Origin of the sequence: Cryobacterium sp. TMT4-10, assembly GCF_004403275.1 — a bacterium.
In the GTDB taxonomy this organism is placed as follows: domain Bacteria; phylum Actinomycetota; class Actinomycetes; order Actinomycetales; family Microbacteriaceae; genus Cryobacterium; species Cryobacterium shii.
In genome coordinates this window covers 57,672-115,342 of record NZ_SOGU01000012.1, presented here as the reverse complement: position 1 = coordinate 115,342, position 57,671 = coordinate 57,672, and the positions used below count along the sequence as shown (strand labels likewise).

Genomic DNA, 57,671 nt, shown 5'->3' with positions numbered 1-57,671 from the left:
CGGACCCGGCGGCGGACTCCACCACTCGCGCGGGCTTGGTCGTGCCCAGGACCACCTGAATGTTGGCCGGGTGCCTGGTGATCCAGGCGACAGCGATCCCCGTGGGCGTGACGCCGTGGGCGGCGGCGATTTCCTCGAGCGCGTCATTGAGCGGGCCGTAATGCTCCCGGTCGCCCACGAACGCACCGTCGAAGCTGCCGCTCTGGAACGGCGACCAGGCCTGCAGGGTGATGTCGTTCAGTCTGCTGTACTCGAGGAGCCCGTTGTCCCGAACAACGGACTGTTCCAGCCCTGCCATGTTGGCGGCGACTCCCTGGGAGATCAACGGCGCGTGGGTGATGCTCAGCTGCACCTGGTTGAAGGCGAGCGGCTGGTTGACTGATCGCTTCAGAAGTTCGATCACCCCAGGCGTCTGGTTGGAGACGCCGAAGTTGCGCACCTTCCCCGCGGCGTGCAGGGCGTCGAACGCCGAAGCGACCTCCTCGGGCTCGACCAGGGTGTCCGGACGGTGCAGCAGCAGGATGTCCAGGTAGTCGAGGTTCAGCGCCGCGAGGGACTCGTCGACCGAGCGGAGGATGTGTTCCCTGGAGAAATCGAAGAAGCCCTGCCGGATGCCGACCTTGGACTGGATGATGACCGACTCACGCTCTGCGTCCGTGAACGTGACCGCGTCACCGAACCGCTTTTCACACCCGTGGGCCCCACCGTAAATATCGGCGTGGTCGAAGAAGTTGATGCCGGCATCCCGAGCGGTGCCGACGAGAGTGCGGATCTCCTCATCCCCCAGTTCCGAGATCCTCATCAAGCCGAGAATGACATTGGATGCTTGCAGGTTCGTGCGTGGAGGGTTGTAGATCTTCATCAATCCATCCTGCCTTACTTCGAATTCCCGCGGCGCGGACGCTTTGAGGGTCCCCAAGCCCAGCGTCGCTTAGACCGGTTCCGGAGGCGCGCGGCCCCTCCACAAATAGCGTTTGATCAGGTTCTCCACAGGGCACTGGTGGGTGCCCGTTTGGGCCGTTGAATGTCGGTGGGTGCCCGTATCGTGTGTCTCATGAAGCCCTCAGTTGTGGAGCAGATGGAGACCCTGGGTCGTCATTTCGACGCGATCCGGGAGACGCAGGCGGAGGCCGCCCGGGTGGACGCTCGCCTCGCCGAGCAGGTCGATCAGGCACGGCGGTTCGCCGAGGCGGTGGTGCGGGACGCCGCCCGGGACCCGGCGGCACTCTCGCTGGCCGCGCGGGTGCCCCGCGCCGGGTGGGACGCCGCGATGATCGCCGAGCGGGAGTTCGTGACCGAGCTGGCCTGCACGCTGCGGTTGCCGGTGCGGTCGGCGGAGACCCTGATCGCCGAGAGCCACACCCTCATGAACGAACTGCCGGGCACCCGGGCAGCCCTGCAGAACGGGGCGATCACCTACCGGCACGCGCAGGCGCTGATCAATCAGGCCTGGTCCCTCCCAGCCGAGGCGCTGGCCGGGTTCGAGCAGGCCCTGCTGAAGTCGGCACCCCACCTGACCGTCTCGAACCTCAAACACCGGGCCCGGGTGCTGCGGGAACGGCTGCACCCGGAATCGATCAGGGCCCGGCATCAGAAGTCCGTGGCCGACCGCAGAGTCTTCTTCGAGCCGGAGCCCGATGGGATGGCCTCGCTGCACTGGTACGACTCCGCGGAGAAGGTGAAGGCCGGGTACGACCGGCTCACGGTGACTGCGTTGAGTTCGCAGGGCCCGGGCGAGAAACGCACGTTGACTCAGCTGCGCGCGGACACGTTCGCGGACCTCATCCTCGACGGGGTCACCGCGTCGGGCGTCGGCAGGGGAATCCGCGGCACCGTGCATGTCACCGTCCCGGTGATGACGCTCCTCGGCCACTCCGAGGAGCCCGGCGAGCTCGAGGGGTACGGGCCGATCGACCCGGATACGGCCAGGGAGATCGCGGCGCGGGCCCCGAGTTTCATCCGCATCCTGACCCATCCCGAGACCGGGGCGGTGCTGTCGGTGGGCCGCACCCGGTACGAGGTGCCGAAAGACCTGAAACGGTATTTAAGGGTGCGAGATGCGACCTGCCGGTGGCCGGGTTGCCGGCGGGCGGCAGCGCACTGCGACCTCGACCACACCCTGGACTGGCAGTTCGAGGGGCTGACCGCGCACGACAATCTCGCGCACCTGTGTCCGGCCGACCACGCGCTGAAGTCGGAGACGCGATGGAGCTACGTGCACCTACCGGACGGCACACTCGAGTGGACATCCCCGACCGGGCGCAGGTTCATCAGCGAACCGGTCACGATCATCCGCCCGCCGGAAAGTTGGCGAAGATCGAAGGCTGGGCCACCACCGGAGCAGGTGCGGCCGGCCGACGCGAAGACGCGGCCGCCGGAGTCGGACGAACCCCCACCGTTCTGAGGGGCACGCCGAGCTCTATTGGGCACACCGAGATGGACACCGAGACAGTGAAGCGACAGCACATCAGTAGCGCTGTCGCGCTGATTCACTCTCGGGCCCAGCACCGGAGTAGCGCTGTCGCGCTGATTCACTCTCGGGCCCAGCACCGGGCCCGACGGATGTCCCATCGGGCCCGGTGCTCACTGGCGATCAGTGATCGGCGGCCAGCCGATCGAGCATTATCAGTGGTCGTCGTTCTCGTTGGTCGAGCCCGCCGGGATACCGGGGACATCGTCAGGCCCGTAGATCTTCGCGTCCCCAGGGTACGGAGACGTCCAGTGGTGGGTCTGGTACCAGGTCCAGCGGTTCATCAGGTCCGGGTTGTTGAAGTCCGCCACCGCGTCGTGGTGAGCGGTTCCGGTGAAGTGCTGCTTCTCGGCCCACCTCTGCCACTTGGCAGCGACGGTTTTCTCAGCCGCAGGGATCTCAGCGGCCTTGGCGGCGGCGGCGTTCACCGCGTCCGCCTCTGCGCCGGTCGTGCCGAGCGTGTCGTAGCCGCAGGCGGGCGCGGTCACCACGCCCTCGGTCAGCGGCACCTGGTTGAGCACCGCGTCATACGGAGTCAGGTCGGCTTTGTTGGTGAACGCATCCGTCATCGGCGTCGCCGCGGCGAGCTTCTGGTTCAGCGGTTGGGCGCCGAGGATCTGCTCGATGGTGCGGACCATGCTGATCTGCGAGTAATACGTGCTGACGGTCTTGCCGTGCACCGCATACGGGCTGATCACCTGAACGGGAGCGCGGTGGCCGTCGACGTGGTCGGCGCCGTCCTGGGTGTCGTCCTCGGCAATGAAGATCGCCGAGTCTTTCCAGTAGGGAGAGTGGGAGATCTCTTCGACGATCTTGCCGACCGCGAGGTCGTTGTCAGCGACCTGGGCCTCCGGGTCTGCGGTGCCGCCGGTGTGGTCGCTCGACAGCCACATCATGTTGAGGTTGGCCGGACCGTTCTTCTCGAAGTTCTGCTTCCAGGTCTGGTAGCGGTAGATGTCGGGTATCGCGAGGTCGAACGGCGCGGCGTTCGGGTCCGTGATCGCGTTGAGAGACGGAATGACGGAGCTGGCGTGAAGCTGAAGCGACGGGGTGAACAGCTGGGCGGGGTCACCGCCGGCCGTGACATCCTTCGCCGCGCAGTAGTACTGCTGCCAGGTCGCACCGGCCGGCTTGCCCTCGCCGTATTCGAACTCACCGAAGTTCCTGGCGGTCTTGCCGGCGGCCTGGATCGAGTTCCAGAGGAAGCCGGAGCGCTGGTGGCCCAGCACGTCCTCCTCCGTGTCGTACGAGCGGGCGTACTCGCCCGCGCTGGTCTCGCTGTATGCCGGGTTGTCGCCCTGCATGAGCCAGTTGTGGCCCTCAGCCGAGTTCGTCCCGATGTCGTACGTGTTGTCGTACAGGCCGAACTGGGTCGCAAGCGCGTGCTGGTTCGGGGTGACTTTCTGGCCGAACTGCGTGAGCGAGGGGTCGCCGTTGCCTTGCTTCATGTCGCCGAAGAGCTGGTCGTAGCTGCGGTTCTCCTTGACGATGAGGAACACGTGCTTGATGGCCGACGGATCCCCGATGCGTTTCGGGATGGCCTGGACTGACTCGTTCTCGCCCTGGGCCTGCTTGAGCGAGGTGGCATCCCAGCCGTTCTGGGCAAATACCGTCGCGGTGTATTTCTTGATTTCCTGGTCACTCGGCAGGGTGAACCGGGTGAGCGAGGCGGTCGTCGAGTGACTGCCGTGACCGGTCGCGGGGGTGGTGCCCTGCCCCTTGTCGTAGGTCAGCGCCGGGCCGCGCGCGTCGATGCCACGCGTGTTGGTGACCACGATCTGGCCGTTGACCGAGCTGACGTTCTCCGGGAAGTAGTCCGTCGGTAGCAGGCCGATGGAACTGGCCGGGTCGCGCGGGTCCTTCCTGTTGACCGTGTACACCGCGATGGCGTTGGCGCGGCCGAGAGACACCAGCAGGTGGTTGTCCTGCATGGTGATCGCGGTCGGCTCGTAGCCGGTCGTCGAGGAGGCCCACGGCTGGGTGGCGATGGTCTGCATGACCGTGTTGGTCTTCGTATCGATGACCGAGATGGTGTCGCTGTTCGTGTTGGCCACGTACAGGGTGGTGCCGTCGAGGTACATCGCTGTCGGGTGCAGTTCAACCGGGATCGACGAGACCGGCGTCGACGGGTTCGCCGTGTCGATGACGCTGACCGTGCCCGTCGTGGAGGTGCCCAGAGTGGTGTCGGCGGGCACCTGCGTGCCGTAGGAGTCCATTGTCGTGTCACCCGCGACGGCCTGGCGACCGCCCTCGTTCGTGACGTAGAGCATGCTGTCGATGAGCTTCAGCTGGCGCGGAGCGATGCCCACGGCAAAGGTCTGCTTGATCGTGCCCGTGGCCGGGTCGATTGCGACCGCCGAGTTCTGACCGTTGACGGCAGCGTAGAGGGTCGAGCCGTCGGCAGAGAAGGCCATGCCGGCGGTCAGCGCCTTGTGGCCACCGACGGTCGGGATGCTGATCTTGGTGCCGGCCCCGAGCGAGCCGTCCGCGTTGAACGGATACCGGACGATGCCGGTGGCGACTGACACGAAGAGGAACTTCCCGTCTGGGGAGAAAATCGGTCCCTCCTGACCGACGGTGCCGTCGGAAATCTTGAGGTAGGCCATGTTCCCGAACCCGGCGTCAGTCGCCGCGGTCGCGAACTTCGCGGCAGCAAGGGTGCCCGCTGCTGCGACCGGCTTGTACGTCTTGAGGTCGAAGACCTGCAGGTCGACCGAACGGTCGGCGCTGGTTCCGGCGAGGAAGCGGCCGTCGGGGCTGACGACCGAGCCCATGAGCTTGCCGAACGGCGTCATCAGTCGGTCACCGATGGGCTGAAGCGTCTGATCTGATGAGATCTGTTCCGCGCCGCTGTACAGGCTTCCGACCTGCTGGTCGCCGAACCCGAGCGTCGACGCGGTGGCGATGCCCCCGCCGAGTAGAGCAAGGGCGCAGCCTCCGGCGGTGACAGCGAGAATTCGATGGCCAGCAGCCAGGGAACAGAGATGGCGCAGGCGGGAATGCCCGCTCCGCGGTGATTTGCTGTTCATTTACATACCCATTTTCCGGAGTCCGTTGTGCCGATGTAGCCTCGTCAGAGGCGCAAAACAGACACTTACAGAACCCCAGGGTGTGCAGCCAAACAACCGATGAATGGGCGGTTACCGCTGACCAACGGCAGGAAGCGCGAGGTTGCGTCCAATAGCGTGGTGTAACCCGGCCCTGATGGGCGTGTTGCACCGATGTGAGGCGGCCACCGCGTGATTCTTGGAAAGACCGATCAAGTCTTTTCCGAAGGAGTACACGCGATGACCGCACCCCATTTTATTGACCCGGCCCGTTTCCTGTCCGAACAACTCGAGCAAGCCTCGCCGGACCTGATGCGACAGATGCTGACCACGTTCATCAACGCGTTGATGAGCGCCGAGGCCGAAGCCGTCTGCGGCGCCGAATACGGCCAGATATCCGCCGACCGGACCAACTCCCGCAACGGCTACCGGCACCGGGATTTCGACACCCGCACCGGCACCCTCGACGTCGCGATCCCGAAGCTACGCACCGGCACCTACTTCCCGGACTGGCTCCTCGAGCGCCGTCGCCGCGCCGAGGCCGCCCTGACCAGCGTCGTGGCGACCTGCTACCTGCTCGGGGTGTCGACCAGGCGGATGGAGAAACTCGTCGAGTCCCTCGGCATCACCCGTCTTTCCAAGTCGCAGGTGTCGATCATGGCCAAGGACCTCGACGAGCAGGTCGAGCAGTTCCGCACCCGTCCCCTCGACGCTGGCCCCTACACATTCGTCGCCGCCGACGCCCTGGTGCTGAAGGTCCGCGAGGGCGGCCGAGTCGCCAACGTCCACGCGCTCCTCGCGACGGGCGTGAACAAGGACGGGCACCGCGAGATCCTGGGCCTGCAGGTCACAAGCGCCGAAGACGGCGCCGGCTGGCTCGGCTTCTTCCGCGACCTGACCGCCCGTGGCCTCACCGGCGTGAAACTCGTCACCAGCGACGCGCATGCCGGCCTCGTGGCCGCGATCGGGGCCACCTTGCCCGGTGCGACCTGGCAGCGCTGCCGCACCCACTACGCCGCGAATCTGATGTCCGCGACCCCGAAGTCCAGCTGGCCGTGGGTGAAGACCCTGCTCCACTCCGTCTATGACCAGCCCGACGCGGACGCCGTGCACGCCCAGTTCGACCGAGCCCTGAACGCCCTCGAGGAGAAGCTCCCCGCGGTCGCCACCCACCTCGAGACAGCCCGGGCAGACGTGCTCGCGTTCACCGGGTTCCCGAAGGAGATCTGGCGTCAGCTCTGGCCCAACAACCCCCAGGAACGCCTCAACCGAGAGATCCGCCGCCGCACCGACGTCGTGGGCATCTTCCCCGACCGCGGCTCCCTGATCCGACTCGTCGGCGCGGTCCTGGCCGAACAACACGACGAATGGATCGAAGGCCGCCGCTACCTCGGCCTCGATGTCCTCAGCCGCTCACGCCTCACCCTCATCCCGACCGACAAGGAGGAACCCACAACCGAACTCGGCGCCCTCAGCGCCTAGAAATCCAAGAATCACGCGGAAAACCCGTTACACCACACATTTGGACTTGACCAAGCGCGATCAGCGCAGGGGCGCCCGCCGGATTGAAGCAGTGCTCTGCAGCGCTTCAACCCGGCGGACTCCAATCACTGGGACTGGAGCTTCTTCGCCCTCCGCACCTGGTGCAGGATCGGCTCGGTGTATCCGTTGGGCGAGGATGCGCCCTCAAGGATGAGCCGACGGGCAGCCATGAATGCGAGCCCGGGTCCGGTCGACCCGATCAGTGCTTCGTAGGTCGGGTCACCGGCATTCTGCGCATCGACGACCGCAGCCAGTTGCCCGAGGCTCGCGTCGACATCCGTCTTGCTGATCACGCCGTGGGTGAGCCAGTTCGCGAGGAGCTGACTGGAGATGCGCAGGGTCGCGCGGTCCTCCATGAGCCCGACGCCGTGAATGTCGGGAACCTTGGAACAGCCGACCCCCTGATCGACCCATCGAACGACATAGCCGAGGATCGACTGTACGTTGTCGTCGAGCTCGGTCTGGCGCTCTTCGTCGCTGAGCTCTCGTTCGGCGAGCGGGAGGACCAGAATCGGGTCGAGCGCCTGACGAGTGCGCCCGGCCAGTTCGCGCTGACGGACGGCCACGTCGACCTCGTGATAGTGGGTCGCGTGCAGTGTCGCCGCCGTGGGAGACGGGACCCAGGCGGTGGTGGCGCCGGACAGGGGGTGCGCGATCTTCTTCTCGAGCATGTCGTGCATGAGATCGGGCATGGCCCACATGCCCTTGCCGATCTGGGCCCGGCCGGGGAAACCCGCCGCGAGGCCGGCGTCGACGTTCGCGTTCTCGTAGGCCGCCATGAAGGGCATGGAACGGATCTCGCTCTTGGTGGCCATCGGCCCGGCGTGCATGGAGGTGTGAATCTCGTCGCCGGTACGGTCGAGGAATCCCGTGTTGATGAAGACGATGCGCTCCGCGGCGACGGCGATGCACGCCCGCAGATTCAGCGTCGTTCGCCGTTCTTCGTCCATGATCCCCACCTTCACGGTGAGCGGGGGCAGGCCCAGGAGCTTCTCCACCCGCGCGAACAGGTCGACGGTGAACGCCACCTCGTCGGGGCCGTGCATCTTCGGCTTGACGATGTACACCGAACCGGTGCGGGAGTTGCCGCCGCGGGTCTCGCCGACGAGATCGGGGAACGAACCGAGCACGGTCAGCACCGCGTCGAGAATTCCTTCGAAGACCTCGACGCCGGACGCATCCCGCACGGTTTCGGTCTGCATCAGGTGCCCGACGTTGCGCACCAGCAGCAGGCTCCGGCCGGGCAGCGTCAGCTCGCCGCCGTCGGGTGCCGTGTAAACGCGGTCGCCGTTCATGGTGCGCGTGAAGACGCCGGCACCCTTCCGGACGGTCTCGCTCAGGGTGCCGCGCATGAGCTCGCGCCAGTTGCGGTAGCCGAGCACCTTGTCCTCGGCGTCGACGGCTGCAACCGAGTCTTCGAGGTCCATGATCGTGGTGACCGCGGACTCGAGCACGATGTCCTGAATGCCCGCGGCATCCGTGGCCCCGATGAGTGCGGCCCGGTCGATGATCACGTCGAGGTGCAGTCCGTGGTGCAGGAAGAGCAGAGACGACGGTTGCGACGGCTCGCCTCGATAACCGACCAGCGCCGACGGGTCGGCCAGGGCGACGGATGATCCGTCCCCCAGAGCCACGACCAGCTCACCGTTCTCGACGCGGTACGCGACGGCATCCGTGTGCGAGCCCTTTTCGAGTGGAATGGCCTGGTCGAGGAGAGCGCGTCCGCGCGCGATGACCTGTGCGCCCCGGACAGCGTTGTAGGAGTCTCCGCGGGCCGCGCCGCCGTCATCCGCGATCGCGTCGGTGCCGTAGAGCGCGTCATAGAGCGAACCCCAGCGGGCGTTCGCCGCGTTGACAGCGAACCGCGCGTTAAGCAGCGGAACAACAAGCTGCGGCCCCGCCTGCGACGCGATCTCCGCATCAACGTTCGAGGTGGTGATGGTGAAGTCCCCGGGTTCGGGCGCGAGGTAGCCGATCTCGGTCAGGAAAGCGCGGTACTCGGCCGGGTCAGGCTGGCCGGGGTGAGCCTGATGAAAGGCATCGATTTGGGCCTGCAGGTCATCCCTGATGCCGAGCAGCTCAATGTTTTTGGGTGTGAGGTCGCTGATCAGCGTGCTCAACCCCTGCCAGAAAGCGTCCACGGCGATGCCGGTGCCCTGCAGGGCTTCATTCTCGACGAACGCGGCGAATGAAGCGGCGACATCGAGATCTGCTCGCTGTTCGCGTGGCGCGAGGCCGGCGACAGGCAGTGATACGGATGCTTCGACGGGCATGTTCATCGTTGAACTCCTTGGTAAGAACAGCTAGTGCGGGTGCGCCCGCTGGGCCGACTGTGTCTGGCCAGTCTCTCACCCGCCACCGCCCCTTCGTAACGAACTCACGTCGGGGCGGACTCGCCAGCCCTCACCGAAAACAGCGAATGAATCCGCGTCACCACTGACGACGACCACGTCATTATCCAGACGAAAGCCCCACCGGAATTCTCCGGCGGGGCTCTTTCATTCGCGAGCATCGTCAACGACGATGACGCCGCCACCGTCAAATAACGCGACGGGCGACCAGTGGGACCGCATGGTTGACCCCGGCGCCGGCCTGCCCAAGCAGCAACGGCAGGAACCAGGACCAGCCTTGCATCGTGGCTTCGGCTGGGTTCACGCGTCCGTTACACGCCTCGGCGACCCGACATCGAGCGCACCAAGAATGCAATCACAGCAATCACCAGCAGGACCACGCCCACCCACAAGAGGAAGTTCAGCGACTGCACAAAACCGCCCGTCAGCAAGAGGACGACCGCGATGATGGCCACGACGATCAGCAGAATGTTCATGGTGTTTCCTTTCCAATGTTTTCGAAACCTTCGGGCGACCGTCCTCGTTCGCTATTTCTCGAACACGTCTTTCACATGTTCGCCGGCCTGCTTCAGACTCGCCTTGGCCTGGTCGGTCTTGCCCTCAGTCTCGAGCGACTCGTCCCCAGCGATCTTGCCTGCGCTCTCCTTGAGCCTTCCCGAGGCCTTGTCAGCCGCGTTCTTGATCTTGTCAGCCTCACTCATTGTTTACACCTCTCAGCAATCAAAGACAGCGAGGCGGCGCCGGCCGATCGGATCCTCAGCGTTCTGGACGAGCCCCGTTCCGACCAACCTACTCTTGCGGTCGGGCTTCAACAATGGACTAGACACCGGCTCCCGCCTCATCCACCCGTAATTCCGGCCCGAGACCTGCGGGGTTGCGGAGCAGCGACACCCGTTTTGTCCGAACCCCGCACTGCGCTCGTACCACCCCCGGAACAACAAACCGGAAGGAGCCCCGGCCTCCCCGAATGACCCACCGCTACTATTGTGTGAATCACGCCCCGAAATGGCAGATGAGCGACGATACTCGGAAATGGCAGGCGCAAAATGAGCACACGCGGAACAGGCAGGCGAGGTATAGGTCTGATTGGGATCGTATATCTGGTCATCGGAGTCGTGGTCGCCGCCACCCACGGCTATCTCGTGGCATGGAACGTTCCCGCTAACATTCTTGAAGGTCTGGCGGTGATTGTGCTCTGGCCTCTCGTGGTCCCCTTCGGGGTCGATCTGCACTCCTTGATCGCATAGGGACCCGAGTATTACAACCGGATGCCCGCAGCGAGATTACGGTGCTGGCCTTGATCCCGGAGAGTGGACACGGGTTTCACCCACGAATCTCGGGTAATGCGTGCTGGCGCGGCTATAGACCACACTCCAAATCACTCCGGTTAGCTGGAGTGCCCAGAACGCTTCGGCTCTCTCGGTGAAGCATGCCTGTTCCTGAGCCGTTTCGTTGAGGGCTGCAACCATACCCACCACCACACCGGCATCGGCTTGAACTCACGCCCGCAGACGTTCACCACGGCCTTGCTGCCGGCCGCGCCGTCGAACGCGCCAAGTTTCTGGCCGCGGCCCGGGCGCAGTCAAACTATGCCGCCCGCTCTTCGCTGTACCGCGGCGCCATCGACTCCATCTGCTCCATCACGAGCTTGATGGCGACCGGCTGGCGGTCCGGCGGATAGCCGTACTTCACGAGCAACCGTTTGATGGAGGAGCGCAGCTTGGCGCGCACATCGTCGCGCACGGTCCAGTCGGTGCGCACGTCGCGGCGCATCACGGCCACCAGTTCGCGGGCGATGTCCGCCAGCACGGTCTCGCCCTGCACCTCGACGGCGGACTCGTTCTGCGCCACCGCGTCGAAGAACGCGAGCTCGTCGTGATTCAGCGGCGGATTGAAGCCGGCCCCGCGGTTCGCCTCCGCGGCGACCTCGCGGGCCAGGGCCACGAGCTCCGCGATCACCTCGGCCGAGGTGAGCTGCTGGTTCGTGTACTTGTTCATCAGCTCGAAGATCCGGTCCGAGAAGGCGCGCTGGCGCACCAGGTTGTTGCGCGTCGTGCGCACCGCCTCATCGGTGAGCAGCTTGCGCAGCGCCTCGATCGCGAGCTGCGGGTTGCGCGCGTGCTGCGTCTTGGCCATGAACGCCGGGCTGAGATCATCGAGCGACGGCTTCGGCATCCCGGCAGCCTCGTAGATGTCGAGCACCCCGCCCGCGCTCGTCGCCGATGCGATCAGCTCGCCCAGCAGACGCTGCACGTCCTCGGGCACCGGCTCACCGCGGGCCTGACGGTCCGAGGCATCGAACTTGGCCATCCACACCCGAGCCTCTTCGTACAGCTGGATCTCCGGCCGGCGCTCCTCAAGCTCTTGCGACCCGGCACCCGAGCACAGCGCCCACGCCCGCGACAGCTGCCCCGAGTAGCGGCGATACGCGGCCGCCAGGGTCTCTTCGCCCTCGGCAACCTGGTTGCCGGGTGTCGCCGGATCCCGCAGGTAGTTGACCGAGCCGGTCACGGCGTTCAGGTAGCGTTTCGGCCCGCCCTTGGCGAGCTCTGCCTTCCAGTCGTACCCGGCAAGCATCGCGCGCAGCATGTCGACGAGCGACAACGTCAGCACGATGGCGTCGTCGACGTCGCGCCCGATGGGCTTCAAGACCTGGTCGGTCTTCGTGTATTCGCCGAGTGCCTTGGCCAGGTTGTCGGCGAGCGGCGCATACGCCACGAGCAGGCCGTCTTCCTTGCCGCGGAACGTGCGGTTCACGCGCGCGAGCGTCTGCATGAGCAGCGCACCCTTGAGCGGTCGGTCCAGGTAGAGCGTGTGCAACGGCGGCGAGTCGTAACCGGTGAGCATCATGTCTTTCACGATCACCAGCTGCAGTTCGTCGTCGACGTCCTTGAGCCGGGCCTTAACCACGGCGTTGGCCGAATCGCGGCGCACGTGGTCGATGACGGGCGGCGTGTCCGATGCGGTGCCGGAGTAGACGACCTTGATGACGCCCTTGTCGAGGTCGTCGGAGTGCCATTTCGGCCGGAGCGCCACGATCGCCGCGTACAGGTTCGCGCAAATCTCGCGGGTTCCGCCGACGATCATGGCCTTGCCGGGCGACTCGATGAACTTCGTCATTTGGCCGCTCCGGTTCTCCCAGTGCGTCACGATGTCCTCGGCCAGCGCGGCGATGCGGTCCGGTGCGCCGTAGACGGCGTTCACGACCGCGACGGATGCCTCGATCCGTGCCCGTTCGGTGTCGTCCAGTCCCAGGGTGGCTTCGTCTGCTGCCTCGTCGAGGGTCTCTTCCATGACATCCGTTGCCAGGTTCACCTTGATCAGGCGCGGCTCGAAGTAGACCGGCACCGTGGCGCCGTCGTCGACGGCGCGGGAGAGGTCGTATATGTCGATGTACTCGCCGAAGACGTCGCGGGTGTTGCGGTCGTCGAAGGAGATGGGCGTGCCGGTGAACGCGATTAGGGTGGCGTGCGGGAGGGCGTCGCGCAGGTGGCGGGCATAGCCGTCGAGGTCGTCGTAGTGGCTGCGGTGCGCTTCATCGACGACCACGATGATGTTGCGCCGATCGGAGAGCAGCGGATGCTCCGCACCGGCCTGCTTCTCGGCCTCGCTGCGCCCGAACTTCTGCAGCGTGGTGAAGTAGATGCCGCCCGTGGCGCGGTTGCTGAGTTCGTCGCGCAGCTCGCTGCGCCGCTTGATCTGCCGGGGCTTCTCCGGCAGCAGCAGGCTCGCCGCAAACGTCTCGTAGAGCTGCCCGTCGAGCTCGTTGCGGTCGGTGATCACCACGACCGTGGGGTTCTTCAGCTTCGGATGCCGCGACACCAGGTTGGTGTAGAGCTCCATTTCCATCGACTTGCCCGAGCCCTGGGTGTGCCAGACCACGCCGGCCTTGCCGTTGCTCTCCACCGCCTGCGCCGTGCTGCCGACGGCCTTGGTGACGGCGAAGTACTGGTGCGGTTTGGCGATACGCTTGGCGAGCCCGTCGGCGCCCTCGTCAAAGGCGGTGAAGGAGCGCATCAGCTGCAGGAACCGCTCCTGGTTGTACAGGCCGAGCAGAGCGATCTCCATGCCGGTGGTCGCGTTCCAGTCGTTCGTGTCGCCGGATTTCACCGGGGTGCCGTCGTCGTCGACGTTCCAGGGCGAGAAGTGGTTGAGCGGCGTGAACGGGGTGCCGTATTTGGCGAGGATCCCGTCGCTGGCCAGCGTGAACACGCAGAACCGGAACGCCATCGGAAACTCCCGCAGGTAGGTCTGCAGCTGGGCGTGGGCCGCGGCGACATCCGCCGTCTCGCTGCCCGCCTTCTTCAGCTCGATTACGCTCACCGGCATGCCGTTGCAGTACAGCACGAGGTCGAAGCGCCGCTTGTAGTCGCCGCGGATGAGCGTGACCTGGTTCACCGCGAGCCAGTCGTTCTCCGACGGTTCGGCACTAACCAGACGGATGCTCGGATTCACCTCGGTGCCGTCGTCGCCGATGTAGCTGAGGCGAAACCCGTCGATCAGGTAGTCGTGGATCCGCTGGTTCTCGGTGATCGCGTCCTGCGACTTCGGCGAGGCGATCTCGGCGAGCGCCTGCACCAGGTACTCCCCCGGAACCGTCGGGTTCAGCCGCCGCAGCGCGTCGAGCAGCCGCGGTCGGATGAGCAGCTCATCCCAGCTGTCCCGCTGTCCGCTGCCTGGCGCGATCTGCTCGCCCGGCTTCGGCTGCCAACCGAGCGGTTCGCTGAGCAGGTCGAGCGCCACCTGCTCCCACTCCGCTTCCGAAAATCCCGCCATCAGAGCACCCCCTCAAGTACTTTCTCTGCATCCCTCACCCGAAGCTTGCCAGACATGAGCTGCGGGAGGAGCGCGTCGCGGATGGCGGCGAGACTCACCGATTCTCGTTCGGCCTGCGCTGCGAGATCAGTCAGCGGCATGGCAGCCAGGGTGAACCGTCGAATCAGTTCCGCATCCGGAAGCCGAACCTCCATGGCATGCGCACCATTGCGATTTAGGCCCGGAACAGCAGAGTCCGAGTTCTGCTCCCTTAAGCCCAAGGAGCCAAGAAGAAAATAGCAGAAGATCAGGCTGTTCACTTGGGCATTCTTGGGAACGACATAGAAAGTTGTGTCGATTGGGTAGAAGTGTCTGGCAGCCCAGTGGACAGCCCCGGCCGTGCCCTTACGTCCGACGACGACGCCCGGTCCTGCTGCGAACGCCTCATTGTGCGAGCCAACGATCCCACCGCTGCCAAACACATCTACTGGGCCTGGAACCCGGCTCGTTGCTGGCAGTGGCTTTCCGTACTCCAGGGTGAGCAATTCCCCGAGAGTCGTTGTGTCTCCTGTGGAGTTCATGAGGCTCGCGTATTCCGCTTTGGCTAGCGCGTGGGCCGAATCCGCGATGCGAGAATTGATAGCAATCTTGTCGTCTAGCGCCCCCAGCACGTCCGCAATTGCACTCTGCTGCGCCAGATCCGGGGTCAGAAAGGCAAGCCGCTTAATCGTAGTTCCGCTGAGATTCTGTTGCGCTGCGCCGTTGGCTCGGGAAACGATTCGACTTCGGTCATTGCGCAATGCGTAGAAGAGCCAGCGAGGATCACACAGGTCCGGATTCGCGACCATCGCGCATGCTGCCTGGTTGCAGGCGGCTGGCTCGGCAAGCATGCCAAGCATGCCAACCGTGGCGCCGTACATCGCCATCAGAACGGTTCCCTCGGGCAGTACCTTGGCTGAGGAATTTTGAATTGCGGATTCAGTTACGTATTCGTCGTATTCAATGACATACCCGTCATGCAGATCACCGGTCTTCACCCAGGGGATAGTTCCCTGCGAATAGAAGTCAGGATTCGACCTGCTGGGGGTACCACCGCTCGTGACGAGCTTGCACAACTCTGCAACAGTCCTGGCCGACCACGAGCTTCGCGTCTGCGTCATTCCACTCTCCTGAGCTGTTTGCGCACAACCGCCGCCAGCTGCTCCGATTTTTCGAACTGGCAGAACAACTCCTCGCTGAGCCGGGCAATCTTCTCCTCGATCGGCTCACTGTCCCCCTTGACGTCGGCAGAACCGACGTACCGGCCCGGGGTGAGCGCGTAGTCCTCGGCCTTGATCTCGCCCAGCGACGCGGAGTAGGCGAAACCGGGCTCGTCTGCGTAGGCGCGTGCAGCCACCGTGGCTTCGACAGGCTCGCCCACCGGTGGGGTGCCACGCCACGCGTGATAGGTGCCAGCGATCTTCGCGATGTCCTCGTCAGAGAGGGCGCGCTCGGCGCGGTCGACCATATGGCCGAGGTTGCGGGCGTCGATGAAGAGCACCTGGCCGGTGCGGTCGATGCTGCCGTGCTCGCCGGCAGTCTTGTCCTTGGCGAAGAACCAGGTGCACACCGGGATGGCCGTGCTACGGAACAATTGGGTGGGCAGCGCGATCATGCAGGAGACAAGGTCCGCCTCTATGAGCTGGGCGCGGATTTCGCCCTCGCCACTCGAATTCGACGACATTGAACCGTTGGCCATAACCACCCCGGCACTGCCGCCGGGTGCCAGCTTCGAGATGATGTGCTGGATCCAGGCATAGTTGGCGTTGCCGGCCGGGGGCACACCGTACTTCCAGCGGGGGTCGTTTTCGCTGCGGGCCCAGTCCTTGATGTTGAAGGGCGGGTTGGCGAGCACGTAGTCGGCCTGCAGCTCGGGGTGCTGGTCGCGGGCGAAGGTGTCGCCCCAGCGGCTGGCGAGGTTGCCGTTCAGTCCGTGGATGGCGAGGTTCATCTTGGCCATCCGCCAAGTGCGCTCGTTCATCTCCTGCCCGTAGACCGAAATGTTCGAGCCCTCCTTGTGGTGCGACTCGAGGAACTTCTCGGTCTGCACGAACATGCCGCCCGACCCGCAGCAGGGGTCGTAGACGCGGCCGTGGGTGGGTTCGAGCACCTCGACCAGCAGCCGCACCACGCCGGCGGGCGTGTAGAACTCGCCGCCGCGTTTGCCCTCTGCGGCCGCGAACTTCTCCAGGAAGTACTCGTAGACCTCGCCGAGGATGTCGCGGGCCTTCGTGGCGCCGTGACCGGTGAAGCGGGCCGAGTTGAGCAGGTCGAGCAGCTCGCCGAGGCGGCGCTGGTCGACGCCGTCGCGGTTGTAGATGCGCGGCAGCGAACCGGCGAGGGCGGCGTTGTCGGCGGAGAGCAGGTCCATCGCCTCGTCGATGAGCAGGCCGATCGACTTCGGAGCCTCCCCCGGCGCGGCCGGCAGACCCTTCGCGTTCTCGGCGAGGTAGGTCCAGCGGGCGCGGGCGCCCACCCAGAACACGCCGCGGCCGGTGTACTCGTCGACGTCGTCGATCAGCTGGGCGATCTGGTCCTCGTTGAGGCCGTCGGCCTCCAGCTCGGTGCGGATCTGCTCACGGCGCTCGTCGAAGGCGTCGGACACGTACTTGAGGAAGACCAGGCCGAGGATGACGTCTTTGTACTGCGAGGCATCCATCGAGCCGCGCAGCTTGTCGGCGGCCTTCCAGAGGGTGTCTTTCAGCTCTTTCATGGTCGACGGCAGGGCCGCGACTTTGATCTTGGGTGCCACTAGTTGGTTCCTTCCAATGGAGCGAATGCGTGGGAAATTTGTGGGCCTGCGGTCTGGGAGACCGTGAGGCTGCCGGCGGTGACGCCGGCCATGAGCAGGGCGGCGAGCTCGTCGAGGTGGGCGAGGCGCTCGTGCGCGCGCTCCTGCTCCAACCGTACCGAGGCGAGGGCGTCGGCGAGCGCACGACTCTGCCGGTGATGCACCTGGCGCAGCGGCCAGCGCTGCCAGCGCCGGTGCCCGGGCGGAAGCGCCGCGATATCCGCGGCGACGACCTCGCCGAGTAGGCCGTTCGGGTCCTCGGGATTGATGCGCAAGATTCGGGCGGGGAAGAGCACCACCGAGGTGCCCTCCCGGTCGACGATGGCGGCGGGGTGCGGGGCCGTGGTGAAGACCAAGTCTCCGGGTTCCGTCACGCGGCCAGCGGGGTAGTCGGCGGCGAAGCGGAGGCGGTCGATGCGTCGGCGGCCGAGCGGGTTCTCGCCGAGCACCTCGGCGGGGCCGATGAGACGGATGCCGGCGGCATCCGTCTCGCCCCGGGCGATGTCCTCGGGGTCGAGGCGGTTGCCCTGGACGTACCGCAGGTGCTTGGCGGCCAGGAGCTGTTCCACGGTCTGAGTCCCGGCCGAGCCGGCCTGAGCGGGAAGGGTTGAGTCTCGCTGGTCGGTTGGGACGGTCGGCTCGGCGACGAGCCCGGCCAGGCCGGAGGCGGCATCCGTTTCGGTGTTCAGCATGGTGAGGAGGTCGTCTACCCGCACGGCGAGCGCGGCGCCCTGGGTCGTGCGCCCAGGTTCGGCGCGGCGTGCGCCGGCCACAAGGGAGTCTCGGCTGGCGAGCAGGGTGCGGGTGAGAACGAAGCGGGCGAAGCGGAATGCGTGGGCGCGAACGGTGCCGCGGTCGCCCAGGGTGGCGATGAGGTCGCTGACCAGGTCGGCGATCACCGTCGGTTCGAGGGCCGTCGCGGTGAGGTCGGCGACCATGGTCCAGCGTTCGGCGAGTTGCACGTGCGCGTGGGCGGCGCCGAGCACCCAGAGGGCCTGGGACTGCTGAGGCTTGTGACGGATGACGCCGGCCGGCAGGCGCACGATGGCTCGCACCCGACCCGAACGCAGGATCGTGGAGCGCAGGCCGTCGGTGTCGCGCGGGAGGCCGGCATCCGTGAGCACCGACGCGGGCGCCAGGATCACGCCCAGCTGGTCGTTGTCCATCTGCAGCACGATCTGGTCGATCGCCGTCAGGATTGCGGTCGCGCTGATCGCCGGGTGATTTGCGGAGGGGAACTGCGCGAGGTGCACCGCAGTGCCCGTCACGGTGAACGCCCCCGATTCGTGCACCTCGAGGCCCGCGCGGGTTATGCGGTGCACGAGGAGGCGCCGGCGCAGGAGCCGGGCGGCTTCGTTGTCGGCATTGGCCGTGATCACCGTCACGTCACCGGAGGTGCTTTCGGCGCGGGCGATGGCCAGGATGGTGTCGCTCGCGCTGCCCATCGCATCGACGAAGACCGGATCGCCGGGCTGGGTTGCGGCGAGCGCGGCCGCCGTCTCGGCTATCAGGTCGAGAGCCGGGTTGCTGAGCGCTGTGTCGCTGAGGTCACGCAGGTCACGCTTGAAACGGTCGGCCATGAGGCGTTCGAAGGCCGCGGCCTCGCCGTAGGACGCCTCGACGAGGTCGTCCACGTAGCCCGCCAGCGACACCAGGCCGTCGCCGAGGCCTTCCACCTCACGGTAGAACAGGGCGTCGTCGGGATCGTGCTCGTCGGCGGCGTCGAGTAGGTCCCGGGCAGAGAGGGCGCCGAGCGGGCCGCCGGTGACGCTGCGCAGCGCGAGCAGGGCCGTCACCGCGCTAAAGGACTGCTCCGCTGCACGGGTCTCGTCGTTGAGAACGGCGTGGGCTGCGGCATCCGCTGACGCCTCGGGGTTGTTGCCGCGGTGCGTCTCGGCCAGCCATTGGCCCACCTGGCGGGCGTCGAACAGCTCCCGCCCGCGCAGCCGAGTGACGGGCGCCGGGAACGGGGAGTCACTGTCGGCGGCACGGGAGCGCCAGACCGAGACAACCGGGCGCTGCACACGGGCCAGGGCGGCGACGTCGGACATCGTCAGAAGGAGTGCCGGGGCTTGCTCGGTCATCTGCGCTCCCCCCTCATCGTCGTGTGAGTTCAGGCTAGGGCACGTGGGATGTTTTCAGGTCGCGATGCTGATAACCCCTGTTATCAAATTGTTTAGGTTCTTGGCCATCTGCTGGGCCCTAGCGTGACGTTGTGCCTGATTCACCCGAAGTTTCAGGCACCGGCAGGCGGTGCCGGCTCCGGGGGGAACAACCGGTGCCGCCTGCTCCAGCTACTCGACACACACAGCCCGCAGTTTCAGCGACAAGTTTCAGCGACAAAGGAGTTCATTGACATGACCACAGACGACCACGGCGTTTCGGGGGTTCACGCGATAGTCGCGGAGGCCGGGCCGGCACCAGACCCGGTGGCCGCTTCCGCTGGGGCATCGGCCCCCGCACCGGCATCCGCTCGGGCATTCTCGACCCGGGAGCTCCGAATCGGCGGGGCGGCTCTGGGCCTCGGGGCGGTCGTCGGCGTGATCGCATCGCTGCTCGTCGCATCCGTCGCCGGCAGTATCGGCTCTCTCGTGGCTGCGAACCCCATGGCCGACGCGGCCGCGGCCTGTGACGTCGAAGGTGGCCTGTGGATCACCGTCGGCGACGAGGGCCGCAGCATCACGATGGATGGCGAGGGCGAGGAGTCGGTGGGCGCCGATTACGCGGATATGGCCTGCATCCTCAACGAGCTCGGCACCCCGGACAGCGTGATCAGCCGGATCGACACCACCCGGGCACTGGACGGTCGCCAGACCGGCACCTGGGACGGCTACTCCGCGTCGTGGGGCTACCACCCCGACAACGGCCTCGACATCGTGATCGACGTCACGAAATAACGACCTCTCTACCTCTTCTTTTGTACTCACGAACGACCATCCGAACTGGAGACCACCACAATGACTGACACCACCAATCGTTCCCCGATCGCCGGGGTTCCGGCATCACAGCAGGAGCAGGCCATCCCGTTCACTCCCCCGGGCCTGCCGCAGAACGTGCCGCTCACCCCGGGCCCTGCGTCCGTCTCGAACAAGTCGTTCGTGATCACCTGGCTGTTCGCCCTGCTCCTCGGCCTCTTCGCCGTCGACCGCTTTTACCTGGGCAAGATCGGCACCGGCCTGCTCAAACTGTTCACCTTCGGCGGTCTGGGTGTGTGGGTGCTCGTCGACCTGATCCTGGTTCTCACCGGATCCCAGCGCGACAAGCAGGGACGGATGCTGGCCGGCTACGACCAGAACAAGAAGATCGCCTGGATCGTCTCCGGCGCGGTGATCGCCCTCTCGATGCTCATCTCGGGCGTGAACGCAGCCACGAACCCGCAGGATGCAACGCCTGCAGCGGTGGCGCCGGTCGCGACCGCCGACTCGGTTGAGGCGGCGGAACCGACGCCGGTCGAGACTGTGGCACCAGTTGAGGAAACGCGGGCTCCCGAGCCTCCGGCCCCAGCCGTGCCTGCCGAGTTCGCGTCCGCGCTCGTCAAGGCCGCGAGCTACTCGAAGACCATGCACATGAGCAAAGTGGGACTCTTTGGTCAGCTCACATCGGAGTACGGCGAAAGATTCTCGCCGGAGGCCGCTCAGTACGCGGTGGACAACGTTCAGTCTGACTGGAACGCCAACGCCCTCGCCAAGGCTAAGTCCTACCAAGAAAGTATGGCCATGTCACCCGAGTCGATTCGTGAACAGCTCACCAGCGAGTACGGGGAGCAGTTCACCCCAGAGGAAGCCGACTACGCGATTCAGCATCTGAACGACTAGTCGGTCGTCACAGCGAGGATCCTGCCTGCCCTTGGGCAAACAACGAACCCCCTGCTCAGCAGGGGGTTCGTTGTGCACTCGGCTCGGCATTTCGGACTAGGAAGACGGTCCCTGCGCCGGCAGTGCGATTCCTTGTTCCTGCGCAAACTTCATGACGTTCGGCATGATCACCGCGGCTTGCTCCTTTGCGTCCTGGGTGGGAGTGAAGGCCACATACTCGCAGCCAGCGTACACGATCGGCGTGTGCCCGGGCTCGATTATGAACGCGTCCCCGGCCTCGAAGAATTCCTCGACCCCTTCGCCTGTCCGCACACCGAATTTGCCCTTGAGCACGTATCCGAAGTGGTTCGCCTGGCACTGATCATTGAGCGCACCTTTGAAGAAGATCGCCTGATCCATGTCGATGAGGTTGCTTTCAATGGTGACGGTCCAGCCACCGATCTCCTGCTCGTAGGCGTCTACATAGCCTGGGAACCCGGTGTGAGACGAAGCAGTGTCCTTCGATACCTTCGGCATCTTCTTCTCCTTCCAACGCGGTGATTCGCGCCGAGTCTGTGCCCCGGCCATCCGTCACTGCGCACGCCAGGCATCTTTGTACGGCGCGACCAGAAGGTATAGGCCTGTTCGGTGAGCAGAGCCTCGAGCGGCTGCGGCTTGGGAAGAACGCGCCGTCTACGCGTGGGCGATCACCCAGCAGCCTCAACTGACGCCGCACGTGGTGGTCAGAGGGGTTCAACCAAGGCTATGTGGATTCTAACCTCGGCCTCCGTTTAGGCATTTGAACGCCGACCCTCTGTGCCGGGCGCGTGAGTGCGCTTACGGTCAGCGTGAGGACCCGCCACCCGTGCGCCAATGCCCTGACAAAGGACCGAAGATGAACTTCTTGCCCGCTCCCGCCGCCCGCCACCTGGTTTCCTCTGCGCCCTCACGGCCGCATCCGAGCCCGGATTGGCGTCGTCTGTGGGTGAGCCTGGTCACTGTTTTGGCCGTGGTGCTGGGCGGGCTGACCGCACCGGCCGCGTTCGCCTCGTCCGCAAACGGCGCCACCTTCTCGGGCGGCGCAGGCACCGTGACAGTCGGTGGCGCGCTGTTCGCCACGAGCGGGGCTGGCGTGACCCTCACCGTGAGCACGTCCAACGATACGAAGTGCGTCGACGTCACCGGGGCCTTCACCGCTCACCAGATGTCCACGATCGGCAAGACGACGTGGACATTCACCACTACGGCGAGCACGGGCGACGGGGCCCGCGCCGTGACCGCGACGGCCTCCCCGAGTGAAAATTCGCAGGGGAAATGCACCGGGTCGTCAAGTTCGGCGCAGGCTTCCTACACCGTGGACAACACCGGTCCCGTCCTGCAGTCGACCCTCACCCCTGCCGCTAACGCCGCCGGGTGGAACAAGACCGACACTGTGGTCGCCTGGACCGCCACCGACGCAGGTTCCGGCGTGGGAACCGGCCCGACGCCCGCGTCATCCACCGTGAACGCCAACGGAACCACCAACATCACGTCGACGGCGCGAGACAGGCTGAACAACCTTGCATCGGCATCCGTCACCGTGCGGATCGACAAGGGCTCCCCCACCATTACCGCGACCCAGGTCACGAACCCCGCCGGCACTACAACGGTGACCTTCACCTGCAGCGACCCGACCTCCGGCATCGCCAGCTGCCTGGCCCAGGGCAGCACCACCAACGCAGTCACCGTGCAGCCGGGCAGCACCGTCATTGGCACCGCCACCGACGCTGCCGGTAACAGCAGCACGAAAACGGTCTCTGTAGCCGCCGGCGATACCAGCGCCCCCACACTCAGCGGCACCCCCACCACCCCTGCGAACGCCTCCGGCTGGTACGCGAACGACGTCACGGTTCGCTGGACCGCCGCAGACCCCGAGTCTGGAATCCCGACCGCACCGGTAGACACCACTATCTCCGGTGAGGGAACCGGCCTGACCAGCTCAACGTCCGTTCTGAACGGTGCCGGGCTGTCGACCACCGCGACCAGCCCTGCCGTGAAGATCGACCGTACCGCGCCCACGACCGGCATCAGCGGCAGCTCCAACACCTGGACCAACAACGCCGTGACTGTGTCCCTCTCGGCCGCCGACAATCTGTCCGGCGTCGCCCGCACCGAATACACGATTGACGGTGGCCCGACCCAGACGGGAACCGGCTTCACGCTCTCCTCCGAAGGCGATCACACGGTGACCTTCCGCAGCATCGATGCAGCCGGAAATACCGAAGCCGTGCGGACCGCCCAGGTCCGCATCGACAGGACCGCTCCCACCATCGGCCACGTCTTCACGCCGCTGAGCTACGCCGATGGCACCTGGACCAATGCCAACGTGACGGTGACCTTCAGCTGCGCCGACCAGGGCGGATCCGGCGTCGCTGGCTGCACCGCGCCGTCGACCATCACCACTGAGGGCACCTCCGCCGTGGCCGGAACGGCAACTGACGGCGCCGGCAACAGCGCAACGGATTCCGCCAGCGTCCGCGTCGACAAGACGGTGCCCACAATCAGCGCCGTCGCGTCGGGCGTGCAGAACGACTCCGGTTGGTACCGCGACGACGTCACAATGAGCTACACCGCCAACGACGAGCTGTCCGGCGTCGCCGGAACACCGGCGAACGTCGTTCTCAGCGAAGGTTCCGAACAGTCCGCATTCGCGACGGTGACCGACGCGGCCGGCAACAGCAACAGCGCCGGAGTGACGGGCATCAACATCGACAAGACGCCGCCGGTGCTCACCGCCGAGTACTCCGCTGGTGCCTGGAACACCGACGACGTGACGGTGACCTGGACGTGCACGGACGCCCTGTCCGGTCCGGCCGGCCAGCCGAATAACACCAGCGTCACCGGCGAAGGCATCAACTTGTCATCGACTGCGAGCTGCTCCGACGTGGCCGGAAACGTCACCACCAAGACAGTCACCGGCATCAAGATCGACCGCTCGGCGCCCGCCACCGTGGCCGATGTTCCTGACCCCCTGGCCAGCGGCTGGTATGGCGACGCCGTGCTGGTCACCCTCACCGGCAGCGACAATCTATCGGATGTGGTGGCCACCAGCTACACCGTCGACGGCGGTGCGGTACAGGCCTACACCGAAGCTTTCAGCCTCGACAGCACGGGTGAGCACACCGTCCTGTTCTGGAGCACCGACGGTGCCGGCAACGTTGAGAAGGCCGGCGCACCGCTCACGCTGAAGGTCGACACCATCGCACCGACGACGACGGTGGTGAACCCGATCTCGCCGGCCAGCGGTTGGTTCGTGACCAGTGGCATCCCGGTGGCATTCGAGGCGAGCGACACCGGCTCCGGAATCTCCGCCACGCATTACACGATCGACGGCGGTGAGACGCAAACCTATGGTGCACCGTTCACCGCGAATCTCTCCACCGGCACCCACACCATCACCTATTGGAGTGTCGACCTCGCCGACAACACCGAGGAACACGCGACAACGAACACCGTCAACGTCAACGTCGACACAGATGCCCCGACGATCGTCGGCGCCGCCAGCCCCAAGGCCAACGCCGCGGGCTGGAACAACACCGACGTCGACGTAACCTTCAGCTGCAACGACCTCGCCTCAGGACTGCAGACCGGAGTCGCCGGTTGTGCGGGAGACACCACACTGACCAACGACGGTGCCGGCCAAACGGTAGTCGGCGATGCGGTCGATGTGGCCGGAAACACGCGCACCACGACCTTCGGCCCCGTCAACATCGACACGGTCAAGCCCACCCTGATGGGCGTTCCGGCCGACGGTAACGCGGCGGGCTGGCACACGGATGACGTGCTGGTCAAATGGATCGGAGATGATGCGCTCTCTGGCATCGACCCGACCACCCAGCCGGGCGACTCCTACGTCACCGGAGAGGGCGCCGATCTGGGCGCCGGTCCGGTAACCATCGCCGACAAGGCCGGCAATCTCAGCGACCCCGCATCGGTGACGGGTGTGAAGATCGACCGGACCGCGCCGCACATCGACGGCTCCCCCACCACGTCGGCGAACGCCGCCGGCTGGTACTCAGGCGACGTTACTGTCGACTACACCTGCACCGACGCCCTCTCTGGCATCGCAAAATGCCCGACAAGCAAGCTGATCACCGGCAACGGTGCTGACCAGAAGGTGACCGGCGACCCGGCAACGGATGTCGCGGGCAACCAGGCGGCCGGAGTCACGGTTTCCGGCATCAACATCGACGGCAGTGCCCCCAGCACGGTCAGCAACAACACCTGCACGGCGGTCAACGACTACTGCAAGGGTGACTTTGCCAACGTGGTGCTGACGGCGACCGACCAGGCCGGCCTCTCCGGCGTGAAGGAGATCCGCTACAGCGTTGACGGCGGCACCGAACAGGTGACGGCGGGAGCGACCGCAACGGTCCGTGTTCCGCTGACGGGTAGCGGAAGCGGCTCTGTGCAGTACTACGCGGTCGACAAGGCCGGCAACGTGGAAGCCTCGAACGGGGTTTCTCTCAAGTGGGACAACATCGCCCCGACCGTGACCCACACCGTCTCACCCACGCCCAACGCCGACGGGTGGAATAAGGGTGACGTCACCGTCACCTTCACCGCGAAGGACGACGACAGGGGCTCCGGTGTCACCGGCATCAGTGCTCCGGTCACGGTTTCCACCGAGACCGCCGGGCGGGTCGTCACCGGCTCGGCCACGGACGCCGCCGGCAATGTCGGTACCGACTCGGTCACGGTCAAGCTCGACAGGACCGCACCGACCATCACTGGCGCCATCACGGCCGGCACCCGGACGGCCAGCGGCTGGTACACGGGCCCTGTTACCGTAACGTTCACCTGCACGGATGCCCTGTCGGGCATAGTCACCTGCCCCGACCCGGTGGTGCTCTCCGCCAACGGCGCCAACGCCGCGTCGGGTACCGCCACCGACAAGGCCGGCAACAGCACCACGGCCAGCGTTCCCGGCATCAACATCGACCAGGAGAAGCCGACACTCACCACCGCGAATGTCAATGTGCAGGATGGCACCTTCACCGTCGGCTCCGTGCCCTCGCCGACCTGCACGGCCACTGACAGCTTTTCCGGGGTGGCGTCCTGCCGGGTGACCGTCACCGGTGGCAACGCGAACGGCGTCGGCACCTTCACCTACACGGCGACGGCCACGGACAAGGCGGGGAACTCGACGACCATCACGGGCACCTTCCGGGTGGTCTACCGGTTCGACGGGTTCCTGCAGCCGATCAATGACACCGCCCACCAGATCGGCGTCGCGACCAGCGTGTTCAAAGCCGGCAGCACTGTGCCGGTCAAATTTCAGCTGCGGGACGCCGCAGGCAACCTCGTGCAGGCTGCCTCCGCCCCGATCTGGCTGACGCCGGTGAAGGGCGTTGCGATGAACGTTCCGGTGGATGAGACGGTGTACACCGCAGTCTCCGACAGCGGCAGCGTCTTCAAGTACGACGCGACAAGCAAGCAGTACATCTACAACTGGAAAACCGGAAGTGCCAGCGGAAACTACTGGCGCATCGGCGTGATTTTGGATGACGGGCAGACGCACTTCGTCAACATCGGACTTCGCTAGCCGTTGATCAGGCACAAGGCCTCGCACCCTCTCGGGCGCGGGGCCTTGTGCCGCCCGCTACATGAAGCAAAGAGAGGACAAGCACATGCACTGCCCATCCTGGTGCACGACCCGTCATAGCCCCGGTCTTGGTGAAGAGAATTGGCTGCACGTGAGCGAACCGCTGGCCCTCGACGATGGCGCGCTTGCCCGGTTGTGCCTGTCGGTCGACCCTGACACCGGCACTGCGGATGGGCCCTACGTACTCATCGGCAGCACGGAGTACACGCTGAAGGAAGCCGAAGGGCTGGGCGCCGCGCTGGTCGCCCTGGCGGGCAGTGGGGGCGACATCGGCACTGCTGAGGTCGGCGCTCCCTAGTCGTTGCGGAGTAGCTTGAAAGCTGAATCGCGGTCAGGAACGACGAGTTTGCGCAGCACCGAGGAAACGTGCACCCGCACGGTCGTTGGCGACACGAACAGTCGTTTCGCCACCTGATCGGTGGACTCGCCCTGGCCGAGCAACTCCATGACCTCCCATTCGCGGGCGCTGAGCCTCGCGGCGGCAGCAGACCGCCTGAGATGGCGCCGGGCCGGGCCTCGGAACTCCGCGAGGATGCGGGTCACCAGACCCGGGCTGATCGCCGAATCGCCCGCCAGCACGCTGCGCAGGGCATCGGGCAGTTTCGCCGGATCGGTGTCCTTGAGAAGATAACCGGATGCCCCGGCCCGCAAGGAATCGAACAGGTCGTCATCCTCTTTGGACTGGGTGAGCATGACGACGGCAGTGTCCCCCAGCTCGAGATTGATCCGGCCCGCGGCGTAGATCCCGTTGCCGGGCATGTGGATGTCGAGCAGCACCACGTCGGGCCGGTGCTCGAGCGCCAACACGATAGCTTCGTCCGCGCTCGCGCCCTCAGCGCAAACCTCGCAGCCGCCGTCCTCAAGCGCCGCCCGAATCTGACCGCGCACCCGAGCGTGATCGTCCGCGATGATTACCCGAATCCGCTCACCTACCATGTGACCTTCACCACCATGCCGTGACCGAAGGCCCGGTCCACCTCGAACGAACCGGGAAGAGCCTGAGCCCGTTCCCGCATGCTGAGCAGCCCATAACCGGCATTCTGCCCGAGGGTTTCGGCCACGTTGAATCCCAAGCCGTTATCCCGGATCAGCAGCTGTCGCTCACCGCCGACAGAGCCCAGGTGCAACAGCACTCTTTGCGCTCTGCCGTGATGCACCGCATTCGCGACGGCTTCCTGGGCAATGCGCATGAGCGAGTGTTTCTGGTCCCAGTTAGCGACGATGGACTCGTCGATGTCGACGTCCAGGGTTACGGAATAGCGCATGGCCAGTTCTCGCGCTGTGCGACGCAGCACGATGCCCAACGGCTCGTCGTTTGGTCGTCCGAGTGCCTGCACGGCAGCGCGTATTTCGTCGAGGGCCCGGTCGCAGGCGGCCAGGATGCGGGCTGCGGCGTTGCCTGGAGCAATGGTATTACCGGGTGCGCCACCGGCGACAACGACTTCCGCCGGGATCGCGTGGCTTGCGGAGCGGATGTAGATCAGCTCCTGGACGACGCCGTCGTGCAGTTCCCGCGCGACGCGGTGCCGATCATCCTCTACTGCGGCCAAAGACTGCGCGCTCCAGTACTGCCTGAGCTCTCGCGCGGCGCCCACCAGCAGCAGCACGTAGCATCCGGCGCGGAGCAGGTCGCCTGCGTAGAGCCAGTCACTGTAACGGGACGGAAACATCGTGTAGTCCAGGCGCGAGAACCCCGCGAGGGCGCACGCGGGCCCCAGCCAGCGAAGCAGTTCGTCTGTGTACCGTCGTGACTGAACGGCGAAGGCGACGGATGCGGTGAAGAAACATACCGCCGCGACGCCCTGCGCAATCGGAACCAGAGGGTGCCACTCGGTGATGCCGTCCTGACCCTGCGCCGGAAGGCCGCCCCGGTCGAGTGTGACCGGAAGGCTCAGCCGGGCCGCCCAGAGAGCCAGACAGGTCACCACGAGCAGCATGATCACCGCCATCGGCACGAACTGGGACCGGCGGATGTCGGCGAGCTTTCTGGGACGTCCGAAGTTTGCCATCGCCGCCGCGGCGATGACGGCGGCCCCCATCACTCTGATCGTCAGCGGCAGCCACACATCGAGAGCGCCGGGGAGCGGACCGCTCAGCGCTTCGGCCGCCGCAGAGAGACCCAGTCCCGGCACGGCCAGGAGAACGAGGCCGTTGGCCAGAAGCAGGTCCGACAGCCGGCGCCGGCGCGCATACTTGCCGAACACGAGATAGGCCACCAGGAGTGCCACACAGGAGTACACGGTATCAAGCGCCAAATGCGCATTCGGGCTCCGGAATCCCGAATCCAGCCAGGGGCTCCACAGGATCAGGCCGGTGACTGTGGACCCAAACATCCACGCTGCAGTGGTCAGGCTGACGCTGGATACGCGATGTTCACGCACGGGCGGCCATCCAACGACAGTGTGCAGCGGGCAAATCTAGTGTGCTGTGCGAACGACCGCACCGTCGGTGTCGGGCAAGACCCATGGGGCGCCTCGGTTCAGCTAACAGCGGCTGTCGGGTCAGCTGCTCGGGTGAAGTGAGTATAGCGCCGCACCTGAAATGCGGCGCGCCCCCAATCCAAGGGCCTGAATGTGACTGGAACGCCAATGCCCTCGCCAAGGCGAAGTCGTACCAGGAGACTATGGCCATGTCGCCAGAGTCGATTCGTGAGCAGCTCACCAGCGAGCATGGGGAGCAGTTCACCGCAGAGGAAGCCGACTTCGCAATCCAGCACTTGAACGGCTGACCAGTCGTCGAGCGCAACCAGCGCATAGCGGCAGACGTGCTCGCCGCGTATCGAGCGGGACGGAACTGCCTCGTTCTCTCGACCCGAGTTGAACATGTCGCTCGGCTCGCGGCGCTCCTGGGAACGGAAGCCGCCACGGTCGTTGTCCTGCACGGGAAGCTGGCCCCCAAGGAACGGCGCCGGATCCGGACCGAAATGTCCGACCGGGACCCCTCCGATCCGTTCATTCTCGTGGCGATCGACAAGATCGCCGGCGAAGGTTTTGACCTGCCCAGCCTCGACGCTCTCTTCCTCGCCGTTCCGATGGCGTTCAAAGGCCGGATCGTGCAACAAATCGGCCGCATCTCCCGCGCCTCCCGCCCCGCGACCGCAAAGCCCGGCCCTACCACGTCACAGGTGCACGACTACTGGGACGCCGAGGTACCGGTGTTTGATCGAATGTTCCGCAAGCGCCAGCGTGTCATCGCGAAGCTCGGCTTCACCGCGTCGGGCGAGGCCGACGCTAGGCCCCTGCCATCGGCCTCGCGACAAGTGCCCTGATGAGCGCAGCCAGTCTGTCCGCAGGGACGCCCGCGTTGGCCACGACAAGGCCCTGGCGCGCCGAGTCCGCCAGGGTATGCAGGATTCGAGCGGCGTCGAGCCTCGTCCCGGATACGGGAGCGGTTCCGATCTTCCAGCCACCGAGCTCGACCGGGGGCACGCGGACCACGAAACCAAGTGGAGTTCCGTCCGTCAGAATCACGCCAACATGGAGGACGATCGGATCAACAGAGAATGCAAGCCTGAGGCCTGGAACGGCATCAAATCCGCGGCCGCCGACGGTAGCCGTCTCGAATCGCGCACCATACGAAGGCACCAGAATGTCAATTTCGAGATCGCCCTTCACATAGTGATTGCCAGTCGTGTCCGTGTAACCCGCATCGACCAGGGCGCGGTGGATCGGTTGCGTCCCGTGGATCGGCGGTGAGGGTTGAACTCCATTTCCTCCGCAGCCCTCATTCTTTTCCTCCAGGAAGGCCAGCGCCTGACCACTAACTCCCGATCTGACCCAGCGCGAGGCGCGAATTCATTCGCTGCTCGGCCTCAGACGAAGGCGACCGCGCGCACCGGCGCCCCGTCGCCGCCGAGTCGCAGGGGGAAGAAGCCAATCCGCACCTGTGAGGGCAGGTCATCCAGGCCGCAGAGGTTCTCGACGATCAGCCCGCCGCGGCCCAGCACGACCTCGTGCACGGGGAAGGCGGCCGACGACGTACCGGTCGGGTCGGGACTCAGCGTGTCGACCGCGAGGATCCGCATCCCGCGAGCGACGAGCTCGCTGGCAGCACCGGCATCGAGGGCCGGATGTCGCACTGCGCGTGCGTCGCCGAACCACCGCGCCCAGCCCGTGTCGATCACGACTATCGGGGGCAGTCGATCCGGTAGCGGATGCTCCGCATTCAGCCGGTCCCACCCGTATACCTCGCCCTCGGCGAGCGCTCGCACCCGCACCACCAGCGCATCGCCGAGGAGCTCGTCGAGGGCCACATCGGCCATTGTCCGGCCACCGGCGACGGTATGGGACGGCGCATCTATGTGCGTCCCGGTATGAGACCCCATTCGCAGCCCCGTCACGGCCACCCCGTCGCGGTCGAGGTCCAGGGCGGCGTCGACGTGGACCGCCGGGTCGCCGGGATACACCGGCATCCCGTCGGTGATCGGGTGGCTGAGGTCCCGGAGCGCCGTGCGCGGCGGCGCTCCAAGGCCGTCAGCGAGAGGTGTCGGCATCGGCGAGGTGCCGGCTGGGCTCGAAAGGAGTCTTGCTGCGGCGCGCGAGCGAGAAGGCCAAGTACACGGCGAAGGTCAGGAGGAATGCGGGAACGGTCGCACCGAACGGAAGCGGCCACACGTACGCCCACACGTAGGCGGACGCCGCACCGGCCACCCACGACGCGACAGCGAGCCAATTGATGCCGCCGGTGTACCAGTAGCGACCGCCCTGGGCCTTCAGGATGTCGGCGCTGTAGCTGCCGCGCGCGACGATGTAGTAGTCGACGATCATGATCGCGAAGATCGGTGCGAACAGGGCGCCGATCGTGACCAGGAACGTCGTGAACTGGGCCAGCAGCCCGAAGAAGGTCGAACCGATGATCGAGATGAGCCCGAGGACGATCGCGGTGGACAGGAACTTCACCCGGCGGCCTGGGAGCGCGTTGACCACACTCGTGACCATGCCGTAGACGACCATCGTGTTCGTCGCCATCACGGACAGGAAGATCGCGACCGCGAACAGGGCACCGAAGGGTTCGATGATCGTCACAGGGTCGAACGGCATCGCGTCGCCGCCCCCCAGGACGACGTAGCCGATCGCGCTCGCTCCGAGCGACATCGAGATCACCGTCGACAGGGTGTAACCGATTCCCGAGCCGACCACGCCCGCGCGAGTCGTCGATGCGAAGCGGTTGAAGTCGGCCGAGAGCACCGTCCACGATATGGCGGTCGCGACCACGACATCGAACGCCAGTCCCGGGGAGTAGAACGGCTCGAGCGGCGCCGGGATGGCCGCGAAGTCTGCCGGCGAGAAAGTAGTGAACGCCACAACGAAGATGTAGGCGGCGATCGCGAGGATGACCACGGCGAACCACGGTTCCACCCGAGCGACTCCGGCGTGGCCGAAGATCGCGAGGATCACGACGATCGTCTGGCAGAGCACCGCGAAGATGACGGGGTTCGAGAACCCGGTCATCGACGCGACGATGTAGTTGAGGGCGATCCCGGCGAGCATCGCCTGCACCCAGCTCCAGCCCATGAGGATGACCACGTTGGCGGCCACCGGCAGCAGGCTCCCGCGCGTCCCGAACGGTCCGCGCGTGATTGCCATCGTCGGCAGGCCGGTGCGCGTTCCGATCGCGCCGACCGTCACGAGCACTGCTGCTCCGACGATCGTTCCGCCCACGATCAGAGCGATGACGAGACCGAACGGCACATCCGGCACGAAGAGCGTGCCGGTCAGAAGGGTGGTGACCACAAGGTTCGCGGCCAGCCAGATCATGAGCACGCGGCCGAGCGAGTAGGTTCCGCGAACCGGGCCCGCGTCATCTGAGTTGGTGTCCAGTCGGCGGTCGAGACGGGTGTAGAGCGACATCTTTGGGCTCCTCGATGAAAGGGGTCGGGTCAGGGCTGGGGTGAGAGGTGTTCGTGGATGGCGATGAGGCCGCCAGAATCAGACCGGAAGACGATCGTTTCGCGCTCCCGATAGGACATGGGTCCGTCCGCGGTGCTCACGCTCGTGCTGACGGAGTGGGTGAAGACGGCTCCGCCGGGAAACGCCTGCACCGCGGCCGCGCTCGATGCGCAGGATTCCACGCTCCAGCCGCCGCCCACCCATTCCTTCCACATGGCTTCGTAGGCAGCCCGGTCCTCGATGCGCGCAGGTTCGGTGTGGAAGACGAAGGTTGCGTCGGGTGCGAACAGTGAGAAGTAGCGCGGGCCGTCGGTGGCGGCGAACGCCTCGACGATGGCGGATGCCGCGGCACGGACTGCTTCGTCAGTCGGGGTGGGCAGTGTCATGGGTGTCTCCTGTGTCGGGCTTGTCGGTCGGGTTCGGCACTTCTACGTCGGGTCGGGGCTTTGTCCGTCGGGGTGGGTCACCTCAGGCGCCATCGCGCTCAGCAGCTCGTAGACGACGTGGCTGGCCGCGACCGCGGTCAGTTGGGCATGGTCGTACGCAGGGGCGACTTCGACCACGTCGGCGCCGATGATGCGCAGGTCGGCCAGGGCACGCAGCATCCGGAGCAGTTCTCGACTCGTGAGCCCGCCTGCCTCCGGTGTTCCTGTTCCCGGCGCGTGGGCGGGGTCGAGTACGTCGATGTCGATCGAGATGTAGAGCGGCGCGTCTCCGACTCTGGCGCGGATGCGTTCGACGGCGGCCGCGACGCCGTGCTCTTCGACGAATTCGCTCGTGACGATCGCAAAGCCGAGCCGGGCGTCGTCCTCGAGGTCGTCCTTCGAGTACAGGGGGCCGCGGATTCCGACGTGCATGCTCGCGGTCAGGTCGATGAGGCCTTCTTCGGACGCCCGCCGGAAGGGGGTCCCGTGAGTCATCGGCGCCCCGAAGTACGTGTCCCACGTGTCGAGGTGGGCATCGAAGTGCAATACCGCGACGGGCCCGTGCTGGGCGTGCGCGACGCGAAGCAGCGGCAGAGCGATCGTGTGGTCTCCGCCGATGGCGATTAGTCGGTCGGCGTGCTCGCTGAGCTGGCGCGCGCCTGCCTCGATCTCGGCTACGGCAGCAGCGATGTCGAACGGGTTCGCGGCGATGTCGCCGGCGTCGGCGACCTGCTGGGCGCCGAACGGGAAGACGTCCTGAGCAGGGTTGTACGGTCGCAGTAGGCGCGAGGCCTCGCGCACATGCGCGGGGCCGAACCGAGCACCGGGTCGGTAGCTCACTCCGCTGTCGAAGGGAATCCCGACGATCGCGATGTCTGCCCGCTCGACCTCGTCGAGCCGCGGGAGTCGCGCAAAGGTCGCGATTCCGGCGAACCGGGGCACGACACTCGCGTCCACCGGCCCGCGGGGCTCATCCGTCGCATCTTTGCTGAACGGTTGCATATTTGACAACTTTCGGTACGCTATAGACAACTACAGCGCTCACGGTACGCTGCCCCGGGCAGATCGTCAAGGACGAATGTGTGAGCAGCTTCGAGGAGGAACTGTGCGCGCCATCCACCCCACCGCGGAAGGCACCGCGACACCCATCGGCGCCAAGCTGCGCTCCGCTCGCACCGCTCAGGGCATGTCACTCGCCCAGGTCGCTCAGACGACGGGCCTCAGCAAGGGCTTCCTCAGCCGGGTCGAGCGCGACGAGACGTCACCGAGCGTGGCAACGCTTGTCCAGTTGTGTCAGGTGCTCTCGTTGCCCGTCGGAGCGCTCTTCGCCGAGCCCGATGTTCACCATGTCGCGTACGCCGACGCTCCGCGGATCAACTTGGGCGGAGTGCACGCCGACGAGCGACTGATGTCGCCGCGCGGCGAGGAGCGGGTTCAGCTGCTGCGATCAGAACTCGAGCCCGACGCGCACGGCGGGTCCGATCTCTACACAATCAACTGCGACGTCGAAGCGCTCCACGTCGTCTCGGGATCACTCACCGTGCGATTCGCCGGTCGCACCGTGGCCGTCCACGCCGGCGACGCGCTGACCTTCCCCGGTCGAGAGCCGCACACCTGGCAGGTCGAGGGCGGCGAGCCGGCCGTCGTGCTGTGGGTCATCGTGCCCGCGCCGTGGAGCGGCTCGGCCTGACCGAGACCGCGTCGTATTCGAACCCCAGCGTCCAGTTCAGCGCAGGCAGGGGCGCGGCCGCCCCGAAATCGTTGAGGAATCCGCGGATGGCATCCAGGAGCCCGGCAGATAGAACACTCTCCAGGTCGGGACCGAGGCCGGTCATCCACTTCGTCCCTTCCGCAGCGAGGTGGTCCGCCACAGCTTCGTCGACGCGTTCGAGGGCGACGCTCGGGCCGTCGAACTCGGCCGCCCGCAGCGCATCCGGGTCCACGTCGACCGCTTCACGCTAAACCCTGTCCGCGTCTCACTCTGAACGTTAGGCTGGCCAACAGAACCCTTGAGATCGGAGGACCAGCATGAATGGTGACGGCACACAGAGTGAACCGATCCAAGACCAGCATTCTCAATCGGACGAGGACAAGGTGGCGGGGATTCTCGCACAGGAGGAAGCAGACCTCGCCGGCCACAGTGAGCCCCAAGTCCTCGACGCGCTGCGTGAACGATTCGCAGATGCTGGACACACCGTGAGCGAAGAAGCACTCCAAGACCATGCGCGTCGAATCGCCGGCCTCGACCCGAACGATTTCTCCAGCAAAACACGGTGACTTCCTAACGACGATGCAGCGCCACCATCGCGGATTCCGACAGGGTTCTGCGTGGGCATTCAGGAGCGGCGTAGGAACCGGATCAGAACCGCGGACCCAGGCCAGCGACAAACAGTAGCGTCGCCGCTGCCGGCCGAGCACCCCTCGACATGTGCGAGTCCTCATCGCGTCGGCGGAATCTGGACGGGGCGGCCTGGGTGCGAGCCTCTTCGGTCACCCCACTCTCGGCGAGCGGATCGGCGTTACTGCCCATCAAGGCGGCCACCCGTTCTCCACCGCGTCGACGCGGTCGGATGCCAGAAGCGGGAGCGAGTGAACTCTAACTCTCTCCCGGCTTCATCAGCAAAAGGGGGTCGTCCCGTCCCCTTCCGAGTATCGCCAAGAACACGGATCTCAATAAGAATCGCTCAACGATGGTTCGGCGACCGCAAGGTGGTGCGCGAGGGAGAACGCTCCGCACGGTCCCGGATGCCCCGGAGCATCCGCTCGGTCATGAGGAAGCTCACCATCTCGATCGGCTCCACGAGCACCTTGGCCCAGTCGGTGAGGTGCCGTACCGCTCGCGAACGACAAGCCGCGTCGACCCCTCGGTTCGAGGTTGAAGGACAAACGCCCACGTGAAGTCGTAGGGCGCTCCGGCGCCCGTGCCGTCGAGGGCGACCGCTCCGCCCAACACGAGATGGTGCTCATCCTCGAGATGGACAACCGACAACACGACCTCGGGAGCAAGATTCACATCGTCGCCGACGGAGCGGATCTGTAGTTCGGGCTCGACAGTGTCGACGCTGTGAATCTCGACGCCGGCGAGGTTCTCGACCCAGTCGTAGGTGTAGAAGCCGCCGCGGTTCTGGCCGAGCTGCGCAAGCCAAGGCCACACCTCGGAAGGTGTCGCAGAAATCGATATACCGCGGGTCGCTGTGAGGTCGGGGTTGGGCAACGGAGCTGCGGTCCAGCATTGAGGGTGCTTCCTCCTTGTCTCTGATCTTGACCGGGATCAGCCATTGGTCCCACACGTCCGGGGTCAAGAACACGAGCATGCGGTCGTGGATCTCACCTGACGCATCACGCGCTGCACGCGTGATGATCGTGAACGTGATCTTCCACATGTCGTCCTTTTGGCGGGCCGCGTAGAGGCCGGCCGCAGCCAGCACATCGCCATCTCCGTGGATGAAGTAGGGCTGCTTGCCGTCTTCCAGCCAGAGGAGCGCCCACAGAACGTTCCGTTGGTGGCGGATTATAGTCAGGCCTCGACGGCCGAGCCTGTCGTGCCAGACGGGGCCTAATAGCCGTCGTCTCGGTCGTGATCGGTCGACGTCTCGGCCAGTGGTCGGCGAGTCAGGCGTACGAGCGCGCTCGCTCGTTTGCTCGCTTGCTCGCTTGCTCGCTGCTCGCTGAGGGCGCAGTCACCGTCTCACTTTGCTGAGATCGACGAGGGCGACAGGCTCACCTGGCGAGCTCTGCTAGCTCCTCGGCGAGCAGATCCTGCAGCGTGGCTAAGTCGGGGCAGGCATCGGGGTCGGCGATGAGAGTGATCGTGAGATCGCCTGCGTATGAGAGCACGGTGAATGAGACGGTCACGTTTCCCGTCGAGGCGCTCAGCGGGACAATCGCGGTGACCGGGCAGCCAAAGATTGACAGGCGCTGTTCTGGCCCGCGCAGACTGCTTACAAAGGTGTGGATTAGACGCTGCCGGTCGACGAACCATTGGAATAGTCCCAGCTGGGCGAGTATCCGAAAGAACGGGCCGAGCAGGGCGGTCGTCGCACCGGGCGACGACCGTTTGGCCTTCCGGGTCCCCTCTGCTACGAATCGCAATCGACTCGCCGCGGCGCCGACTCCAGGCACCCGGATCGGGATCACCCCGCTGCGATTGCCCAAGTCTCCGTGCGTCGCGGCGCGCCGCTCGGAGAACGGCACCGAGACGATGAACCGGTCGACAGCCTCGCCGCGCAACGCGAGGAGCCGGTGCAGCGCGCCACCGATCGCGGTAAGCACGACGTCGTTGACCGTGGCTTTCTGGGCGTGACCGGCGTTGCGGATCCCGACCAGCGCCACCGTGACCGTAACGAGGCTTCGTCGCGGGCCGGTCGGCCGGTTGAGCGAGGTTGGCCTCAGGCGCGTCCACCGCACCGACCGCAATTCCCGGGCCGCGTCCTGGAGGCGGCGCAGCAAAACGGGGAGACCTCGCAGCGAACCTAGCCGACGGGTCCAGGCGTCGATGGCGAGCTGGCGAATGGACGCTTGCCGCCGCGGAAAATCGGATTCACGCGTCTTCGGGCCCACGGCCCGGGGCTTCCCGGTGGCTTCCGACTGGTCTACGAGCCCGCCCAGCACAGCCAGGCCAGCCACGCCATCGGCGAGCACGTGGTGAAAGACGACGATCAACGCGGCTTGGTCCCGCGCTACTCCGGTGACAAGTGTGGCTGCCCAGAGCGCACGGGTGCGCGGCAGCGGAGTGACCAGCAGCACTGCGGCTAGATCAAGTACCGCCTGCTCGTCCCCGGGGGACGGGCAGGGGATGACGCTCACATGCTCGGTCACGTCGAAATCGGCATCGTCTACCCAGATCGGCCGCCCACAGCCGAACGGCGCAGGCACGAGCCTCTGCCGTAGCCGCGGCACGCCCGGAAGACGCTGGGCGAGAAGGTCGACAGCCCGCTCGACATCGAGCCCAGTCCCCGAACCGAGCACGTCAACCGTGTCGATCATCAGCACGGCACCCACCTGCAACGGCGAAGCTCCGTGCTCGGTTGCCAGCGACATCAGATCGTCGGTACTCACCCGGTCGATCGAAGACGACACCCCCATATCTCCAAACTATACCCACGGCAATCGGGTATGTCGCGCCTGTGATTGAGCCTGGCAAAAACACGGACAATCTCGACCATCGGCGGTGTGGCGAACCCCGACAAAAGCCGGTCTCTCGGTGCGTGGATTTGGTGACGGATGTCCCATCACTGGTGCCACCGGATGTGCGGCCTTAGGATCCTTCGGCTCCGATCCATCCGAACAGCACGTTGGCAATACGGCCAAGAGCGCGGGCCACTTATCAAGAGTGCCCGCACAACGTTCGCTATCCGATTGGTCCTCGTACGGGCGGCTTGACGGCCTGACCATTAGTCCGATCGCTCGAGGCTCACACCGACGGCAGCCGGCAGGGGAGCGCGGCACCCGAGCCGCGGGAGTACGCTGCGACGAATGACGGGACGCTGACGACCCGAGGAGGTGCCGGTGGGCCATGCACGGACGGGGAGACTCGTCGCATTCGAGTGGCTGGTCATCCTCGGTCTCGTCACTGGTGGGGTCGTCTTCGGGGTCCTGGGAACGGGCTCTGCGGACATTGACCTGCCGGAGAACCCGCTCGATATCAAGGTCGGGCAGAGCGTCGCAGAAGGGGCGCCAGAGGCGTCAGTAGATCCACTGGATAGGGATGTCATCGTGCGGCTCCAATGGATGATGTCGTCAAGCGGTGAAGTGGAGATAAATGCGTTCGCCACGAGTCACGCAGAGGCTCGCGATCCTCCTTTCACGATCGTCCTTTACTGTGGCGCCCGGTTGAACGACCTCGAAGGGATTGCGAAGAACCTCGATGGCACCGGCATCCAAGACATCTTCGCGGCCGCCGCGATGGACCATGTCGAGCGGGGAAAACCGAGGGGCGAGCCCGCCAAATTATCCACGTCGTAGGATCGGCGCAATTCACCGGATTTCTGGAAGGCAACTGGACAGACGCAAAGGCAGGCCAACGAGTCGCGCGAACACCGTCAGTCGGGTACTCGGGAGCGGAGCCCGACCTCCTTGAGGTCTCGGCGGAGTCGAAGTTTTTGGCGATTCTCACCGCACCAGCAACCGCCCTGTTCGAGAGTGCGACACCTGGTCAACTGGATGAAGGTGACGTGGTGTACGGCTCACCGAACGCAATGATCGACCGGAATGACAATTATGAGCTCGCTGCCGTGCAGTGGGAGACCGAACCAAAGCCGCTCAACACCCAGACCATGCTGCTTGGAAGCGGCATCGCCCGGTGGACTCTCCTGGGAGGGCAGGCGAGGGTTCCGTCCGTCAGAATCACGCCAACATCGAGGACGATCGGATCAACAGAAAAGGCGAGCCTGAGTCCTGGAGCGGCATCAAATCCGCGTCCGCCGACGGTAGCCGTCTCGAACCGCGCACCATCACTCCCGCGGGCGTTCGAAGTGGGTGGGGGAACGGGCATCCCAGCAATCACGCGGCTACGGCCGTTCATGGTGAGCGCAGACGGCTCGGAAAGCGAAGAGATGCTCGCCCCCAGGAACCCCGGATGCCGCTCGCGACATGGACGTACTCCGCTCCCCACCCGGATGTGAGTTACGGCCCTGCCCGTCGCGGCCGGTCTAGAGGTCTACGAGGTCGCGCCACTGTGCGGCAACGGACCGCAGCTCATGAGGGTGGTTTCGACTTCGCTGCCGGGCCACGCCGTGTTCATGTGAACATCTCCCGCGTCCACGGCGATCGTTCTGGGTAGGCGTTCGCCGGGTCGGATGACGAATGTCGGCTCGACGGGTTCGGCGATAAGTCGATTCGTTGGCCTCACGGGGGGCACGGCAAGACGACTCAGATGTTTATCGGGCCGGGCGACGGCGGTGCCGGCGTTGGTTCGCCGTTGAGGATGGCGTTCACGATCTTTTCCGCACGTGGAACTAGGGCATCACCGGGGTAAAACTCTTCATAGAGTTCCTCCGCGTCCTCGAGCGTGTGCACCTGACAGAGAGCGAGCAGAAGCCGGATATCGCGAGTGTCGCGTCCGGGGCGGTTCGCGCGAAGCTTCATTGCAAGCATCCCCTGTTTGGATGCCACTTGAATGACGATGCCGTCCTGATCGTAAATTGTCTCCCACTCGACGACGCGGCCGAGGGTCGGGACGGCATCGGCCTTCGTGACCTCGAAGTTTAGCCACTTCGCGTCCCACCCATGCTTCAGTGCGACTCGTTCGGCGGCGGCAGCGACGGAATCGTCCGAGCCGGGGCGGACGTGAAGGACGTCCAGGTCCTGCGTGGTCCCCCGATCGAAGTAGCACAGGGCGAGCGCCGCACCGCCCACGAGACGGATGCCGGCCACCTCACCCGAATTACGAAGCTCGGCGACGAGATCACGGAGGCCGATGATGATCGCGTTGCGGTCCAGCGCGGTGCCGGACATCAGACGCTCGCGAAGGTATCTGCCCATGCAAGAACGCCGCGTTCGGCGAACTCGTTCGGCACGTCATCACGTTCGGGCGCGGGGTCGGCCGGGTCGACCCGGAACACGACAGGTTCGGTCAGTGCGCGATCGGGGTTGTTGACCCATCCAGGCAGCGGGATGTTCTCTTGATTGAGCCGCCATGCCACGAGAGCCGCGATGGCGGCATCCCACATATGATCGCCGGTGGGTTCCGGCTCTGTCAGCCCAAGGATTCCTCGAACGAGTCCGTGTTCGGCGATGAGATTATCGTTCAACTGAAGCAAAGCCCGGAGCGCGCGGTCTGTATCCTTCGCTCGAAGATACTCTCTGATCGCCTCTGCGGCGCTGGCAGCGTCATCACGACGCGTGGGAGCGGCATACAGGCGGTGTCCGGCGCCGGCAAGCAGCCGATCGACCGTACTGTAGGCAGCATCCCGTCCACGCTCATGATGGGAGACGCTGGCCTGGTCAATGCCGGTTAGCTCTGCGAGTCTCGCCTGAGTGAGGCGTTTGCTCCGGCGAGCGGCGCGGACGAGAGTAGATGAAGCTGCCACAATCGCCTCCTCCTTATTTCCAATATGACTTTCACATCATATTCTAGCGCGCACTCGATGCAACCCGTGCCTGAGGGTCTGGCCTGCACCGGCAGGATTGACCTGCAGGGACGCCACTGCCCCGAGGTTTCGATACTCAGGTCTCGACGGGTTCCGGGTCAGGGCTTCGGGTCAGAGCCAGCGTCGGTGAGTGACCAGGCCGTGACGGGGACTTCGCCGCCCGCGACGTTGCGAAGCTCGTCGACGAACCGGCCCTGTAGGCGTTATTGCGCCGCCAGAGTGTCTCAGTTAAAAAAGCGAGCATGGATAATCTTCGGTTCAGCGTCGATGTCGACGCTCCCGCGCAGCACGTCTGGACGTGAATGGACGGGCGCCTTCCACGAGGGATCGACCTACGAGGGCGGCTGGAACGAGGGTGACGAGATCCGCTTTCTTGGCCCGAACGACGACGGCAGCGTTGCGACGGTTGCTTTCCAATGGGCGGCTGATTTCTTGCCACTTTCGGTCACCCTCGCAAGCCAGCGAGTTTTTCACTTGGTCAGGGTTTGTTTCTGACCTGGCCGGTGCGATTCCCACCGCGCGGCATACGTTAATCAAACGATCGAATCTCGTTGCGCGTGCGACCTACGGATCTCAGCACCACCGGCAGAGGAGTAGAAATGTCATTCCAAGCGTACCTCGACAACATCGAAGACAAGACGGGACTGACCCCGCGCCAGTTCATCGCGCTGGCCCAGGCGAAGGGTTTCGACGATCCGTCCACGAAAGCCGGGGTGATCGTCGATTGGCTAAAAGCGGACTTCGACTTGGGCCGCGGCCATGCCATGGCGCTGGTGCACGTCATCAAGAACGGCGAAAAGATCGACACCAAGCATGTGGGTACCGGTACGGCGCACAGCGACCCATCCGACACGCTGTGGCTCGACGGGAAGCAGAACCGCCCCGCGTGAGCCATTCGCACCTGGCCGCCGCTGTTCGTTTGGACGGCTCTCAGCTCCCGCTGACCGTTCGGTTTGGGGGCACTACGCCTCACGCTTCGTGCGGGGCCAGGTGGCGGGGTTCCTCTCCCAAGACCGGGAAGGCCCTGTTAGGATCGCCTGCCAGCAGGGCGGCGCCGCGATTTCGATTCCACGCTCATCCGACGGATCGGAGAAACGTCAGCGTGCGGTGCAGTAGCAGCGCGGCCGCGGCCGCGTCGTACGACGGCAACGAGCTGTCGGCGAAATAGTGTTTGTCGCCGGGATAGAGGAAAAGCTCAGCGGAACCAGTCGACTCCACGAGCACCCGTGCTGCGTTGATATCGCCCTCGCCGACGAAGATCGGATCGGCGTTCATGCCGTGCACTTGTACCGGCACGCCGTCGGGCCAGGCGGAGCCGAACTCCGAGACTGGGACGCAGCTACCTCCCACCCATCGCAGCCGAGAGCAACTACTACTCACAAACGCCCACCATCACCGTGATGGAAAGGACCTACCCAAGCCTCCACAAAACCCGGGGCGAGACACTTGAGCAAGGACTGAGCCGGCCATCCGGCCACCGGCGGCCATGCTACGCGTTCAGCGCGATGGTCAGCCGTTCGATTCCAAGGTCAGCCCCGTCGATGGCGGGGACGATTGTCCCATCCATTCGGATGGCCCCGATCGCGTTACCGAGCAGCTGGCGGTCCCGCTTGCTCATCTGCACGGCCAGCTGGTCTCCACGGGTGACCAGGGTGCTGAGGACGGCGAAGTCTATGAGATGCCGTTTGACGCCCTGGTCAAGCGGCACGGTGAATGCGGCAGCTTTGAGGACGAGTGCTCCGAGCAGGTTCGGCCGCCAGATCTGGGCCTGGCGCCCGTCATGGTTGACGGTGACCAGCTCGGCTCGGTCGATTGCTTGGTTGGATCCTCGGGCTTCCAGGGTGGTGCCGCCTGTGACTCCTCGTCGTGCTGCGGCCTTCTCACCGACGTGCTCGGCGATGAGGACGTCGATGGTGGCATCGCCACGGGTCCACCGGTGCTGATGGCCTTCTGGGCTTTCACCGGCGGACTCGAAGCCGATGTCAACGAGGGCCTTGGTGACCTGATGGAGGATGGTCGGCTGCGCGCGCACATCCAGGACAGCATCCGCGTCGTCGGTCGGCCGGTTCGGCGTGGTGTCGCGTTCGACGCACCAGAGGTGCACCATCTGGCCGCCAACCAGGCACCAGTTATTCGGCACCTTCTCGGATAGGTCGAAAAGGGCGTGCCAAGCCAGCGAGGACCTCGGACCGAGTACCGGCATGTCGATGACGGTCATCGGTTGCTCAGCAGTTCCTTGATCCGCTGGCTTTCGCGTGGCCCGGCGTGGTCGGCGAGGTCAGCGAGGACAAGGCCCAGCGGCCCTCGCCCGTCGGCGTCAGCTTGGACGCGAGCCAGGTGGAGCCAGACATTCGCGTTCTTCGCCTTCACCAACAGGTACTCGTTGATGAGCTGCTGGGCGATCTCGGGGTCAACATACGCTTCAACCTCATGTTCGCTGCTGAGCCCCGCGCGGTCGTCACTGATTCCGGAGAGGACTATTCGCTTGTCGCTACGGAGGTCACCGAGATCATCGGCGTTCGCGTGCAAGGCACGGACCGGTGCGCGATTCCGGAGCCAGCTGGCAAGGAGGAGGGCCGGCGCATTGCTTTCTGCGAGGGCAGCGCACTTGCGATTCAGGAGCCAGCGAGCCTTCGCCTCCATGTTCTCGGGTTCGACGCCCGACAGCAGAGCGATGAGCGACCATGAGTTGGCCGGGCTCAGCGGGCGGGAGAGCGGAGGCTGCCGACGGAGCTCCGACTCGTCGATTCCCCAGCTTGAGCCGATCTTCTCGGCATCGACCTTGCCCTCGCGGATCAGCTGGTGCACGCGCGCGACAGAGATGTCCTGGCGGGCGGCGTACTCTTTCACACTCAACATGTCACAAGGGTACAACCGCTGAAACCCTTGTGACAAGCGACAGCACCAATGAATGTGTCAGGCTCGTCCAGATGAGGGACGGCCCAACTCCCGGCCCCGCAGCGCGACCACCTCCGTCGCGCCCTGGTCCGCCAAGCCCCTGTGCAGTCCTGTCACACGAGGTTTCTGGGTCATGACGGAGGGAGCCGGCGCACAGTCGTGGAATGACCGCGGACCCGACGCGGTCCTGACCGGCGCACCGCGCGTCACCTCGGCAGCCGCGTCGCAAAGCTCGGGCAACTCGCCAACTAAACTGGTCGTTTGCCCACGGAAGGAACCTCAATGAGCATGGAAGGCGCGGCCTGGAGCTCGCTGCACAAGATCTCGACCGCCAGGGACGGCAAGCACGGCTTCTCCCGTGAGTCCGTGCGGCGGATCATGACGTTCGCGGTGCCCTACCGGTCCAAGCTGCTGATCTTCATCGCCCTCTCCATCGTGGGAGCTTTCCTCGCGGTCGCGACGCCGGTACTCGCCGGCCAGGTGGTCGACGTCATCGTCGCCCAGGGCGAGGTCACCACGATCGTTTGGCTCGCCGTCGTCATCGCCCTCGTGGCCGTGGCCGACGCCGCCGTGTCACTCGTGACGCGCTGGTACTCGGCGCGGATCGGCGAGGGCGTGATTTTGGACCTCCGCACCTCCGTCTTCAACCACGTGCAGAAGATGCCGATCGCGTTCTTCACCCGCACGCGGACGGGCGCCCTCGTGAGCCGCCTCAACAACGATGTGATCGGCGCCCAGCAGGCCTTCAGCGGCACGCTGTCCGGCGTGGTCACGAACCTCGTGGCGCTGACGCTCACCCTGATCGTCATGCTCAGCACGTCCTGGCTCGTGACGGTTCTCGCCATGATCATGCTCCCCATCTTCCTGGTACCCGCGCGCCGCATGGGCAGCCGCCTCGCCGCGCTGCGCCGCGAGGCCGCCGATCACAATTCCGCCATGAGCACGCAGATGACCGAGCGCTTCTCCGCGCCCGGCGCCACCCTCGTCAAGCTGTTCGGCCGGCCCGACGAGGAGGCCGAGGAGTTCCGCGTCCGCGCCGCCCGCGTCCGCGACATCGGGGTCCGGACCGCGATGCTGCAGTTCGTCTTCTTCACCGCACTGATGCTCGTCTCCGCACTCGCCCTCGCCCTCGTGTACGGGCTCGGCGGCTCCCTCGCACTCGCCGGCCAGCTGAATACCGGTGACGTGGTCACCCTGGCGCTCCTCCTCACCCGCCTCTACGCGCCGCTCACCAGCCTCGCAAACGCACGGGTGGAGATCATGAGCGCGGTGGTCAGCTTCGAGCGCGTCTTCGAGGTGCTGGACCTCGACCCGCTCATCAAGGAGAAGCCCGACGCCGTCGCCGTCCCCGAAGGCCCAGTGGCCGTCGAGTTCGACAACGTCCGCTTCGCCTACCCGTCCGCGGACAAAGTGTCCCTCGCCTCTCTCGAGGAGGTTGCCACGCTAGACACCCGCGGCGGCGAGGAGGTGCTGCACGGCGTGTCCTTCAGGATTGAGCCGGGGCAGACCGTTGCCCTCGTTGGTACGTCCGGTGCCGGCAAGTCCACAATTGCGCAGCTCCTCTCGCGCCTGTATGACGTCGACAGCGGCGCCGTGCGCCTCGCGGGGACGGATGTCCGCGATGTCACTTTCGTCTCCATGCGGCACAGCCTGGGCATGGTGACGCAAGACGGCCACCTGTTCCACGAGACCATCCTCTCCAATCTGCGCCTCGCGAGGCCGGAGGCGTCCGACGACGAGGTGTGGGACGCCGTCCGCCGTGCGCGGCTCGAGCCGCTCATCCGGTCCCTGCCGGACCAGCTGGACACCATGGTCGGAGAGCGTGGCTACCGGCTGTCCGGGGGTGAGCGCCAGCGGATGACCATCGCGAGGCTCCTGCTCGCCCAGCCGCGCGTCGTCATCCTCGACGAGGCGACGGCGGCGCTGGACTCGACGTCTGAGGCCGCCGTGCAGGCGGCGCTCAGCGAGGCGCTCGAGGGACGGACGGCGATGGTGATCGCACACCGCCTCTCCACCATCCGCAGCGCGGACCTGATCCTCGTGGTTGAGGACGGCTCGATCGTGGAGCGCGGTACGCACGAGGAACTGCTGGCTGTGGGTGGGCGGTACGAGGAATTGCACCGGACCCAATTCGCCGTGCAGAAGAATGATGCGGCCGATGAGGAAGCGCTGAGCCGGACCTAGTCGCTGAGCTCGGTGCCCCTGCCCCGAGCGTCTCGGAAAGTCGTCTCATCACGTTTCGTTTGATGGGGACTGATGACGACTTGATTGACTCTGACGAGCTCCAACGAGTCAACTGGACCCGGGGCAGTACCGCACGCCCCATTCGAACTGCTCCACGCCACGCCGGCACGATCCCGTGGCCTGACAGTACGCTTGGGTCACCAGGACCCAGAGGCGCTGAGGCGCTGAGGAGGCACCATGTTCAAGCCATCTCGATCAATCACCACGGCGATGCCGTCGGATCTCGCTATCTCGCGCGCTGCGGCCCGTCGCCCGCTTGAAGAGGTTGCAGCCGACATGGGCATCGGTCCACACCTGCTGGAACCGCACGGAAGTGCGGCGTCGAAGATCTCCCTCGATGCGATCGATGAGCTCCGTGACCGTCCACGGGCCAAGTATGTCGTCGTCACCGCAATCACGCCGACTCCACTCGGGTCGGGCAAGACGACCACCGCGGTCGGGCTCGGTCAGGGCTTCCGGCACATCGACAAGCTCGGGATCGTCGCGATACGGCAGCCGTCGATGGGGCCGACGTTCGGCATCAAGGGCGGAGCCGCTGGTGGCGGCTACGCTCAGGTGGTCCCGATGGAGGCACTGAACCTGCACCTGACCGGCGACACGCACGCCGTTACCGCGGCCCACAATCTATTGTCGGCGATGATCGGCAACCACATCCACAAGGGAAACCGTCTCGGGTTCGACCCCCATGAGATCACCTGGCGACGTGTCCTCGACGTCAACGATCGCGAGCTGCGCACCATCATCACCGGGCTCGGCGGTCCTGACGACGGCAATCCGTTCCAATCCGGTTTCGACATCACCGCAGCCAGCGAGGTGATGGCGTTGTTGTCGCTGTGCACGTCGTTGCGGGATCTCCGTGAACGGATGGGAAGAATCGTCGTCGGCTACAACCGCGGCGGCGAACCGGTGACCGCCGAGATGCTCAAGGCGGCCGGCGCCATGACCGCGATACTCAAGGACGCCATCAAGCCGAACCTGATGCAGACCGTGGAGCAGACGCCAGTGCTCGTCCACAGCGGTCCGTTCGGGAACATCGCCACCGGTAACTCCTCGGTCGTCGCCGATCTGATCGGCATCCATGCCGGCGACTACCTCATCACCGAGGCGGGGTTCGGTGCAGACATCGGCGCGGAAAAGTTCTTCAATATCAAGTGCCGTGCCTCCGGGCTGGCGCCGGATGCCGCCGTCATCGTCGCGACCGTGCGTGATCTGAAAACTCACTCAAACAAGTACCGGGTCGTCGCCGGCCGACCGCTGCCACCGGAGATGCTCGCCGAGAATCCCGACGACGTCATCGCCGGGGCAGCGAACCTGCGCCGGCAGATCGCCAACATCCGACGGCACGGAGTGACGCCGGTCATTGCGGTGAACGCATTTCCCACCGACTACGACAGTGAGCATCAAGCGATCATGGACGTCGCGGCAGAGGAAGGTGTGCGCGCGGCGATCAGCTACCACTTCACCGAAGGCGGCAGGGGTGCGGTCGAGCTGGCCGAGGCGGTTGCGGAGGCCTGCGCTGAACCGTCGAGCTTCCACCGGCTCTATCCCGACGAACTTCCCTTGGTCGACAAGATCGATGTGATCGCGCGCGAGATGTACGGCGCCGACGGCTTGGACCTCTCGCCTCTGGCAGCTCGGCAACTCGACAAGTACGAGCGGGCAGGCTTCGGCAGCCTGCCGGTGTGCATCGCCAAGACACACCTGTCCCTGTCGGCCGACCCCAAAATCAAGGGAGCACCCACCGGGTGGCGACTGCCGGTGCGTGAGGTGCGTGCGTCGATCGGGGCCGGGTTCATCTATCCCATCTGCGGCGACATGCGCACCATGCCTGGTCTCTCGTCCGCACCGGCAGCCGAACGCATCGACATCGACGACAACGGCGAGATCGTCGGGTTGTCCTGATCGGCGGACCCGGCCGGGCACGTCGGGCTTCTCGATGAAGCCTTCCCCGCCCACGAACCGGCAGTGAACGATGGTCTAAAAAGCCCGGAAGTCGAGCATCGATTCCTCGACGGCGAGAACCGACCAGGTGCCGCCCTCGGCATCCGTGAACGCGTACGCGGGGACCACCAGGACGCTCCCGTCCGGCTGCCACTGGCTGGCGAGACCGAGCTGTGCGCTGACGATCTCAACCTTGTTCACGGGCCATGAGACCGAGGTACCGGCGACTGGTGTCGCGGGTGGCTCCATCGGCGCCACCCACTCCTCGGTCGTCAACGCCTGATCACGGAGGGCCATCGGCAGAACCGTCGGTGCTCCGCTGAACCGCGGGTCTGAGAGTCGTTCGAAGCCCTCTTGCTCACTTACCACCGGGTACATCCCCAGAGCAACGACGTCGGCGAGGGCACCGTTGGCGGAGACGACACCATCTTCTGCCATCTCCAATGACCAACCTTGGTCGAGCTGCTGCCCGTCGATGACCGGTTTTGCCTCGGCGGCTCGCGTGGGAGAGCCTTCCCACACCTGAGAGGTAAATTCGAACGTGGCGGGGTCCCGGCCGGCGGCGACGAGGAGCGCGCGAAGTGCTCCGATCGCAGCGTCTTCGCTGGGCGGCTCGCTGGTCGGCTCGCAGACCTGATCACCCTCGCACTGCCACGGGTTCACCTCCGGGTTCTGGAAGTAGAAGGACAGCATGCCGTCGAGACTCACTGACAGGCTCGGGGCGCTGCCGTCCTGCGGGCCGGCGACCCAGCGGCCGTCTCGCAGTTCGACTGGTAACCCGATGCCGAGCGCCGCGGCGAGCGCGGTGACCTTGTCTGAGCTGGATGCCGAACGGGGGTCGTAGGCGTAGGACTGAGCTGTGCCCGTCTGGGTGCCAAGACTGGACGCGCTGAAGGCGTTCCGGCCGGATCCGTAGGGGTAGGTCAAGGGAGACATCTTCTGGTCGGTAGCGGCGCCAGAGCCCACGGCTGGCTCTATTCCGCCTTGCGTAACGCTTTCGGGGCCCCCGTTGGACTGCAGAGTGATGGGCGGTGCAGCGCCGTCGGCGAGGCTCATTGGCCCGCCTATGGTCGCTCCGATCCCGTATCCCGCGCCACCCACGATCGCAATCGACGCCGCGACCGCGACGAACGGGAGCCAGCGTGGCCGTCGGCTTGCTCGTGCCTGGGCCAGGTCGGCCGCGGGTGCCGATCCGGCCATCGGTTCAGCCTCAGAACCGGTCATCCGAGCGACGACCTCGTCGGCGAACCCGGCACGCGCCTCGACATCCCCCGCTGGGTCGGCGGCACGCAGCCGGGCAACCAGGTCTCGTTGTTTGTCGTCGTCGTTCATATCGATCAGCCTCCGGAATTTTCGGTTCACCTGTTATATGTGCGGGGCGTGCCGAATCTTGCAGAAGCCCTAGAACGACATCCGCTCGCCCCAGGCTTCTCGCAATCGCTTACGCGCGCGCGACAGCGCGGCGTCCGCCCCGGATCGGGAGATACCGAGCACGCCGGCGAGCTCGGCCCCGTCGAGACCTTCCCACGCGTGCAGGAGAAGGATCTGCCGGTCTCGCTCCCCCACGCTTGCAAGCGCACCGCGGAGTTCCGCATCGAATAGGAGGTTCAATTCCGGATCGCCGTCGATTCGAACCGCACCCGACTCGGGCACCGCGTCGACGGGAAGATCGATGTGCTTCCTGCGCGAATTCGCGAGGGTGAATCCCGCCGTGCGATACAGCCACGGCAGCACCGCCTCCCGTGGCAGGTCATTGCGCCGTCGCCAAGCTGTCGCGAAGACCTCAGCGGCCAGATCCTCGGCATCCTGACGCGGTCCGCGGCGGGCGAAGTAGCGCACGAGCGCAGTCGAGTGCTCCCGGACGATCACGGTGAACCAGTCGACATCGGCCGCCGTCTCGGCCGGGCCCGCGCTCTCAGGCATCGCCGCTCCCTCGCTCATGTCGGCGGTGGCTGGGGTGTTGGCGATCCTCACATACTGAATATGTCGCTTCCGCCGTAAGTCTTGCACGCAGCGCCCCGAATTTTCGGAGGTCGCGTCACCATCCTGCTGACGAACTTCAACCCCCGCAAAAATCCCGCTCACAATTCAAGAATTGCGACCGAAACCGGACGCGAGAACTCTTTAAACCAGAAATCGCTCCTGAGAAGCCTCAGGAGCGATTTCTTTTTGTTTCGACCGGACCGTTTCGTGAAGAGTTTCGCGAACGCCCCCTTTGGTGGGTTGTTTGCGAAAGCCAGCAGGGCGCGGATCGTCGGTGACTGCGGAACTCTGTTTCCTCCGCAGCCCTCATTCTTTTCCTCCAGCACGCCCGTCACCATGCGCTCCTCCGTCTTCGCTATCGATCGGCAAGAGGCGCGGCGATTTAGTCCAGATATGGAAACGAGAAGTCTCCTTCAAGCCGACCAAGAAGGACTTCAGAATCACTCCCGGTGCCCTTCCGAAGGATTACGTCCCCGGAAACAGCGTGGGAGTTCGCTCACCCGCGCGTGACGCAGCGACTCGCAATCGAATCAGCTCGACTGTGGTCTCGGCTTCCCTCATCGCTTGAAGGATGGCCGCATGGTTGCGCCAGTGTTCGTCCCACAGTTGATCGCCGACGACAGACGCAAAGTCAATAAGAGTAGATGTCTCCCAAGCTTCATAGTTTGCGAGGAGATTCGCCCTCTCCTCTAGGCCAGCGATACCACGGGTCTCGGGTGACAGTCGTGCCGAGCTGAACATCCATGTTCGCCATGGCTTATTGTCCTTGCTCTGATTGCATTTGCCGCAGGCTGGCACAAGATTATGAATCTCCGAGATGTAACCCGTTGGTTGCTTGCCTACGACGAGGGGACGCAGATGGTCCCGGCACGTTCTTGAGCGTCTCGTCAAGCTTCACGGAGGTGATTGCTGCGGCCCGCCCTTTTGCGTTCACTCGCGCGCGACGTGTCTCTGAATTCGCCCATGGCGAGGGAATCAACGAGATCTGAAGCGATCGAGGCGTCGCTGATTAGCGTGGTGCCGACTCCCTCGCTGCCGACAGTCTCGTCAACCTAGGTGTCATCATTCGAGATTGTCTGTCGTGGTGCGGCGAAGGCGCAGCGTGACGAGCTGGAACGGGCGGAGCGAGAGCGAGATGGTCCGGTCTGAACGCCCGATCACGGCGCTTGGATCGGTCTCCCGCTCAAGCAGGTCGGTCTCCGTGACGTCCGACCAGCCGAATCCCGGGGCCAGGTTACCGCGCGCACGCGCGCCCAATGACTCGTAGAGCCGCACGATCACGTCGCCAGACCGGTCCTCCGCGAGCTTGACAGCCTCGACGACGATCGCCGGATTGGTCACGACGACCAGGGGCGCCACCGGGCCGGCTCCCTTGACCTCGCGCAAGGGCAGGTTCACTCGATAACCCTCGTCGACGGCATCCGCGATCTCAGCACCGACGCGCAGTGAGACGACGAATTCCTGCTGGCCCTGATCCGAGGCCGGGTCGGGAAAGAGGGGCGCACGCAGGAGGGAGACGCGTACGACGGTGCTCGTGCCGCCATCGGGCAGTGCGGCGCGTCGGATGTCATGCCCATAGCTGGCGTCGTTGGCGACGGCGACACCGTACCCCGGCTCGCCCACGTGCACCCAGCGATGGGCAACGGTCTCGAACCGGGCGGAGTCCCAAGAGGTGTTCGCGTGGGTCGGCCGGTAGACATGTCCGAACTGCATTTCGGATGCCGCGCGATCGGCGTGGACAGCCAGGGGGAAGGCAAGCTTCAGGAGTTTCTGAGACTCGTGCCACTCGATCGCCGTGTGGATATCGAGGGCACCGGTCGCGCCGTTGAGTCGGAGGGTCTGGACCACGGATGAGGAGCCGAAGGATCGCTCGACCCGGACCCCGAACCCGTCGTCAGTGACACCGACGCTGGAAGCCTCGGTCAGGTCCTGACCGACGTTCTTGTAGGTCTCGTCGATGTCCCAGGCGTCCCACTGGATCGGGGTGTCCCGGAACAGCTGCAGCAGGTTGGCGGCCTCTCCGACTGGGATGACTTCACGGTCGGCAACGAGGTCGCGCATCGACACGATCAGTCCCCGATCGTCGATGATGACACGCACCCGGTCATTGGCGAGGACTAAACCAGCGCCGCTTTCGGTGACCTTGGCTGCTCCCCTCCTCACCGCGACTGCTGCGGCGAGGCCCGGGACACCGTCGCGTGAGTTCGGCCCGGCGTTGAAGGTGAGCGGATGGCTGCCGCTGCCGGCCAGGACCTCGAGAGATCGCGTGATCTGCTCACCCAAGGTCACGGCGACTGCCGCGTAGTTGCGTTCGGCCTCCTGATGCACCCAAGCGATCGACGTGCCGGGGAGGATGTCGTGGAACTGCTGAAGGAGCACCGTCTGCCATACGCTTTCGAGGGCGTCATACGGGTACTCCAGACCTCGAAGGACTGTCGCGGCGGTGGCCCAGAGCTCTGCCTCTCGAAGCAGGTGTTCGCTGCGGCGATTGCCGCGCTTCGTCTTGGCCTGGGAGGTGTAGGTACCGCGATGGAATTCGAGGTACATCTCCCCCGACCAGACCGGAGCCTCCACGTATTCGCTGTGCGCGGCCTGGAAGAACTGCTCCGGCGTCGTCATCGTGACGCGAGGAGACCCCTCGAGGTCACGCGTGCGCGCCGCAGCGGCGAGCATCTCACGGGTGGGGCCTCCACCGCCATCCCCCCATCCAAACGGAAGGAGAGAGGTCGTGCCGAACCCCTTTTCGGCATACTGCTGCTCTGCCCTGGCGAGTTCTTTGCCGGAGATTCCCGCGCTGTAGGTGTCGACCGGGGGGAAATGAGTGAAGATCCGCGTGCCGTCGATCCCCTCCCACCAGAAGGTGTGATGCGGCATCCGATTGGTCTCGTTCCACGACATCTTCTGCGTGAGAAGCCAACGAGATCCAGCCGCGGCCACGATCTGCGGCAGCGATGCGGTGTAACCGAACGAATCCGGAAGCCACACCTCGAGCGGCTCGACTCCGAGCTCCTCCATGAAGAATTTCTTGCCGGCGACGAATTGCCGGGCGAGGGCTTCCCCGCCGGGCATATTCGTGTCGGACTCGACCCACATCCCACCGACCGGAATGAATCGGCCCGCCGCCACCTGCTTCTTCACCCGCTCGAACAGTTCTGGATAGTAAGCCTGCAGCCACGCGTACTGCTGCGCCGAGGAGGCAGCGAACGTGAACTCCGGGTCCTCCTCCATTAGCGCCAGAACGTTCGAGAAGGTTCGCGCGACCTTGCGCACGGTCTCGCGCACCGGCCAGAGCCAGGCGGAGTCGATGTGGGCGTGACCAACGGCGGCAAGGCTGTGGGCACTCGCATAGGCCGGGCTAGCAAGAACGTTGACGAGTGTCGCACGGGCGACCGCCGCCGTGCCCGCAACGTTGTCCGGGTCGAGAGCGTCGGCCATCCTGCCGAGCGCCTGCAGGATGTCGGCCCGCCGCGGAAGACTCTGCGGAAGCTCGTTCATCAGGCCGACGAGGGTCCAGGTGTCCTGCAGGAGCTCCCATACGGCGACATCGAGTTGCCCGAGTTCGAGCCGACGCAGAACGTAACTGGTCGAGTCCCCCGCTGTGGCCTTGTCGCCGAGCTCGGTAACGCCGAAGGTGAAGATACCGGCGATATTTGGATTCGCGGCCGCCTCGAGGTAAATGTCGACGGGATCCCCCGCGTCTCCCGCGGGGATGTAGCTGTTGAGCGGTTCGATCGCCTTGATGATCACACCGTCACCCGTATAGGCGGTGCCCTCGGCCTGGAAACCTGGGAGCGTGGCGGAGAACCCGAGGTCGACGACGACCTCGGCCCGGGTGCCATCCTCTGCCCATTCGGCCGGCACCCCTCCTGTGAGGTGGAACCAGACAGTGCCCCAGGGTTTGCCCCACGCGCCACCGACGGTGAAGTGCTCGTAGCTTTGCCCAACGGCCACGTCGAACGGCACCGGCTCGTCGTCGACGGTCCACGAAGCGATTGCGAGCGGTGCGGTGCGACGATAGACGGCCGGCTTGATCCGCTCCCGGATGACGCGCTCGATTCGCGCTTCGAGGAGGACTCGATTGTCATGCATGATGGCTCCTTAGCCCGCGATGGTGCTCGCCGCGGCGAGGCGTGATGGTGAGTTAACCCTTGACGGCGCCCGCGAGGGCGAATGAGCCGCCGATGCCGCGGGACACGAGAACATACAGAACGATGGCGGGCACCGCGTAGACGAGTGAGAACGCTGCGAGCTGTCCGTAGGCGATTGCGCCGTACTGGCCGAAGAAACTGTAGATGCTGATCGCGGCGGGTTGCTTGCTTGGCGAGAGGAGCAGGATGAACGGCACGAAGAAGTTGCCCCACGCCTGAAAGAAGACGAAGATCCCGACCACGGCGATGCCCGGTCTCATCAAGGGAACCACGATCAGGCGCAGGGCTCCCATCGCTGAAGCGCCGTCGATCCAGGCTGCTTCCTCGAGGGTGATCGGCACCGAATCCATGAAGTTCTTGGTCATGAAGATCGCGATGGGCAGAGACGAAGCGGCCATAAAGAGGATCGTGCCCGGGATCGAGTCCAGCAGATTGAACTGAACGAAAAGGCTGTAGACCGGCACCATGATTGCCGTAATGGGTAGCCCGGTCGCGAACAGCACCCCGTACATAAACGGCTTGTTGAATCTCGCCTGATATCGAGACAGCGGATATGCCGCGAGCAATGCGGCGACGATCGTAATTCCTGCCGTACCGACGGAGATGACAAGGCTATTCCACAGCGGAAGGAACGTGAGTTCGGGCGTGAGGACCGCCGTGAAGTTGTCCAGCGAGAACTCTTCGGGAAACTTGGTCTGGTAGGTGGCTTTGTTGTCGACCGACGCGAAGATGAGCCAGCACAGGGGAAGAAGAAAACAGGCGCCGATCACGACGAGAACAGCATTGGCGAGGAACCCGATCACGCTCTTCTTGGGGGACGCCACCGAGACGGGCCGATCAGACTTCGGGGCCTGCGGTGGTGCGGCAATGACTGACATCGGCTAATCCTTCTGTGGACGAAGTGCCCGAATGTAGACGACGGAGAAGATCGCGCCGATGATGAGCATGACGGTGGCGATGGCTGTGCCGTAGCCGATGTTGCTGAATCGGAAAGCCTCTTTGTAAGCGAGGATCGGCAACGTTGTGCTGTCGTTGCCGGGCCCTCCCGCTGTCATCACGTAGATGAGGGTGAAGACCGACAGTGTGAGCAAGCTGATAAGCATCGTGTTCGTCACGATGGTGTTCTTGATCATGGGAATGGTCACGAGGAAAAGGCGCTTGGGGCCGCCGGCTCCGTCGATCATTGCCGCCTCGGTGATCTCCGGCGGCACGTCGTTGAGCGCGGCCTGGTAAACCATCATCGAGAACGCCGTGCCACGCCACAAATTCGCCAGGATGATCGCGAACATGGGGAAGCTATACAGCCAGTTGGGGCCGGTCATACCGAGGTTCGCCAGAATCTGGTTGAGAGTGCCATCGACGCTGAAGTAGGCGTAACAGACGAAAGCGGCGACGATCTCGGGCAGGATCCACGCGGCGACGATGATCGTGCCGACGGAAGCGGCGACCTTCTTATTTGCCTTCTGCATGAGAAGGGCGAGACCAAGTCCAAGGATGTTCTGCGAGATCACAGCGGAGCCGAACGTGAAGATCGCGGTCAGCCAGAGCGAAAGGGGAAAAACGGGATCGTTGACGAGCTTGACGTAGTTCTCGAAGCCGATCCACTGGGGGTTGCTCGCGTTTACCCCGGTGAGCGACGCGTTCGTGAACGACCCATAGATCGACCAGATGATCGGCCCGGCGAGAAACGTGATCATGATGAGAATCGCGGGCACGAGCGGGATCATCCGCACAGCCTTGACGATTCCGCGCACCCGGCGGCGGCGGGAACCCGAATTCGGTTCCGGCCGCCGCACGTGCGTGTCCTGCGGTGCGAGCACTTCTGCAGTCACTGTGTTCCTGTTCCCGTTTTATCTGAAGGCGCGCACCTGGGTATCTCGGTACTGCTACTTCTGGATGACGCCCTCGGCACCGACGATCGCTTCGATTGCCTTGTCGTAGGCTGCGGCGGCTTCCTCGGGAGTTGCCTTGTCGGTGATGACTGCCTCGTTGGCCTTCTGGACCTCAGCCGAGATCTGGTTGTAGTCGGCCGTCGCCGGACGGAAGTTCGTCACCGCAACGATGTCGGTGACGGTCTGGACGAAGGGGTTGGCGGCAATGTAGCTCGCGTCAGCGGCGACATCCTTGCGAACGGCAATCTGCGAGTTCTCGTTGTCATAAGCGAGCGCGTTGTCCTTGCTCAGCGCCATCGCCATGAAGTCGAAGGCCAGCTGTGGGTCGGCCGTTTTGGCTCCGACTGCGAGGGTCCAGCCGCCTGACATGCTGACGCCGCCCGGCTTCTGGCCGCTCTGGGTCGGGAACACCGTTGCGCCCATGTCGTCGACGTACTCGGGCCACTCGTATGAGCCACCGGTCTGCCAGAACGACGGCGTGTAGGAGCCCTCGATCGTTGCACCAAGAGTCGCGTTCGGGAACATCTCCCCGAAGATGCTCTTCCAGATGTTGGGATCGAGCGCCTGCGCCGGAGTCAGAGCGAGTTCCTCGGAGTAGAGCTCGTCGACGAAGGCCAACGAGTCAACGAACCCCTGCGAGCCAGTGACCCACTTCGATGTCTTGGAGTCGTAGAGCGAATCTCCCCCAAGTTCGGTGCCGTAGAGGAGTTGGTAGAAACCCTGCATGTTCGAGCCCTCGCCGGTTCCTGTCCCAGCGTAGAAGTTGAACGGCACGACATCAGGGCTGCTCGCCTTGATCTTGCGCGCGGCCTCCATGACGTCGTCCCAGCTCTTCGGCTCCCAAGGGAGAGCGATTCCGGCCGCCTCGAAGACAGGCTTGCTGTACCAGACCGCGCGGGTATCGGTGCCGAGGGAGACGGCGTAGATGCTTCCGTCATCGCCCTTGCCGGCTTCCTTGGCGGCATCGGTGAACTGATCCCAGTCCTCCCACTCGGAGACGTACTCATCGAGGTTGAGGAGGTACCCGGCATCCGCGTCCGCGCGCAGCGCGTTGGTGTCCTCGTAGAAGATGTCCGGTGCGGTCTCTGCCGAGCGCTGTGAGAGGGCGAGCTTGGTCTTGTAGTCGTCATCCGTTGCAGCGATGGGCTGCAACTCGACGGTCACGCCCTCGTTCGCGGCCTCGAAGTCCGCCTTGGCGGTTGTGAAAAGCGTGTCGAGAGCGGTGAAAGCGTCGGTCTTGATGTATGCGACCTTGAGAACTTTGTCTTCACCCTCGGATGGCGTCGATCCGGCCGTGCATCCGGTGAGTGCTACCAGTCCGCCGATCGCGAATGCCGATAAGGCGATTGCTGCTCTTTTCTTCATGGTGCTCCCCTTTGCTCCAAGTACAGATGGTCATGCGGAATGTGGTGCCGACGCACTGGAGAGAAGAGGATGCCTCGCTGCCGTGCCTCGATGTAATAGTACATCGATTAGATAAACCAGCGTCCAGGTTTGTCCGGGCGTGTCTTGCCGAGTTCCGCACTCGCTCAGGACAGAAGGAGCGCTCGGGGATTCGGAGCGAGTGCGCGATCGAGTACCAGACAGGCTGCCCCGATCGCCCCGACGTCCTCCCCCACCGTTGATCCCGCCACCGAGATTCGATGGATGCTTCGCGTGGCGCGGAGCTCTTCGAGCAGCTCGGGGATTCTGCGGAGGTAATGTCCTGAAAGGCGCGCCCAGAATGGGC

General features: G+C 65.1%; 46 protein-coding genes and 1 pseudogene (2 of these 47 cut by a window edge). 14 read left to right on the top strand and 33 right to left on the bottom strand.

From position 1 onward, the window contains the following. Positions 1–862 carry the 5' portion of an aldo/keto reductase family oxidoreductase gene (locus E3T42_RS01125; protein WP_134402317.1) on the bottom strand. It extends 65 nt beyond the left edge of the window, so 862 of the gene's 927 nt are visible here — the first part of the coding sequence; the start codon lies at positions 860–862; its stop codon lies beyond the left edge, outside the window. Positions 863–1,054: 192 nt separating this feature from the next. On the opposite strand from E3T42_RS01125, the gene E3T42_RS01120 reads away from it, so the two are divergent. Beyond that, complete coding sequence (locus E3T42_RS01120) at positions 1,055–2,404, top strand: HNH endonuclease signature motif containing protein (protein WP_134402316.1); 1,350 nt, start codon at positions 1,055–1,057, stop codon at positions 2,402–2,404. 221 nt (positions 2,405–2,625) lie between these two features. Here the strand turns inward: E3T42_RS01120 and E3T42_RS01115 are convergent, their stop codons facing one another. Further along, a complete protein-coding gene (locus E3T42_RS01115; protein WP_134368060.1) occupies positions 2,626–5,499 on the bottom strand; it encodes an alkaline phosphatase family protein in 2,874 nt (957 codons plus the stop codon). A gap of 258 nt (positions 5,500–5,757) precedes the next feature. Here E3T42_RS01115 and E3T42_RS01110 point away from each other — a divergent pair, with 258 nt between their 5' ends. Continuing rightward, positions 5,758–6,999: an IS256 family transposase gene (locus tag E3T42_RS01110; RefSeq protein WP_134402315.1), complete on the top strand. Its 1,242-nt coding sequence runs from the start codon at positions 5,758–5,760 to the stop codon at positions 6,997–6,999. 125 nt (positions 7,000–7,124) lie between these two features. Here E3T42_RS01110 and E3T42_RS01105 read toward each other — a convergent pair whose 3' ends face one another. From E3T42_RS01105 to E3T42_RS01080, 7 genes are all read right to left on the bottom strand, one after another. Beyond that, complete coding sequence (locus tag E3T42_RS01105; RefSeq protein WP_241975745.1) at positions 7,125–9,338, bottom strand: malate synthase G; 2,214 nt, start codon at positions 9,336–9,338, stop codon at positions 7,125–7,127. A 383-nt stretch (positions 9,339–9,721) separates the two neighbouring features. Continuing rightward, positions 9,722–9,886, bottom strand: a complete 165-nt coding sequence (locus tag E3T42_RS16575) for a hypothetical protein (protein WP_166787179.1) — start codon at positions 9,884–9,886, stop codon at positions 9,722–9,724. 51 nt (positions 9,887–9,937) lie between these two features. After that, entirely contained in the window at positions 9,938–10,111 is a 174-nt protein-coding gene (locus E3T42_RS01100; RefSeq protein ID WP_134368061.1) for a CsbD family protein, read from the bottom strand. Between the two features lie 886 nt (positions 10,112–10,997). Further along, the gene (locus E3T42_RS01095; RefSeq protein ID WP_134368062.1) at positions 10,998–14,186 is read right to left on the bottom strand and encodes a type I restriction endonuclease subunit R; all 3,189 of its coding nucleotides are present in this window, start codon (positions 14,184–14,186) and stop codon (positions 10,998–11,000) included. After that, positions 14,186–15,325, bottom strand: coding sequence for a restriction endonuclease subunit S (locus tag E3T42_RS01090; RefSeq protein ID WP_134402314.1), 1,140 nt, complete (start codon positions 15,323–15,325; stop codon positions 14,186–14,188). The genes E3T42_RS01095 and E3T42_RS01090 overlap by 1 nt, the downstream gene beginning before the upstream one ends. Continuing rightward, a complete protein-coding gene (locus E3T42_RS01085) occupies positions 15,322–16,956 on the bottom strand; it encodes a class I SAM-dependent DNA methyltransferase (protein ID WP_134402313.1) in 1,635 nt (544 codons plus the stop codon). Before E3T42_RS01085 ends, E3T42_RS01090 begins: the two co-directional genes overlap by 4 nt. Then, positions 16,956–19,079, bottom strand: a complete 2,124-nt coding sequence (locus E3T42_RS01080; RefSeq protein ID WP_134402312.1) for a hypothetical protein — start codon at positions 19,077–19,079, stop codon at positions 16,956–16,958. Before E3T42_RS01080 ends, E3T42_RS01085 begins: the two co-directional genes overlap by 1 nt. A 273-nt stretch (positions 19,080–19,352) precedes the next feature. Between E3T42_RS01080 and E3T42_RS01075 the strand changes: the two genes are divergently transcribed. Both E3T42_RS01075 and E3T42_RS17115 read left to right on the top strand, forming a co-directional pair. Next, positions 19,353–19,892 (top strand): hypothetical protein, encoded by a 540-nt coding sequence (locus E3T42_RS01075; protein ID WP_134368066.1) that lies wholly within the window; start codon positions 19,353–19,355, stop codon positions 19,890–19,892. Positions 19,893–19,952: 60 nt separating this feature from the next. Then, positions 19,953–20,810: an Ltp family lipoprotein gene (locus E3T42_RS17115; protein WP_134402311.1), complete on the top strand. Its 858-nt coding sequence runs from the start codon at positions 19,953–19,955 to the stop codon at positions 20,808–20,810. A gap of 96 nt (positions 20,811–20,906) precedes the next feature. On the opposite strand, the gene E3T42_RS01065 is transcribed toward E3T42_RS17115, so the two are convergent. Beyond that, positions 20,907–21,326, bottom strand: coding sequence for a hypothetical protein (locus tag E3T42_RS01065; protein WP_134402310.1), 420 nt, complete (start codon positions 21,324–21,326; stop codon positions 20,907–20,909). Between the two features lie 358 nt (positions 21,327–21,684). Between E3T42_RS01065 and E3T42_RS01060 the strand changes: the two genes are divergently transcribed. Both E3T42_RS01060 and E3T42_RS01055 read left to right on the top strand, forming a co-directional pair. Further along, on the top strand, positions 21,685–26,373 hold the full coding sequence (locus E3T42_RS01060) for a PxKF domain-containing protein (protein WP_134402309.1): 4,689 nt from the start codon (positions 21,685–21,687) through the stop codon (positions 26,371–26,373). Between the two features lie 85 nt (positions 26,374–26,458). After that, a complete protein-coding gene (locus E3T42_RS01055; RefSeq protein ID WP_134368070.1) occupies positions 26,459–26,731 on the top strand; it encodes a hypothetical protein in 273 nt (90 codons plus the stop codon). Here E3T42_RS01055 and E3T42_RS01050 read toward each other — a convergent pair. Both E3T42_RS01050 and E3T42_RS01045 read right to left on the bottom strand, forming a co-directional pair. After that, positions 26,728–27,369 (bottom strand): response regulator transcription factor, encoded by a 642-nt coding sequence (locus E3T42_RS01050; protein WP_134368071.1) that lies wholly within the window; start codon positions 27,367–27,369, stop codon positions 26,728–26,730. The genes E3T42_RS01055 and E3T42_RS01050 overlap by 4 nt on opposite strands. Further along, entirely contained in the window at positions 27,363–28,814 is a 1,452-nt protein-coding gene (locus tag E3T42_RS01045) for a sensor histidine kinase (protein ID WP_134368072.1), read from the bottom strand. The genes E3T42_RS01050 and E3T42_RS01045 overlap by 7 nt, the downstream gene beginning before the upstream one ends. Before the next feature lie 83 nt (positions 28,815–28,897). Here E3T42_RS01045 and E3T42_RS17530 point away from each other — a divergent pair, with 83 nt between their 5' ends. Beyond that, positions 28,898–29,161, top strand: a complete 264-nt coding sequence (locus E3T42_RS17530; protein ID WP_134402308.1) for an Ltp family lipoprotein — start codon at positions 28,898–28,900, stop codon at positions 29,159–29,161. A 36-nt stretch (positions 29,162–29,197) separates the two neighbouring features. Continuing rightward, positions 29,198–29,701 carry a DEAD/DEAH box helicase gene (locus E3T42_RS01035; protein WP_166805292.1) on the top strand — a complete coding sequence of 168 codons (504 nt, stop codon included), beginning with the start codon at positions 29,198–29,200 and terminating at the stop codon, positions 29,699–29,701. A 543-nt stretch (positions 29,702–30,244) separates the two neighbouring features. Here the strand turns inward: E3T42_RS01035 and E3T42_RS01030 are convergent. From E3T42_RS01030 to speB, 4 genes are read right to left on the bottom strand one after another with little or no spacing between them, the layout of a single operon-like run. Next, a complete protein-coding gene (locus tag E3T42_RS01030) occupies positions 30,245–30,925 on the bottom strand; it encodes a cyclase family protein (protein WP_134368075.1) in 681 nt (226 codons plus the stop codon). Then, a complete protein-coding gene (locus E3T42_RS01025; protein WP_134402306.1) occupies positions 30,906–32,282 on the bottom strand; it encodes a cytosine permease in 1,377 nt (458 codons plus the stop codon). The genes E3T42_RS01030 and E3T42_RS01025 overlap by 20 nt, the downstream gene beginning before the upstream one ends. 29 nt (positions 32,283–32,311) lie before the next feature. Next, positions 32,312–32,707: a nuclear transport factor 2 family protein gene (locus tag E3T42_RS01020; RefSeq protein WP_134402305.1), complete on the bottom strand. Its 396-nt coding sequence runs from the start codon at positions 32,705–32,707 to the stop codon at positions 32,312–32,314. Between the two features lie 42 nt (positions 32,708–32,749). Next, complete coding sequence (gene speB, locus E3T42_RS01015) at positions 32,750–33,748, bottom strand: agmatinase (protein WP_134368078.1); 999 nt, start codon at positions 33,746–33,748, stop codon at positions 32,750–32,752. Positions 33,749–33,851: 103 nt separating this feature from the next. On the opposite strand from speB, the gene E3T42_RS01010 reads away from it, so the two are divergent. After that, complete coding sequence (locus E3T42_RS01010; RefSeq protein WP_134368079.1) at positions 33,852–34,436, top strand: XRE family transcriptional regulator; 585 nt, start codon at positions 33,852–33,854, stop codon at positions 34,434–34,436. Here the strand turns inward: E3T42_RS01010 and E3T42_RS01005 are convergent. Next, positions 34,402–34,689: a hypothetical protein gene (locus E3T42_RS01005; protein WP_134402304.1), complete on the bottom strand. Its 288-nt coding sequence runs from the start codon at positions 34,687–34,689 to the stop codon at positions 34,402–34,404. The genes E3T42_RS01010 and E3T42_RS01005 overlap by 35 nt on opposite strands. Before the next feature lie 85 nt (positions 34,690–34,774). Between E3T42_RS01005 and E3T42_RS01000 the strand changes: the two genes are divergently transcribed. Continuing rightward, positions 34,775–35,023, top strand: a complete 249-nt coding sequence (locus E3T42_RS01000) for a hypothetical protein (protein WP_134368081.1) — start codon at positions 34,775–34,777, stop codon at positions 35,021–35,023. 502 nt (positions 35,024–35,525) lie between these two features. Here E3T42_RS01000 and E3T42_RS17105 read toward each other — a convergent pair. From E3T42_RS17105 to E3T42_RS00990, 3 genes and pseudogenes are all read right to left on the bottom strand, one after another. Beyond that, on the bottom strand, positions 35,526–35,960 hold the full coding sequence (locus E3T42_RS17105; RefSeq protein WP_241975761.1) for a hypothetical protein: 435 nt from the start codon (positions 35,958–35,960) through the stop codon (positions 35,526–35,528). Positions 35,961–35,979: 19 nt separating this feature from the next. Then, positions 35,980–36,219, bottom strand: a pseudogene (locus tag E3T42_RS17410) (SOS response-associated peptidase family protein); the annotation flags it as partial. 247 nt (positions 36,220–36,466) lie between these two features. Further along, positions 36,467–37,825, bottom strand: coding sequence for a wax ester/triacylglycerol synthase domain-containing protein (locus tag E3T42_RS00990; RefSeq protein WP_206750365.1), 1,359 nt, complete (start codon positions 37,823–37,825; stop codon positions 36,467–36,469). 429 nt (positions 37,826–38,254) lie between these two features. On the opposite strand from E3T42_RS00990, the gene E3T42_RS00985 reads away from it, so the two are divergent. After that, entirely contained in the window at positions 38,255–38,710 is a 456-nt protein-coding gene (locus tag E3T42_RS00985; protein WP_134402302.1) for a hypothetical protein, read from the top strand. A gap of 906 nt (positions 38,711–39,616) precedes the next feature. Here E3T42_RS00985 and E3T42_RS00980 read toward each other — a convergent pair. Continuing rightward, positions 39,617–40,201, bottom strand: a complete 585-nt coding sequence (locus E3T42_RS00980) for a hypothetical protein (protein WP_134368084.1) — start codon at positions 40,199–40,201, stop codon at positions 39,617–39,619. Beyond that, positions 40,201–40,776 carry a helix-turn-helix domain-containing protein gene (locus tag E3T42_RS00975; RefSeq protein WP_134368085.1) on the bottom strand — a complete coding sequence of 192 codons (576 nt, stop codon included), beginning with the start codon at positions 40,774–40,776 and terminating at the stop codon, positions 40,201–40,203. The genes E3T42_RS00980 and E3T42_RS00975 overlap by 1 nt, the downstream gene beginning before the upstream one ends. Before the next feature lie 659 nt (positions 40,777–41,435). Between E3T42_RS00975 and E3T42_RS00970 the strand changes: the two genes are divergently transcribed. Further along, positions 41,436–41,726, top strand: a complete 291-nt coding sequence (locus E3T42_RS00970) for a DUF4287 domain-containing protein (protein ID WP_134368086.1) — start codon at positions 41,436–41,438, stop codon at positions 41,724–41,726. Positions 41,727–41,910: 184 nt separating this feature from the next. Here the strand turns inward: E3T42_RS00970 and E3T42_RS00965 are convergent, their stop codons facing one another. The 3 genes from E3T42_RS00965 to E3T42_RS00955 form a co-directional block, all read right to left on the bottom strand. Beyond that, a complete protein-coding gene (locus tag E3T42_RS00965) occupies positions 41,911–42,120 on the bottom strand; it encodes a dienelactone hydrolase family protein (RefSeq protein WP_255572884.1) in 210 nt (69 codons plus the stop codon). Between the two features lie 205 nt (positions 42,121–42,325). Then, entirely contained in the window at positions 42,326–43,054 is a 729-nt protein-coding gene (locus tag E3T42_RS00960) for a hypothetical protein (RefSeq protein WP_134368088.1), read from the bottom strand. Next, positions 43,051–43,686 (bottom strand): hypothetical protein, encoded by a 636-nt coding sequence (locus E3T42_RS00955; protein ID WP_134368089.1) that lies wholly within the window; start codon positions 43,684–43,686, stop codon positions 43,051–43,053. The genes E3T42_RS00960 and E3T42_RS00955 overlap by 4 nt, the downstream gene beginning before the upstream one ends. A 330-nt stretch (positions 43,687–44,016) precedes the next feature. Between E3T42_RS00955 and E3T42_RS00950 the strand changes: the two genes are divergently transcribed. Beyond that, positions 44,017–45,918, top strand: coding sequence for an ABC transporter ATP-binding protein (locus tag E3T42_RS00950; RefSeq protein ID WP_134368090.1), 1,902 nt, complete (start codon positions 44,017–44,019; stop codon positions 45,916–45,918). Between the two features lie 237 nt (positions 45,919–46,155). Beyond that, positions 46,156–47,880: a formate--tetrahydrofolate ligase gene (locus E3T42_RS00945; RefSeq protein ID WP_198416886.1), complete on the top strand. Its 1,725-nt coding sequence runs from the start codon at positions 46,156–46,158 to the stop codon at positions 47,878–47,880. Positions 47,881–47,955: 75 nt separating this feature from the next. Here the strand turns inward: E3T42_RS00945 and E3T42_RS00940 are convergent, their stop codons facing one another. The 8 genes from E3T42_RS00940 to E3T42_RS00905 all read right to left on the bottom strand — a co-directional run. Then, the gene (locus E3T42_RS00940) at positions 47,956–49,251 is read right to left on the bottom strand and encodes a hypothetical protein (protein ID WP_134368091.1); all 1,296 of its coding nucleotides are present in this window, start codon (positions 49,249–49,251) and stop codon (positions 47,956–47,958) included. 69 nt (positions 49,252–49,320) lie between these two features. Continuing rightward, the gene (locus tag E3T42_RS00935) at positions 49,321–49,842 is read right to left on the bottom strand and encodes an RNA polymerase sigma factor (protein ID WP_134368092.1); all 522 of its coding nucleotides are present in this window, start codon (positions 49,840–49,842) and stop codon (positions 49,321–49,323) included. Between the two features lie 158 nt (positions 49,843–50,000). After that, positions 50,001–50,237: a hypothetical protein gene (locus E3T42_RS00930; protein WP_134368093.1), complete on the bottom strand. Its 237-nt coding sequence runs from the start codon at positions 50,235–50,237 to the stop codon at positions 50,001–50,003. Between the two features lie 727 nt (positions 50,238–50,964). After that, complete coding sequence (locus tag E3T42_RS00925) at positions 50,965–53,991, bottom strand: glycoside hydrolase family 38 C-terminal domain-containing protein (protein ID WP_134402301.1); 3,027 nt, start codon at positions 53,989–53,991, stop codon at positions 50,965–50,967. Between the two features lie 52 nt (positions 53,992–54,043). Continuing rightward, complete coding sequence (locus E3T42_RS00920) at positions 54,044–54,928, bottom strand: carbohydrate ABC transporter permease (protein WP_134366621.1); 885 nt, start codon at positions 54,926–54,928, stop codon at positions 54,044–54,046. Between the two features lie 3 nt (positions 54,929–54,931). Further along, positions 54,932–55,777: a carbohydrate ABC transporter permease gene (locus tag E3T42_RS00915; RefSeq protein WP_134366620.1), complete on the bottom strand. Its 846-nt coding sequence runs from the start codon at positions 55,775–55,777 to the stop codon at positions 54,932–54,934. A gap of 159 nt (positions 55,778–55,936) precedes the next feature. Further along, the gene (locus E3T42_RS00910) at positions 55,937–57,307 is read right to left on the bottom strand and encodes an extracellular solute-binding protein (protein WP_134366619.1); all 1,371 of its coding nucleotides are present in this window, start codon (positions 57,305–57,307) and stop codon (positions 55,937–55,939) included. Between the two features lie 164 nt (positions 57,308–57,471). Next, positions 57,472–57,671 carry the 3' end of an ROK family transcriptional regulator gene (locus tag E3T42_RS00905; protein ID WP_241975743.1) on the bottom strand. It continues 1,051 nt past the right edge of the window, so 200 of the gene's 1,251 nt are visible here — the last part of the coding sequence; its start codon lies off the right edge, out of view; its stop codon occupies positions 57,472–57,474.

Coding starts and splice junctions, on each gene's coding strand:
- E3T42_RS01095 (WP_134368062.1), bottom strand. CDS start 14,186: ATGGCGGGATTTTCGGAAGCGGAGTGGGAGCAGGTGGCGCTCGACCTG.
- E3T42_RS01030 (WP_134368075.1), bottom strand. CDS start 30,925: ATGCCGACACCTCTCGCTGACGGCCTTGGAGCGCCGCCGCGCACGGCG.
- E3T42_RS17115 (WP_134402311.1), top strand. CDS start 19,953: ATGACTGACACCACCAATCGTTCCCCGATCGCCGGGGTTCCGGCATCA.
- E3T42_RS01120 (WP_134402316.1), top strand. CDS start 1,055: ATGAAGCCCTCAGTTGTGGAGCAGATGGAGACCCTGGGTCGTCATTTC.
- E3T42_RS00970 (WP_134368086.1), top strand. CDS start 41,436: ATGTCATTCCAAGCGTACCTCGACAACATCGAAGACAAGACGGGACTG.
- E3T42_RS01075 (WP_134368066.1), top strand. CDS start 19,353: ATGACCACAGACGACCACGGCGTTTCGGGGGTTCACGCGATAGTCGCG.
- E3T42_RS00915 (WP_134366620.1), bottom strand. CDS start 55,777: ATGATCCCGCTCGTGCCCGCGATTCTCATCATGATCACGTTTCTCGCC.
- E3T42_RS01020 (WP_134402305.1), bottom strand. CDS start 32,707: ATGACACTGCCCACCCCGACTGACGAAGCAGTCCGTGCCGCGGCATCC.
- E3T42_RS00950 (WP_134368090.1), top strand. CDS start 44,017: ATGAGCATGGAAGGCGCGGCCTGGAGCTCGCTGCACAAGATCTCGACC.
- E3T42_RS01115 (WP_134368060.1), bottom strand. CDS start 5,499: ATGAACAGCAAATCACCGCGGAGCGGGCATTCCCGCCTGCGCCATCTC.
- speB (WP_134368078.1), bottom strand. CDS start 33,748: ATGCAACCGTTCAGCAAAGATGCGACGGATGAGCCCCGCGGGCCGGTG.
- E3T42_RS01065 (WP_134402310.1), bottom strand. CDS start 21,326: ATGCCGAAGGTATCGAAGGACACTGCTTCGTCTCACACCGGGTTCCCA.
- E3T42_RS00935 (WP_134368092.1), bottom strand. CDS start 49,842: ATGCCTGAGAGCGCGGGCCCGGCCGAGACGGCGGCCGATGTCGACTGG.
- E3T42_RS01100 (WP_134368061.1), bottom strand. CDS start 10,111: ATGAGTGAGGCTGACAAGATCAAGAACGCGGCTGACAAGGCCTCGGGA.
- E3T42_RS00925 (WP_134402301.1), bottom strand. CDS start 53,991: ATGCATGACAATCGAGTCCTCCTCGAAGCGCGAATCGAGCGCGTCATC.
- E3T42_RS17530 (WP_134402308.1), top strand. CDS start 28,898: ATGGGGCGCCTCGGTTCAGCTAACAGCGGCTGTCGGGTCAGCTGCTCG.
- E3T42_RS00945 (WP_198416886.1), top strand. CDS start 46,156: ATGTTCAAGCCATCTCGATCAATCACCACGGCGATGCCGTCGGATCTC.
- E3T42_RS00960 (WP_134368088.1), bottom strand. CDS start 43,054: ATGACCGTCATCGACATGCCGGTACTCGGTCCGAGGTCCTCGCTGGCT.
- E3T42_RS00910 (WP_134366619.1), bottom strand. CDS start 57,307: ATGAAGAAAAGAGCAGCAATCGCCTTATCGGCATTCGCGATCGGCGGA.
- E3T42_RS00980 (WP_134368084.1), bottom strand. CDS start 40,201: ATGTCCGGCACCGCGCTGGACCGCAACGCGATCATCATCGGCCTCCGT.
- E3T42_RS01050 (WP_134368071.1), bottom strand. CDS start 27,369: ATGGTAGGTGAGCGGATTCGGGTAATCATCGCGGACGATCACGCTCGG.
- E3T42_RS01060 (WP_134402309.1), top strand. CDS start 21,685: ATGAACTTCTTGCCCGCTCCCGCCGCCCGCCACCTGGTTTCCTCTGCG.
- E3T42_RS00940 (WP_134368091.1), bottom strand. CDS start 49,251: ATGAACGACGACGACAAACAACGAGACCTGGTTGCCCGGCTGCGTGCC.
- E3T42_RS01090 (WP_134402314.1), bottom strand. CDS start 15,325: ATGACGCAGACGCGAAGCTCGTGGTCGGCCAGGACTGTTGCAGAGTTG.
- E3T42_RS01080 (WP_134402312.1), bottom strand. CDS start 19,079: ATGACCGAGCAAGCCCCGGCACTCCTTCTGACGATGTCCGACGTCGCC.
- E3T42_RS01025 (WP_134402306.1), bottom strand. CDS start 32,282: ATGTCGCTCTACACCCGTCTCGACCGCCGACTGGACACCAACTCAGAT.
- E3T42_RS16575 (WP_166787179.1), bottom strand. CDS start 9,886: ATGAACATTCTGCTGATCGTCGTGGCCATCATCGCGGTCGTCCTCTTG.
- E3T42_RS01105 (WP_241975745.1), bottom strand. CDS start 9,338: ATGAACATGCCCGTCGAAGCATCCGTATCACTGCCTGTCGCCGGCCTC.
- E3T42_RS01000 (WP_134368081.1), top strand. CDS start 34,775: ATGAATGGTGACGGCACACAGAGTGAACCGATCCAAGACCAGCATTCT.
- E3T42_RS01055 (WP_134368070.1), top strand. CDS start 26,459: ATGCACTGCCCATCCTGGTGCACGACCCGTCATAGCCCCGGTCTTGGT.
- E3T42_RS01110 (WP_134402315.1), top strand. CDS start 5,758: ATGACCGCACCCCATTTTATTGACCCGGCCCGTTTCCTGTCCGAACAA.
- E3T42_RS00920 (WP_134366621.1), bottom strand. CDS start 54,928: ATGTCAGTCATTGCCGCACCACCGCAGGCCCCGAAGTCTGATCGGCCC.